This window comes from Paenibacillus taichungensis (assembly GCF_013359905.1).
Taxonomy (GTDB): domain Bacteria; phylum Bacillota; class Bacilli; order Paenibacillales; family Paenibacillaceae; genus Paenibacillus; species Paenibacillus taichungensis.
This window is the reverse complement of sequence record NZ_JABMCC010000112.1, coordinates 230,686-288,356: the sequence shown is the minus strand read 5'-3', so window position 1 is coordinate 288,356 and position 57,671 is coordinate 230,686. Positions and strand designations below refer to the sequence as shown.

At 44.6% G+C, this 57,671-nt stretch carries 54 protein-coding genes and 2 riboswitches (2 of these 56 only partly in view); of the genes, 42 read left to right on the top strand and 12 right to left on the bottom strand.

From position 1 onward, the window contains the following. Positions 1-70: riboswitch (TPP riboswitch) on the top strand (it extends 40 nt beyond the left edge of the window). Positions 71-266: 196 nt separating this feature from the next. From HP548_RS17360 to HP548_RS17335, 6 genes are all read left to right on the top strand, one after another. Beyond that, the gene (locus HP548_RS17360) at positions 267-977 is read left to right on the top strand and encodes a thiamine phosphate synthase (RefSeq protein ID WP_175382361.1); all 711 of its coding nucleotides are present in this window, start codon (positions 267-269) and stop codon (positions 975-977) included. A 4-nt stretch (positions 978-981) separates the two neighbouring features. Beyond that, positions 982-2,211: a glycine oxidase ThiO gene (gene thiO, locus HP548_RS17355; protein WP_175382360.1), complete on the top strand. Its 1,230-nt coding sequence runs from the start codon at positions 982-984 to the stop codon at positions 2,209-2,211. Next, on the top strand, positions 2,208-2,411 hold the full coding sequence (thiS, locus tag HP548_RS17350) for a sulfur carrier protein ThiS (RefSeq protein WP_063562837.1): 204 nt from the start codon (positions 2,208-2,210) through the stop codon (positions 2,409-2,411). Before thiO ends, thiS begins: the two co-directional genes overlap by 4 nt. Positions 2,412-2,414: 3 nt before the next feature. After that, positions 2,415-3,182: a thiazole synthase gene (locus HP548_RS17345; RefSeq protein WP_175382359.1), complete on the top strand. Its 768-nt coding sequence runs from the start codon at positions 2,415-2,417 to the stop codon at positions 3,180-3,182. Then, positions 3,179-4,228 carry a ThiF family adenylyltransferase gene (locus HP548_RS17340; RefSeq protein ID WP_175382358.1) on the top strand — a complete coding sequence of 350 codons (1,050 nt, stop codon included), beginning with the start codon at positions 3,179-3,181 and terminating at the stop codon, positions 4,226-4,228. Before HP548_RS17345 ends, HP548_RS17340 begins: the two co-directional genes overlap by 4 nt. Before the next feature lie 178 nt (positions 4,229-4,406). Next, positions 4,407-5,096 (top strand): winged helix-turn-helix domain-containing protein, encoded by a 690-nt coding sequence (locus HP548_RS17335; protein ID WP_246318116.1) that lies wholly within the window; start codon positions 4,407-4,409, stop codon positions 5,094-5,096. A gap of 135 nt (positions 5,097-5,231) precedes the next feature. Here the strand turns inward: HP548_RS17335 and HP548_RS17330 are convergent, their stop codons facing one another. Beyond that, complete coding sequence (locus HP548_RS17330; protein WP_076289124.1) at positions 5,232-5,732, bottom strand: C40 family peptidase; 501 nt, start codon at positions 5,730-5,732, stop codon at positions 5,232-5,234. Between the two features lie 282 nt (positions 5,733-6,014). Beyond that, on the bottom strand, positions 6,015-6,656 hold the full coding sequence (locus tag HP548_RS17325) for a thiamine diphosphokinase (protein WP_076289125.1): 642 nt from the start codon (positions 6,654-6,656) through the stop codon (positions 6,015-6,017). A 187-nt stretch (positions 6,657-6,843) separates the two neighbouring features. Between HP548_RS17325 and HP548_RS17320 the strand changes: the two genes are divergently transcribed. Both HP548_RS17320 and HP548_RS17315 read left to right on the top strand, forming a co-directional pair. Beyond that, complete coding sequence (locus tag HP548_RS17320; RefSeq protein ID WP_076289350.1) at positions 6,844-7,512, top strand: trimeric intracellular cation channel family protein; 669 nt, start codon at positions 6,844-6,846, stop codon at positions 7,510-7,512. Position 7,513: 1 nt separating this feature from the next. Next, positions 7,514-7,984: a low molecular weight protein-tyrosine-phosphatase gene (locus HP548_RS17315; RefSeq protein ID WP_076289126.1), complete on the top strand. Its 471-nt coding sequence runs from the start codon at positions 7,514-7,516 to the stop codon at positions 7,982-7,984. Between the two features lie 159 nt (positions 7,985-8,143). Here the strand turns inward: HP548_RS17315 and HP548_RS17310 are convergent, their stop codons facing one another. Continuing rightward, positions 8,144-8,878, bottom strand: coding sequence for an alpha/beta hydrolase (locus HP548_RS17310; protein WP_076289127.1), 735 nt, complete (start codon positions 8,876-8,878; stop codon positions 8,144-8,146). 255 nt (positions 8,879-9,133) lie between these two features. Here HP548_RS17310 and pdhA point away from each other — a divergent pair, with 255 nt between their 5' ends. The 9 genes from pdhA (at position 9,134) to HP548_RS17265 (ending at position 21,400) form a co-directional block, all read left to right on the top strand. After that, positions 9,134-10,201, top strand: coding sequence for a pyruvate dehydrogenase (acetyl-transferring) E1 component subunit alpha (gene pdhA, locus HP548_RS17305; RefSeq protein ID WP_053780908.1), 1,068 nt, complete (start codon positions 9,134-9,136; stop codon positions 10,199-10,201). Between the two features lie 105 nt (positions 10,202-10,306). Further along, positions 10,307-11,284: an alpha-ketoacid dehydrogenase subunit beta gene (locus HP548_RS17300; RefSeq protein ID WP_072733283.1), complete on the top strand. Its 978-nt coding sequence runs from the start codon at positions 10,307-10,309 to the stop codon at positions 11,282-11,284. 175 nt (positions 11,285-11,459) lie between these two features. Continuing rightward, positions 11,460-12,773, top strand: coding sequence for a dihydrolipoamide acetyltransferase family protein (locus tag HP548_RS17295; RefSeq protein ID WP_072733282.1), 1,314 nt, complete (start codon positions 11,460-11,462; stop codon positions 12,771-12,773). A gap of 3 nt (positions 12,774-12,776) precedes the next feature. Continuing rightward, entirely contained in the window at positions 12,777-14,192 is a 1,416-nt protein-coding gene (gene lpdA, locus HP548_RS17290; protein ID WP_175382357.1) for a dihydrolipoyl dehydrogenase, read from the top strand. Between the two features lie 511 nt (positions 14,193-14,703). Then, positions 14,704-15,498, top strand: a complete 795-nt coding sequence (thyA, locus tag HP548_RS17285; RefSeq protein WP_175382356.1) for a thymidylate synthase — start codon at positions 14,704-14,706, stop codon at positions 15,496-15,498. A gap of 54 nt (positions 15,499-15,552) precedes the next feature. Then, a complete protein-coding gene (locus HP548_RS17280; RefSeq protein ID WP_175382355.1) occupies positions 15,553-16,041 on the top strand; it encodes a dihydrofolate reductase in 489 nt (162 codons plus the stop codon). A gap of 625 nt (positions 16,042-16,666) precedes the next feature. Continuing rightward, on the top strand, positions 16,667-18,154 hold the full coding sequence (locus HP548_RS17275; protein ID WP_024633996.1) for a glutamate synthase subunit beta: 1,488 nt from the start codon (positions 16,667-16,669) through the stop codon (positions 18,152-18,154). Positions 18,155-18,458: 304 nt separating this feature from the next. Beyond that, positions 18,459-18,926: a ferric iron uptake transcriptional regulator gene (fur, locus tag HP548_RS17270; protein WP_024633997.1), complete on the top strand. Its 468-nt coding sequence runs from the start codon at positions 18,459-18,461 to the stop codon at positions 18,924-18,926. Positions 18,927-19,051: 125 nt separating this feature from the next. After that, positions 19,052-21,400, top strand: coding sequence for a type IA DNA topoisomerase (locus HP548_RS17265; protein WP_076289130.1), 2,349 nt, complete (start codon positions 19,052-19,054; stop codon positions 21,398-21,400). A gap of 87 nt (positions 21,401-21,487) precedes the next feature. On the opposite strand, the gene HP548_RS17260 is transcribed toward HP548_RS17265, so the two are convergent. Next, positions 21,488-22,252, bottom strand: a complete 765-nt coding sequence (locus HP548_RS17260) for an HAD family hydrolase (RefSeq protein WP_076289131.1) — start codon at positions 22,250-22,252, stop codon at positions 21,488-21,490. 43 nt (positions 22,253-22,295) lie between these two features. Beyond that, positions 22,296-23,216 (bottom strand): ArsR/SmtB family transcription factor, encoded by a 921-nt coding sequence (locus HP548_RS17255; RefSeq protein WP_090899820.1) that lies wholly within the window; start codon positions 23,214-23,216, stop codon positions 22,296-22,298. Between the two features lie 201 nt (positions 23,217-23,417). On the opposite strand from HP548_RS17255, the gene HP548_RS17250 reads away from it, so the two are divergent. From HP548_RS17250 to HP548_RS17230, 5 genes are all read left to right on the top strand, one after another. Beyond that, positions 23,418-24,617 carry an MFS transporter gene (locus tag HP548_RS17250; protein ID WP_111619562.1) on the top strand — a complete coding sequence of 400 codons (1,200 nt, stop codon included), beginning with the start codon at positions 23,418-23,420 and terminating at the stop codon, positions 24,615-24,617. 83 nt (positions 24,618-24,700) lie between these two features. Further along, the gene (locus tag HP548_RS17245; protein ID WP_076289134.1) at positions 24,701-25,426 is read left to right on the top strand and encodes a phosphonate ABC transporter ATP-binding protein; all 726 of its coding nucleotides are present in this window, start codon (positions 24,701-24,703) and stop codon (positions 25,424-25,426) included. Positions 25,427-25,553: 127 nt separating this feature from the next. Then, positions 25,554-26,768: a hypothetical protein gene (locus HP548_RS17240; protein ID WP_125477273.1), complete on the top strand. Its 1,215-nt coding sequence runs from the start codon at positions 25,554-25,556 to the stop codon at positions 26,766-26,768. Next, positions 26,761-27,459 (top strand): response regulator transcription factor, encoded by a 699-nt coding sequence (locus HP548_RS17235; protein WP_063562821.1) that lies wholly within the window; start codon positions 26,761-26,763, stop codon positions 27,457-27,459. The genes HP548_RS17240 and HP548_RS17235 overlap by 8 nt, the downstream gene beginning before the upstream one ends. After that, positions 27,456-28,955: a sensor histidine kinase gene (locus tag HP548_RS17230; RefSeq protein ID WP_099856271.1), complete on the top strand. Its 1,500-nt coding sequence runs from the start codon at positions 27,456-27,458 to the stop codon at positions 28,953-28,955. Before HP548_RS17235 ends, HP548_RS17230 begins: the two co-directional genes overlap by 4 nt. A gap of 65 nt (positions 28,956-29,020) precedes the next feature. Here the strand turns inward: HP548_RS17230 and HP548_RS17225 are convergent, their stop codons facing one another. After that, positions 29,021-30,247, bottom strand: coding sequence for a glucose-1-phosphate adenylyltransferase (locus tag HP548_RS17225; protein ID WP_076289137.1), 1,227 nt, complete (start codon positions 30,245-30,247; stop codon positions 29,021-29,023). A 159-nt stretch (positions 30,248-30,406) separates the two neighbouring features. On the opposite strand from HP548_RS17225, the gene glgB reads away from it, so the two are divergent. The 3 genes from glgB to HP548_RS17210 all read left to right on the top strand — a co-directional run bounded on the left by glgB (position 30,407) and on the right by HP548_RS17210 (position 35,683). After that, positions 30,407-32,464 carry a 1,4-alpha-glucan branching protein GlgB gene (gene glgB, locus HP548_RS17220; protein WP_281364877.1) on the top strand — a complete coding sequence of 686 codons (2,058 nt, stop codon included), beginning with the start codon at positions 30,407-30,409 and terminating at the stop codon, positions 32,462-32,464. Next, positions 32,461-33,903, top strand: coding sequence for a glycogen synthase GlgA (gene glgA / locus HP548_RS17215; RefSeq protein WP_175382354.1), 1,443 nt, complete (start codon positions 32,461-32,463; stop codon positions 33,901-33,903). The genes glgB and glgA overlap by 4 nt, the downstream gene beginning before the upstream one ends. Before the next feature lie 73 nt (positions 33,904-33,976). Further along, complete coding sequence (locus HP548_RS17210; RefSeq protein WP_175382353.1) at positions 33,977-35,683, top strand: right-handed parallel beta-helix repeat-containing protein; 1,707 nt, start codon at positions 33,977-33,979, stop codon at positions 35,681-35,683. 91 nt (positions 35,684-35,774) lie between these two features. Here the strand turns inward: HP548_RS17210 and HP548_RS17205 are convergent, their stop codons facing one another. Beyond that, positions 35,775-37,526, bottom strand: a complete 1,752-nt coding sequence (locus HP548_RS17205) for an alpha-glycosidase (RefSeq protein ID WP_076289141.1) — start codon at positions 37,524-37,526, stop codon at positions 35,775-35,777. Between the two features lie 246 nt (positions 37,527-37,772). Next, complete coding sequence (locus HP548_RS17200; protein WP_175382352.1) at positions 37,773-38,948, bottom strand: M20 family metallopeptidase; 1,176 nt, start codon at positions 38,946-38,948, stop codon at positions 37,773-37,775. 257 nt (positions 38,949-39,205) lie between these two features. Here HP548_RS17200 and HP548_RS17195 point away from each other — a divergent pair, with 257 nt between their 5' ends. From HP548_RS17195 to HP548_RS17185, 3 genes are all read left to right on the top strand, one after another. Further along, entirely contained in the window at positions 39,206-40,594 is a 1,389-nt protein-coding gene (locus tag HP548_RS17195; RefSeq protein WP_409347664.1) for an ABC transporter substrate-binding protein/permease, read from the top strand. Beyond that, positions 40,581-41,303, top strand: coding sequence for an amino acid ABC transporter ATP-binding protein (locus HP548_RS17190; protein WP_076289142.1), 723 nt, complete (start codon positions 40,581-40,583; stop codon positions 41,301-41,303). Before HP548_RS17195 ends, HP548_RS17190 begins: the two co-directional genes overlap by 14 nt. A gap of 284 nt (positions 41,304-41,587) precedes the next feature. Then, a riboswitch (cyclic di-AMP (ydaO/yuaA leader) is annotated at positions 41,588-41,785 on the top strand. Between the two features lie 2 nt (positions 41,786-41,787). Beyond that, positions 41,788-42,456 carry a 3D domain-containing protein gene (locus HP548_RS17185; RefSeq protein WP_063562812.1) on the top strand — a complete coding sequence of 223 codons (669 nt, stop codon included), beginning with the start codon at positions 41,788-41,790 and terminating at the stop codon, positions 42,454-42,456. Between the two features lie 128 nt (positions 42,457-42,584). On the opposite strand, the gene HP548_RS17180 is transcribed toward HP548_RS17185, so the two are convergent. Then, positions 42,585-43,373, bottom strand: coding sequence for a polysaccharide deacetylase family protein (locus tag HP548_RS17180; protein ID WP_099856259.1), 789 nt, complete (start codon positions 43,371-43,373; stop codon positions 42,585-42,587). A 153-nt stretch (positions 43,374-43,526) separates the two neighbouring features. Here HP548_RS17180 and lpdD point away from each other — a divergent pair, with 153 nt between their 5' ends. The 5 genes from lpdD to HP548_RS17155 all read left to right on the top strand — a co-directional run bounded on the left by lpdD (position 43,527) and on the right by HP548_RS17155 (position 46,458). Next, positions 43,527-43,871 (top strand): prenylated flavin chaperone LpdD, encoded by a 345-nt coding sequence (gene lpdD / locus HP548_RS17175; RefSeq protein ID WP_076289145.1) that lies wholly within the window; start codon positions 43,527-43,529, stop codon positions 43,869-43,871. A 129-nt stretch (positions 43,872-44,000) separates the two neighbouring features. After that, a complete protein-coding gene (locus HP548_RS17170) occupies positions 44,001-44,672 on the top strand; it encodes a PspA/IM30 family protein (protein ID WP_024634017.1) in 672 nt (223 codons plus the stop codon). Positions 44,673-44,768: 96 nt separating this feature from the next. Next, entirely contained in the window at positions 44,769-45,170 is a 402-nt protein-coding gene (locus HP548_RS17165) for a DUF350 domain-containing protein (RefSeq protein WP_063562809.1), read from the top strand. A 23-nt stretch (positions 45,171-45,193) separates the two neighbouring features. Continuing rightward, a complete protein-coding gene (locus HP548_RS17160) occupies positions 45,194-45,700 on the top strand; it encodes a DUF4178 domain-containing protein (protein ID WP_076289146.1) in 507 nt (168 codons plus the stop codon). A gap of 11 nt (positions 45,701-45,711) precedes the next feature. Then, complete coding sequence (locus HP548_RS17155) at positions 45,712-46,458, top strand: DUF4247 domain-containing protein (protein ID WP_175382350.1); 747 nt, start codon at positions 45,712-45,714, stop codon at positions 46,456-46,458. A gap of 113 nt (positions 46,459-46,571) precedes the next feature. On the opposite strand, the gene HP548_RS17150 is transcribed toward HP548_RS17155, so the two are convergent. Then, complete coding sequence (locus HP548_RS17150; RefSeq protein WP_175382349.1) at positions 46,572-46,862, bottom strand: HNH endonuclease; 291 nt, start codon at positions 46,860-46,862, stop codon at positions 46,572-46,574. 172 nt (positions 46,863-47,034) lie between these two features. Here HP548_RS17150 and HP548_RS17145 point away from each other — a divergent pair, with 172 nt between their 5' ends. Further along, positions 47,035-48,303 carry a molybdopterin molybdotransferase MoeA gene (locus HP548_RS17145; protein WP_175382501.1) on the top strand — a complete coding sequence of 423 codons (1,269 nt, stop codon included), beginning with the start codon at positions 47,035-47,037 and terminating at the stop codon, positions 48,301-48,303. A gap of 7 nt (positions 48,304-48,310) precedes the next feature. Continuing rightward, positions 48,311-48,862, top strand: coding sequence for a molybdopterin-guanine dinucleotide biosynthesis protein B (gene mobB / locus HP548_RS17140; protein ID WP_175382348.1), 552 nt, complete (start codon positions 48,311-48,313; stop codon positions 48,860-48,862). Positions 48,863-49,046: 184 nt separating this feature from the next. On the opposite strand, the gene xerS is transcribed toward mobB, so the two are convergent. Next, the gene (gene xerS, locus HP548_RS17135) at positions 49,047-50,153 is read right to left on the bottom strand and encodes a tyrosine recombinase XerS (protein WP_076289150.1); all 1,107 of its coding nucleotides are present in this window, start codon (positions 50,151-50,153) and stop codon (positions 49,047-49,049) included. Between the two features lie 160 nt (positions 50,154-50,313). On the opposite strand from xerS, the gene HP548_RS17130 reads away from it, so the two are divergent. Both HP548_RS17130 and HP548_RS17125 read left to right on the top strand, forming a co-directional pair. After that, the gene (locus tag HP548_RS17130) at positions 50,314-50,802 is read left to right on the top strand and encodes a GNAT family N-acetyltransferase (protein ID WP_076289151.1); all 489 of its coding nucleotides are present in this window, start codon (positions 50,314-50,316) and stop codon (positions 50,800-50,802) included. Between the two features lie 153 nt (positions 50,803-50,955). Next, positions 50,956-51,849, top strand: a complete 894-nt coding sequence (locus HP548_RS17125) for an aldo/keto reductase (protein ID WP_175382347.1) — start codon at positions 50,956-50,958, stop codon at positions 51,847-51,849. 513 nt (positions 51,850-52,362) lie between these two features. On the opposite strand, the gene HP548_RS17120 is transcribed toward HP548_RS17125, so the two are convergent. Then, positions 52,363-53,241: an aminoglycoside phosphotransferase family protein gene (locus HP548_RS17120; RefSeq protein WP_175382346.1), complete on the bottom strand. Its 879-nt coding sequence runs from the start codon at positions 53,239-53,241 to the stop codon at positions 52,363-52,365. Between the two features lie 349 nt (positions 53,242-53,590). Here HP548_RS17120 and HP548_RS17115 point away from each other — a divergent pair, with 349 nt between their 5' ends. The 5 genes in view from HP548_RS17115 to HP548_RS17095 are tightly spaced (at most 59 nt apart) and all read left to right on the top strand, a layout consistent with a single transcriptional unit that may run on beyond the window. Next, positions 53,591-53,866 carry an acyl carrier protein gene (locus HP548_RS17115; protein WP_064637210.1) on the top strand — a complete coding sequence of 92 codons (276 nt, stop codon included), beginning with the start codon at positions 53,591-53,593 and terminating at the stop codon, positions 53,864-53,866. After that, complete coding sequence (locus HP548_RS17110; RefSeq protein WP_175382345.1) at positions 53,853-55,244, top strand: hypothetical protein; 1,392 nt, start codon at positions 53,853-53,855, stop codon at positions 55,242-55,244. Before HP548_RS17115 ends, HP548_RS17110 begins: the two co-directional genes overlap by 14 nt. 22 nt (positions 55,245-55,266) lie before the next feature. Next, a complete protein-coding gene (locus HP548_RS17105) occupies positions 55,267-56,373 on the top strand; it encodes a glycosyltransferase family protein (RefSeq protein ID WP_175382344.1) in 1,107 nt (368 codons plus the stop codon). Then, positions 56,345-57,520 (top strand): radical SAM protein, encoded by a 1,176-nt coding sequence (locus HP548_RS17100; RefSeq protein ID WP_175382343.1) that lies wholly within the window; start codon positions 56,345-56,347, stop codon positions 57,518-57,520. The genes HP548_RS17105 and HP548_RS17100 overlap by 29 nt, the downstream gene beginning before the upstream one ends. Before the next feature lie 59 nt (positions 57,521-57,579). Continuing rightward, positions 57,580-57,671: the beginning of an ABC transporter ATP-binding protein gene (locus tag HP548_RS17095; protein ID WP_175382342.1), read on the top strand. The gene runs 892 nt beyond the window's last position; 92 of the gene's 984 nt are visible here — the first part of the coding sequence; its start codon is at positions 57,580-57,582; its stop codon lies beyond the right edge, outside the window.

Genomic DNA, 57,671 nt, shown 5'->3' with positions numbered 1-57,671 from the left:
AGAATGCGATTCCGGACCCTTTGTACCTGATCTGGATCATACCAGCGTAGGGAAGTGGTGCGTTTCAACTAATGACAAAGAGCTTTATCGATGACTTTACGATATTGCCTGCAAGATAAATCATGCAACTCTATGTAACAGCGTTGCGACTATGGATGGTTTCTATAGTTGTTATGTTTTATGTATAGAGTAATTGCATTGTACAGTCATTCAGTTGATCCATGAATTCTAAATTCGTGGCCACTCCCCTACGGGAGTGGCTTTTTTTGTTTTGTATTAGCTTAAATCATGCAAAAAGGAGGGAGAACGGGACGGCAATCTTCCACGAACATGTAACTACAAGATCATTCGAACTGCATGTGGTTTCACCAGGTACAGGAGACATGGACTCTTTTCTGAATATTGCTAAGGATATATGGCGGTGGGTCGATTATATCCATATTCGGGAAAAAAAGCTTCCTCTTGAGCAACAGATGTATTGGGCGCAAAGTCTGAAAACACAAGGTGTTCCATCTAACCGAATCATTATGAATGGCTCAGATCAGCTGGATCAACATACGTCGCTTGGTGGTGTGCATTGGGGTCAATCAGTTATTCGCAGTTACGATAAGGATGAGTTAAAGAGAGACGATCGGCTGCGCGTAGGCATATCGGTTCATTCTCTGGAAGAAGCAAAAATTGCTGAAGAACGTGGAGCGGATTATCTTTTTTATGGGCACGTCTATGCTTCAAATAGTAAACCTAATTGCGAATCAAGAGGGCTTAGTGCGTTGGCTGAGGTGTGCTCCAATGTTTCAATTCCGGTGATCGCGATTGGCGGGATTAGTCCTGAGAAAATTGCTGCCATTCAAACTGCTGGTGCCAGAGGAGCAGCTGTGATTTCAACGATTTGGTCGAACGATGAGCCGAAACTGGCCGCGGCTTCATTGCGACAGGCGATCGAGGATTCAGAGAGGTATGTTGAACCAGGGAGATGAGACCATGAGAGAGGAAGCAAGAAGTCGAAGCAGGAATCGTTCAGGCTATCATCCAGGAATAGTATCGGGAAGTAAAGTTGGAGCGGAAGTTCAAGGCAAGCTTCATGCAGAAACCATTATTGTAGGCGGAGGAGTTATCGGTTGTGCCATCGCATGTGAACTTGCTAGCCGAGGTCATGATGTTCTTCTGGTTGAGCGGGCGCGGATTGCTGGAGGAACTTCCTGTGCAGCTGCCGGGATGCTTGCTGCTGACAGTGAGGAATTCACTCATGCTGTAATGGCGAAGCTTGCACGGAAGAGCAGAGCTTTGCTTCATGAGCAGAAGGAACGAATCAGTTCGCTTAGCGGAGTGGAGATGGGGCTGCAACAGCATGGCTTTATTACTCCTTTTCGTTCATACAGTGAGGTCAGCAGTTACAAAAATAATCGATCGTCTACCTTATCTACAGAACATATTTGGTGGGATCGAGTCGCTGTCCAACAGGAAGCTTCATGGTTAAACAGGGATACGTATGGTGCATATTACAGACCTTCCGAGAGCGAGGTTCTTCCCGTCAATCTAACACAAGCTTATATCAGATCAGCTCAAGCCATGGGTGCGAGGGTGATGGAAGGTGTACAGGATGTCCGTTTGTATACGGATATGAACGGTGTGCAAGGGGTTGAGACTTCAATAGGAACGATGACATCGAGAAATGTCATTATTGCTACAGGGTTACATGGTGAAGAATTGATGAGACAAGTGGGTCTGAAATCGCCTGTTTTGCCTGTGAAAGGGGAGATTGCAGCGGTGCAGTTTTCACCCCATCATGTCGGTTACAGACCTGACAAAACGGTGTATGCAGAGGATATATATATTGTTCCCAAAGCCAATGGAGAAGTATGGCTCGGTGCAACAAGCCTTCCAGGAAGAACAGACATGAAAGTTTCGGTCCAAGGTATTCAGAAGTTGCTTACAGCTGCGACAAATTGGGTTCCTGGCATGAAGGAAGCGCATTTTATCCGAGCGTGGGCTGGTGTTCGTCCCTCGACTCCGGATGGATTGCCGTATGTAGGGGCTTGTGAAAGTGTTCCGGGTTTATTCGCTGCTTTTGGACATTATCGTAACGGAATATTGCTTAGTGCAATTACAGCCAGCCTCATGGCTGACTTGATTTGTGGCAAAACCTCGGAAGAACTTGGGATTCAAGCTCTTAGTCCAGAACGTTTGAACAGAAAGGAGATGTTGCAGTGAACATCATTGTCAACGGACAAACCATGCAAATTGAAGATAGCTTAAATCGTGTAGACAAATTGCTCCATTCATTTAATTTGCAAGTGAAAACCGTCGTGGTTGAATTGAATCGTCAAATTTTAACGCGGGAATATCATGAAACGACAGCGTTAAGAGACGGAGACCGAATTGAAATTGTACATTTTGTGGGAGGCGGTTGAATTATGCTGAGAATTGGAAATTATACGTTTGAATCTAGATTGCTGCTGGGTACAGGCAAATTTTCGGATTTGGAAGTGCAGAGCCAGGCGGTTGAGGTCTCAGGTACGGAAGTTTTAACGTTTGCAGTTCGGCGATTGAATCTGGAAGATCGAAACAAACAGCACTTTCTGGACACACTGGATTTGAAAAGGTATACCCTGCTTCCCAATACAGCGGGTGCTTCAACAGCAGAGGAAGCTGTGCGAATCGCTGAACTTGCTCGAGCGTCAGGACTTTGTGATATGATAAAAGTAGAAGTTATCGGCGATGGAATCACTTTGCTTCCTGACCCAATTGAAACCTATAAAGCTTGCGAAATCTTGCTTGAAAAGGGCTTTACGGTACTGCCTTATATCTCGGACGATGTTATTCTGGCCAAGCGATTGCAGCTACTCGGCGTACATGCTGTTATGCCTGGAGCTTCACCCATAGGGGCGGGGAGAGGGATTATTAATCCCTATAACCTGGAGATTATTATTGAACAAGCCGTCGTTCCTGTTATTGTGGATGCAGGACTTCGTGCACCTAAAGATGCTGCTCATGCGATGGAGCTGGGAGCAGACGGTGTTTTGTTAAATACGGCTGTCTCCGGATCTGGAGATCCCGTGAAGATGGCGAAGGCAATGCGAATGGGGGTTGAAGCAGGTAGACTGGCTTATGAGGCAGGCATGATTCCCGTTAAGCGCTATGCAGCAGCGAGTAGTCCGGCGGAAGGAATGGTTCATACATGAATAATCAGACACAATCTTCTGAACAGGGAGACCGCTATTCGAGACAGGAACGGTATGCACCTATTGGTAAGGAAGGTCAGCATAGATTGAATAACAGTAAAGTATTAATTGTTGGAGCGGGCGCGCTTGGTACGGGCATTGCTGAAACACTGGTACGTTCAGGAATTGGCCATATTACCATTGCAGATCGTGACTATGTGGAGTGGAGCAACCTACAGCGACAGCAATTATATATAGAGCATGACGCGATTCAGCGAATGCCCAAAGCGATGGCAGCAAAGAATCGTCTATCTGACATTAATTCTACCGTTGAGGTTGTAGGCAAAGTGATGGACGTCAGAGTAGATGAACTGGAGGAATTGGTTCAGAACGCAGACTTGATCATGGATGCAACAGATAATTTTGATACCCGGCTATTAATAAATGATATGTCACAGAAGTATCGTATTCCCTGGATTTATGGGGGATGTGTGGGGAGTTATGGAATTACCTACACGTTTCTGCCTGGAGAAACGCCTTGTTTAAACTGTTTGTTGGGTGAGGTTCCGTTAGGTGGGGATACCTGTGATACGTCAGGCATTATCCCTCAGGCGGTGCAGATGGTTACGGCTAATCAGACTGCCGAAGCGATGAAGCTTCTCAGTGGTAATTCAGGTGCATTGAGACGCAAGTTGTTATCATTCGATGTGTGGAGAAATGAATACATATCCATTAACGTCGACGGTGCCCGAAAAGAAGATTGTCCTTCCTGCGGAGTAAAGGCTAACTTTCCGTACCTCTCTGCCTCAAATCTGGAGAAAACAGACGTATTATGTGGCAGGGATACGGTTCAGATTCGCCCTTCACGGCGGATGAATCTGGATTTACAGCATACGGCTGATCGTCTCGGCAAGCTGGATGAAGGCAAAGTGGAGGCTAATGCATTTTTGGTTTCTTTTACAACTGGATCACACAGGATGGTCATTTTTCAGGATGGTCGTGTCCTTGTTCATGGAACAAAAGACACGGCAGAGGCGCGTACGCTGGTTCACCGGTACTTTGGTTAGAGAAAAATCAAATGATTGTTCCGAGTCCGTTCCTTCCGGGAATGGACTTTTTCATTTTACGGCATGATAAACATACAACAATGCTGCGAAGCACAGTGGTCACAAGTATGTATGTGGAGACTAAGTGTAGTCTTAACCAGCAAATGTAGCAGCGTATAAGACAGGCCGGGTGAAAAAAATGAAAACATCCATATTACTGGTTGGCAGGGGCGATCTGGTTTCTTTTATTCAAGGCATATTGTGTGCTGAAGGGTACCAGGTCGAGCAAATGGAATGGACAGATCTGAACCGTCTTTCTGAACCAACACTCACGAATCTCAATATGATCATATTAATAAATGAAGGATGTCATGAAGATGCCCTGAAAAATGGACTAGAGTCATTTGTGCACATAGGAGTAACATCTCCATTGCTTGTAATAACTCCCAAGATATCACCTGAATTAATTGTGGAATTGCTCGATTACGGCGCTAATGATGTGATGGAAGCACCTATTCACGGCAATGTGATGATGGCCAGAATACGGAATCTTTTACGTGTGTTCTCACATGTTTCACAGGAAGATGAAGAAGTCATTGTAGTTCATGACCTCAAGGTCAATCTGCGTTCACGCCGTGTAAGTCGTGCAGGCGAATACCTAGTATTGACTCCGAAAGAATACGAATTGCTGGAATTTTTGGCCCGTCATGTGAATGAGGCGTGTCCCCGGAGCGTTATTTTAAGGGAAGTATGGGGGTATGATTTTGCAATGGATACCAATGTGGTGGATGTGTATATCAAACATTTACGAGTGAAGGTGGATAAGGGTAGGAGTGTCAAATTAATTCATACCGTTCGTGGAGTGGGTTATATGCTTCATACACAATAAAAGAGGTCGTCTCAACGAACTTAGAGTCTGTTTTCCACATAAATCCTGTTTGTACAGAGAACTTCATTGGGTAAATATAAAAGGACCGGATCATTAGATCCGGCCCCACTCGCTTCATTATCTCTAAAATATGAGCTACAGTACGCGGCGAGCTTTAATATATGTTTTCTTCCAGTTCCCCGAGTTCAAGTCGGAGAGAGTTACACCTGGTGATCCGTACGTGTGCAGAACTTTTCCGTCGCCTGCATATACGCCTACGTGAGTAATATTGGAGCCTGTGGAGCGACTACCGCTGGAGAAGAAGACCAGATCTCCAACTCGCAGATTTGCTTTGGACACAGCTACGCCTTCTTTGGATTGCTTAACGGATGTACGCGGCAAATCAACACCATACTTTTTAAAGATGTATTTCATAAATGAAGAGCAGTCAAAATTTTTGGTAGTAGAAGTTGACGCACCAAATTTATATGGAGTTCCTGTAAAGGTTTTACCATAGTTCACGATTTGTTGTCCTGTGGATACAGAAGCGCTTGCTGCCTGTGCAACAGGTGCATTAGTCATTAATACAGCTCCAAAACCTAGTGTAGCGCACAACCCGACGGTTACGGCCTTTTGGACAAAGATGTTTGTTTTCATGTGAGTACCTCCAAAATTCGTTTTCGTTTAGTTGCTAGAGCGAGTATAACAGCTTTGTAACAGCCTAGAAATTGGATGGAACCTTCTCCTCCCTAGGGCCGCAACGTTTTGGGTTTGTTTATTAAAATACCATTAAAAATGTCAAAAAATTAATCATTGACGAACCTCAAATGCTACAAACATAAGAAAGACCCTTGATATATCAAGGGTCTTTGCTGTTTTATTTGCTTATTTTTAATCTAAATCATTGGTTACAAAAACGTAATAAGTATAGGCAGAAGGTTAATCTTTGCTCTGAATAATGAGTAATAACCCACTATCGATTGATACGGTGCCAGACTTTCCAAGCAGTTTGTTGCTAATCCCCAAAGACTGTCCCATGCGTATAGTAGCTTGATCTAGCGGGTACATGAAACCTTCCAGTGTAATACCTGTTACTTCATTAGTAAGTGGGAGCAGGGAGATGTACTCATATCCACGGTCTTCCACAAAAGCTTCGGAGGTCGTTAGCATCATATAATTGTGTTCATCCTGCAGAGTACAGGAAATATGATGCTGCATAGCGCGGACCATAATATGTACGTTAGCCAGCGTATGATCCATGCGTGTGCCCGTTGCGCCCAACATAAGAATGTCAGTAGGCTCAAGATCGAGTGCTGTTTCAAATGCCATCTCGGTATCCGTCAAATCCTTAAGCACAGGATCGCAGGTGATTATCCGTTCACTGTTATCTCGCACACGCTCCAGTTCCTGCTCGGTAATAGAATCGAAATCTCCTACTGCGATATGTGGCTGAATTCCGTTTTCTATTAAGAATAACGCCCCACGATCGGCTGCGATAATGATGTCATCCTTACCGATTTCTTGTAGAAATTGAGGAGAGAGGTTTCCGCCTGTGAAAATAACAATTCGTTTCTTAGTCATTCTATTTCATCCTTCCTAATCAATAAAGAAACAATTCACTTCTAATTAAGGTGTTAGAATAATGCAAAAATCATTCACAAAACCAGTATAATCCACAAAATGTGGTTGCACAATTTCGGCATGCGCGGATACAATGGGTAGAGCGACATGGAGATGACTTGAAAAGTGAGGTTTGAACAGGTTGGACTTGCACATTTTTGAAGTATTCAGCATTATAGGTACCATTGCATTTGCAATGTCCGGGGCTTTTGTGGCGATGGAAGAGGAATATGATATTTTGGGCGTACTGGTACTGGGACTTGTAACCGCATTTGGAGGCGGGGTTATTCGTAATGTTCTCATTGGTGTACCCGTAACGATGCTGTGGAGCCAGGGAATGCTGATTATGCTCGCCCTAATATCTGTAGCGATTGCATTTGTACTACCTCTTAAGTGGATTGGTCACTGGAAGCGGACAGAAGCGCTGTTCGATGCGATTGGACTTGCAGCATTTGCGATTCAAGGGGCATTGTACGCGGCCAATATGGGACATCCCATTAGTGCGGTTATTGTAGCCGCAGTGATGACCGGTATAGGCGGAGGAATCATTCGTGATCTACTGGCAGGCAGGAAGCCATTGGTACTGCGCGATGAAATTTATGCGGTGTGGGCAATAACAGCTGGTTTTGCCATAGGTATGGGATGGTTCACAACGAACGTTGGACTGTTAATATGTTTCGCTGCAGTTGTGTTCTTCCGGATGTGTTCTGTTCATTATAAATGGAAGCTGCCACGTCGTTCTCTGGTACAGACGGAGAGTGTGAAACCTCAGATAGCACCAACGCCACTTAACCGCACCTTGAGTAAGGGGGAATAACATGATTAACGTTTTGTTTGTATGTTTGGGTAACATATGCCGCTCACCAATGGCTGAGGCTGTCCTCCGACATAAAGTGAGTGAAAGAGGACTTGATCAGCAGATTTCAGTGGACTCAGCAGGTACAGGAGACTGGCATGTTGGAAAACCACCTCATGAGGGGACTCGATCATTGCTGGATTCATATCAAATTTCTTATGCCAATATGGCGGCAAGGCAATTTGCGAGTGCGGACTTCACACATTTTAATTACATTATATGCATGGATGATTCCAACGCAGCTAACGTAAGAAGTGTAACAGGTGGTGAAGATGCGGAAATTATCAAGATGATGGATCTGCTGCCGGACGAGACGCTCCGTGAAGTACCCGACCCGTATTATACAGGGAATTTTGAAGAAGTGTACAGGCTGGTTGATGCAGGTTGTGACGTGTTGCTGGATCGGATTGAAAAGGAACATTCATTGACATAACAATTTTTATATTTGCTTGGAATGACAAGTCTGATACAAGAGAAGAAGCTGGAACGGACAAGCAGGAGAGAGCCTGCTTCTTTTTTGAGTGTTGGTGTAAGCGTTGTCATAAAATTGTAAAACAAAAGCGGCATTTCAGCCGCCTGTTCAATAATTCAATTAATTTTCTTGAAGAAAATAAAGCAGTGCTTCCGGCAACTCGTTCTGCCAGAATCCCCATTGGTGATGCCCGTCTTTCTCCTGATAGGAGACGAGTGCACCTCGTTTTTCAAGCAAATCCCGTGTATCCCGGTTTAATTGAACAAAATTATACGTGCCGGTATCTGCCTCAAAGGCAGTCTCCTGCAGACCAACAATCATCCAGATTGATAACCAGGACAAGTCTTCAGCTGCAGCGTAAATTTCCTGGGATGCGGAGTAGTAAGCTCCAGACATACTGATGACACGGGTAAACAGGTCTGGATAGAGTAGAGCAAGATGAAGCGAAACGCTGCCACCCAGCGAGTCGCCGGCAAGAATACGTTCCTGCGGAGAGCGGCGAACAGGATATTTCTCTTCTACATAGGGAATAATCTCTTCAGCGAAGCATGAGGTATACGCCTTGAACCGATCGCCGAAAGGGGCGTATTCCTGAGTTCTTACAGACACATCAACCTGAACTCCTACTATAATGAAAGGTTCGGCTCCCTCGTCGAGAATGATGCGGTTGGCAGTGGTGGCGATACGTCCAAAGTTGAAGAATTCTTCACCATCCTGACAATAAACGACAGGGTAGGATAACAATTCGTTATAGCCTGGGGGAAGATAAATTCGTAGTGTGCGCTTCTCTCCCAGATAGCGGCTCTCAATCTCTTCCTTCACAATCGTGCGTTTCAAATAGCGGGAATCCGTCATAAAACGTCACCTTTCTCGGTTAATTTTTGCATTCGACCGCGCAATACGGTAAGATTAAGCTTGTGCGGGGATAGGTCAAATACGCAAACATGTATTATGCTGTTATACCAATATTAAGACCCTGTTATACATACAATCCGGAAGGAAACATAAAAAAATTACGGATATCTTTGACGTATGCAGTAAAACAGGTGTATAATAATATTATAACAGCGGAACTTGATATTCAAATTTTTTGTTGAGGTGAAGAAAAAAATGAGCAAGGTTCCTTATGAAGTATATACGGAGGATGTAGAAGCTCTGTCCGTGCTGTCTCCTGATGGCGAAATCGTTAACAAAGACATGATGCCTAAACTTTCCGACGATCAATTAAAAGAAATTATGTACCGCATGGTATTTACCCGTACTTGGGATGACCGTGCAGTAAACCTGGGCCGTCAAGGTCGTCTTGGTTTCTATGCTCCAGTATCTGGTCAAGAAGCTACAATGGTTGGTAGTGAATTTGCAATTGAAAAAGAAGACTTTGTATGTCCTGGCTATCGTGACATTCCGCAACTCGTGTGGCATGGACTTCCTCTTTATCAAGCGTTCCTGTACTCCCGTGGACACCAACATGGTGGACAAATCCCAGATGGCGTTAATGTATTGATGCCGCAAATCATCATTGGTGCACAAATCCTGCACGCAATGGGTATTGCTATGGGTTACAAATTGAAGAAACAAAAACAAGTTGTAATTACGTACACAGGTGATGGTGGTTCTTCAGAAGGTGACTTCTACGAAGGTCTGAACTACGCTGGTGTTTACAAATTGCCTGTTATTTTCTTCGTACAAAACAATGGTTATGCCATTACAACTCCTTTTGCCAAACAAACGGCAGCTCTGTCCATCGCTCACAAAGCGGTAGCAGCAGGTATCAAAGGTGTTAAAATTGATGGTATGGACATCTTCGCAGTTATCAAAGCGGTTCAGGAAGCTGCTGAACGTGGTCGTAACGGCGAAGGCGCAACTCTGATCGAAGCAGTAACTTACCGTTTCCGTCCTCACTCCCTTTCTGACGATGCTTCCAAATATCGTACAAAAGAAGAAGAGGCTGAATGGAATGCTAAAGATCCAATCGCACGTTTTGCTAAATATCTGGAGAAAAAAGGTCTTTGGACTGAAGAAGATACAGCACGTGTGAAAGAAGAAGCAAAAGCAAAAGTGAACGAAGAGATCAAAAAAGCGGAAAAAACCGAGAAAATGACGATTTCAGGCTTGATCGACAGCATGTTCGAACAAACGCCTAAGCACTTGGAAGAGCAAAAAGCTGATTTCCAATAAGTTTTTTCCGATAAAGCATAAACATCCGGGACGGGTTCCCGTGTCCCGGTATACATGTATGAATTCAAATGTGAACTGTCAATGTTTAAGGAGGAAATGAAGCAAATGGCACAAATGAACATGAAAGAAGCAATTCGTGATGCGCTTCGCGTTGAGTTGAAACGTGATCCTAACGTTCTGCTTTTCGGTGAAGACGTAGGTAATGTAGGCGGCGTTTTCCGTGTAACGGAAGGTCTGCAAAAAGAGTTTGGCGAAGAGCGTGTATTTGATACTCCACTTGCTGAGTCCGCTATTGGCGGTCTGGCTGTAGGTTTGGGTGTTCAAGGTTTCCGTCCGGTTGCCGAGATCCAATTCGTTGGTTTTATCTTCGAAGCCCTTGACCAAATGGTAGTTCAAGCAGCTCGTATGCGTTTCCGCTCCGGCGGTAAATATAATTCTCCAATCGTATTCCGTACACCATTCGGTGGCGGTGTAAAAGCGGCAGAATTGCACACAGATTCCCTCGAAGGTTTGCTTACGCAAACTCCGGGTATTAAAGTGGTAGTACCTTCTAACCCTTACGATGCAAAAGGTCTGATGATCGCTTCTATTCGCGATAACGACCCTGTATTCTTCATGGAGCACTTGAACTTGTACCATGCATTCCGTGCAGAAGTACCTGAAGAAGATTACACAGTTGAGCTGGGTAAAGCGAACGTTGTTCGTGAAGGTTCTGATGTAACTATCGTTACTTACGGTATGATGGTTCACACTTCTGTGAAAGCAGCAGAAGAACTCGAAAAACAAGGAATCAAAGTTGAAGTTATCGACCTTCGTACGGTTAGCCCAATCGACATCGATACTATCGTTGCTTCCATTAAGAAAACAAACCGTGCAATTGTTGTACAGGAAGCTCAAAAGAGCGCAGGTGTTGCAGCTGAAGTCATTGCCCAAATCAATGAAAAAGCAATCCTGCACTTGGAAGCACCGGTTCTGCGTGTAGCTGGTCCGGATACTGTATATCCATTTGCACAAATCGAAGATACATGGCTTCCTAACCCAGCACGTATCGTTGCTGCGGTTAACAAAGTCGTAAATTTCTAATTTAATCATCTGACATGCCGCAAGGCGCAGTATGGTGATCCACACCGCAGCGCAAGCTGCACTGTAAACAGCCATTAGCCCCTTGAGTAACAGTTTATTGCACTAGCAGTAACGGTTGTTTCTTGGAGTTAAGGGTTGTTTTCAGGATTGAGACATAATCAAGGAGGTTTTTCAGTTGGCTAAATTTGAATACAAATTCCCTGAACTGGGCGAAGGCCTTCACGAAGGCGAAATCATCAAGATGCACATCAAAGTCGGTGACAAAGTAACTGACGACGACATCATCATGGAAGTACAGAATGACAAAGCGGTCGTTGAAGTACCTTGTCCGGTTAACGGCACAGTAACAGAAGTATTCGCAAAAGATGGCCAAGTTTGCCACGTTGGCGAAGTTGTTGCAATCATCGATGCTGAAGGCGAGCTTCCTGAGCAAGACGACGCTCCTGCAGACGATCAAGAAAAAGATGCAGCTCAAGGCGGAGCTGACACAAGCGGTTCTTCAGCAGCAGCTTCCAGCTCGGATGCAGCTAAAGAAGGCGGAAACAACAGCGTTCCGGCAGTACCTGCCAAAGACGTTCTGGCAACACCAAGCGTGCGTAAATTTGCTCGCGAACAAGGCGTAGACATCGCTCAAGTTAACGGTACTGGCAACAATGGTAAAGTTACTAAAGAAGATGTTGAATCCTTCAAAAACGGTGGCGGTTCTTCCGCAGTTGCATCTTCCGAAGCTCCGGCTCAAGAAGAGAAAAAATCCGCAGCACCAGCAGCAGCTGCAGCTGATCAACGTGTGGAAGAAGAGCGCGTACCATTCAAAGGTATCCGTAAAGCGATCTCCAATGCGATGGTTAAATCAGCTTACACAGCACCTCACGTTACAATCATGGACGAAGTGGACGTAACTGAACTGGTTGCTTTCCGTACTCGTATGAAACCTATCGCTGAGAAAAAAGGTACAAAAGTAACTTATCTGCCATTCATCGTTAAAGCTCTGGTTGCAGCTTCCCGTGAGTTCCCAGCATTGAACGCTATGATTGATGAAGAAGCTAATGAAATTGTATACAAAAAATACTACAACATCGGTATCGCTACAGATACAGACAACGGCTTGATCGTTCCTGTTATCAAAGATGCTGATCGTAAATCCATCTGGATGATCGCTGATTCCATTCGTGATCTGGCAGCTCGTGGCCGCGATGGCAAATTGAGCGCGAACGAAATGAGAGGAAGCACAATCTCCATCAGTAACATTGGTTCTGCTGGCGGTATGTTCTTTACTCCAATCATCAACTTCCCAGAAGTTGCAATTCTCGGAACGGGACGCATCAGCGAAAAAGCCGTTATCAAAAATGGCGAAGTAGTTGCAGCACCTGTAATGGCTCTTTCCCTGAGCTTCGACCACCGTATCATCGATGGCGCAACAGCACAAAACTTTATGAACTACATTAAACAGCTGCTCGCTAACCCTGAGCTGCTTGTTATGGAGGTGTAAGATATGGTAGTAGGCGACGCTTCTCTCAATATCGACACATTAGTAATTGGTGCGGGTCCTGGTGGCTATGTAGCTGCCATCCGTGCTGCTCAACTGGGCCAAAGCGTATTGATCGTAGACAAATCCGAACTGGGCGGCGTTTGTTTGAACCGCGGATGTATTCCATCCAAAGCCCTGATCTCGGCTGCACACCAATATGAGTCTGCATTGCATGGCGAAGCTTTTGGTATCTCTGCTGAGAACGTAAAAGTGGACTTCAGCAAAACTCAAGAATTCAAAAACGGCGTTGTTAAGAAAATGACTGGCGGCGTAGCTGGTTTGCTCAAAGGCAACAAAGTTGAAGTTTTCAACGGTGAGTGCATGTTCATCAACGAAAACGAAGCTCGTGTATTCAACGATCATGAGTCTCCACGTTACAAATTTAAAAATGCAATCATTGCAACAGGTTCCCGTCCAATCGAGTTGAAACCTTTCCCGTTTGGCGGACGCATTCTGTCTTCTACAGAAGCTCTGAACTTGCCTGAAGTTCCAAAAAGCATGATCGTTATCGGTGGCGGTTATATCGGTGCTGAGCTTGGCCAAATGTACTCTAAATTCGGTGCTAAAGTAACAATCATCGAAGGTTTGGATACTGTACTGCCAGGTTTCGATAAAGACATGACTAGCCTCGTAGCTAAAAACATGAAGAAAACAGGCATCGAAATCGTAACGGGTGCAAAAGCTGAAAGTGCTGAGCAAACGGATAAAGATGTAACTGTTAAATATTCCGTAAATGGTGAATCCAAAGAAGTAACTGCAGATTACCTGCTGGTTACTGTAGGACGTCGTCCAAATACAGACGGAGAGCTTGGTCTGGAACTGATTGGCGTAGACGTTGACGAGCGTGGATTCGTTAAAGTTGATCACCAAGGCCGTACTAGCATTCCTCACATCTTTGCAATCGGTGATATCGTATCCGGTCTGGCACTTGCCCACAAAGCTTCTTATGAAGGTAAAGTGGCTGCTGAAGCGATCGCAGGACAACCATCTGTAGTTGACTACAAATGTATGCCTGCAGTTGTGTTCACAGATCCTGAGTGCTCCAGCGTAGGTTACACTGAGAAAGAAGCTAAAGAAAAAGGCTACAAAGTAAAAGCTGGCAAATTCCCATATGCGGGTAATGGCCGTGCTGTATCTTTGAACCACGCTGAAGGCTTCGTGAAAATCGTTGCTGACGAAGAAAGCGGCCTCGTGTTGGGTTGCCAAATCGTAGGTCTGGAAGCTTCCAACCTGATTGCTGAGCTTGGTCTCGCAATTGAAATGGGTGCTACTCTGGAAGATTTGGCGCTGACTATTCACGCTCACCCTACTTTGGGCGAAATCGTGATGGAAGCTGCGGAACTGGTTATGGGTCACCCGATCCACATCATTTCCCGCTAATATCGTCTAAGCTTCGGATTCGTCCGGAATTATACGTAAATCAGAAGAGACGAATGACGTTAACGCGTTGTTCGTCTCTTTTTTCTGAGCAAAAGCCGAGAAATTCAAGATACGAGTGTATATGATATGATGAAAAAGTTACACACTCAAAAGTTTTAGTGAATTGATTTTATCCAACAACTCAATTGTGGTACACTGTAGTAATGATCAGTTATGATGTGGCTCCAAGCCAATCACGGTCTATATATTTAGTATTTAAGTAAGTTAAACTAACCTTTTACACGAGAACGTAGAGGACAGAAAAAATCTGTAGAAGCGGAGCTAAAAGCTTTCTGAAGGAAAGCTGCATCGGAAGCATCCGCTTCGCCTTTATCCCCAGAATTTATACTTTTGAAAAAGGAAATCAAAAAAAACTGGGGATAACAGCGATCGGAAGGTTGTTCTGTCATCGGAGTGGTAAGTGTAAATATTCTTTAGTTTAGTATGAATAAAAGTGCGAGGGGAATATAATTTGAAAAACTATCTCGATTTATTACAGGATATTCTGGATACAGGCGTGCATAAGGGAGATCGCACTGGTACTGGAACACAATCGGTATTTGGCAGACAACTTCGATATGACCTATCCGAAGGGTTTCCGCTGGTAACCACCAAACGAATCCATCTTAAATCAGTCATTCATGAGTTGTTGTGGTTTTTGAGCGGGGATACGAATATATCCTATCTCAAGGAAAACGGCGTGAAGATCTGGGACGATTGGGCAGATGAGAATGGCGACCTAGGTCCGGTGTATGGATCACAATGGCGTACCTGGGAAGCACCTAACGGAGAGAAGATCGATCAGATTGCAGCCGTTATTGATTCGATCAAAAATAATCCGGATTCGCGGCGTCATCTCGTTAGTGCCTGGAATGTGGCGGAGATTAACAACATGAAATTGCCTCCTTGTCATTTCGCGTTTCAGTTCTACGTGGCTGAGGGTAAACTATCGTGTATGCTTACCATGCGTTCTGTAGATACGTTCCTCGGGCTGCCATTTAACATTGCCAGCTATGCGCTACTGACACATATGATTGCCCAGCAGTGTGATCTTGAAGTAGGGGAGTTTATTTGGTCCGGTGGGGATGTACACATCTACTCAAACCATGTGGAACAAGTAAAAACTCAATTGGAGCGTGAGCCATTCGCGCTGCCTAAGTTGGTTATCAAGCGCAAGCCGAATTCCATTTTTGATTATACGATTGATGATTTTGAGTTTGAGAACTATCAGCATCATCCGGGAATTAAAGCCCCGATTGCTGTATAAGAACGTGATTTTCAACAACCTCTAAACAGATGCGGATTGAAGGAGTGTGTAATCTTGAGCATTGAACTTGTATGGGCGATGGGCGAGAATGGCGTCATTGGATTGAATAATTCCATTCCGTGGCGTTTGCCTAAAGATATGGCCTTTTTCAAGCAACGTACGTTAAACAAAACGATTATTATGGGACGCAATACATGGGAGTCCTTTGGAGGCAAGCCGCTTCCGCAACGTCGGAATATTGTTGTAACCAGAGATCTTAACTATCAAGCGAATCAGGCTGAAGTGGTGCATACGATTGAAGAGGGTCTGGAAGTTACAAAAGGCGAAGAGCTTTGCGTCATTGGCGGTTCTCAGGTCTATCGTGAGTTTTTGCCGCTCGCAGATCGTCTGGTGGTAACCAAAATCCATGAGAATTTTGAAGGGGATACCTTTTTCCCGGAGATGGATTGGTCGGAGTGGGAGCTAACAGAACAGATCGAAGGCGAGCAAGATGAAAAAAATGTTTATGCGTATACGTTTGAGTTCTACGAACGAAAACGGTAAGAGGGACATAAGATGAAGTAAAAGAGCCCAAAATTACGCTATAAATGAAATATAAGGGCGCTGATTTACGAAATATTCGTGAACAGCGTCTTTTCTTTTAAAAATAAAATGAAATAAATACGAAATCACATAAAGATGACATAAATATAACGTTTGATTAACGAAGAAAATGATTGTAATACATAGCCTCTAAAATCTCTTTAGTAAAAAAGTATAAAAATTGTAGGATTTCACCGTTGTAAAGCCCTAAAATTAGTTATTGTTCGGATTTGGTAGCCTAAGACAATAAAAAATGTTGTTTTTAATGATAAATTACCTTACATTTAAATAACGTTGCTGTCGTTTTTTCATTAATTAAACGCCTGCTTTCGTATAGTCAGACCTCAGAAATAACCATTTTAAGGGTATTGACCATGGGTAGACTTGGACGATATGATGTATAAAATACAAATAATTATTCGGATAATCCATTTAATATTCAGCATGCAAAATGCTACTATAATTGAAATATCTTCGAGAAGATTTTGTGATACAATATACAAAAACTCAAACATGAGTAATCCATTTCATATAGAACCATGCAGATGAAGGGATTAAGACAAGAACGGATGGGGGAAAACGTAAGATGTCTACACCTACTGGATTTATGGAATACAAACGGCAGCTGCCTGCGGACCGCCAACCAGCGGAGCGGGTTAAGGATTGGGAAGAGTTTCATAAACATATGGCTGAAGAAGAGCTCAGAACACAAGGTGCACGATGCATGGATTGTGGTACCCCGTATTGCCATACAGGTATAGATATGACTGGCGGAACATCGGGCTGTCCTGTGCATAACCTGATTCCAGAATGGAATAATCTGGTGTATCGTGGTTTGTGGAGAGAAGCACTTGATCGTCTGCACAAAACGAATAATTTCCCTGAGTTTACAGGTCGTGTCTGTCCTGCTCCTTGTGAAGGATCATGTACAGTGGGACTTATCGGTGAACCTGTAACCATCAAAACGATTGAAGAAGCGATTATTGAAAAGGGTTTTGAAGAAGGATGGGTGGTTCCCCAGCCTCCAGAGAAACGTACGGGTAAACGTGTAGCAGTTGTAGGTTCAGGTCCTGCAGGCTTGGCTACGGCAGCTCAGTTGAACAAAGCAGGTCACTCGGTGACGGTATACGAGCGCTCCGACCGTGTCGGCGGACTTCTGATGTATGGTATTCCTACGATGAAACTGGACAAAAACGTCGTTCAACGTCGTGTTGATTTGTTGGAAGCAGAAGGCATTCAATTTGTAACTAACACGGAGATCGGTAAAGATATTGCTGCGCAGCAACTGGTGGATGATTATGATGCGGTTGTTTTGTGCGGCGGTGCAACCAAACCACGTGAGTTCAACATTGAAGGCAGTGACTTGAAAGGCGTACATTACGCCATGGATTTCCTGAATGGCAGCATCAAAAGTTACTTGGACTCCAATCTGGAGGATGGTAATTACCTGTCAGCACAGGACAAGGATGTTATCGTCATCGGTGGCGGGGATACAGGTTCCGACTGTGTAGCTACATCACTTCGTCATGGTTGTCGGAGCATTACACAATTTGGTACACATACTCAGGCTCCTATGGAAAGGGATCGTATTAATAACCCTTGGCCGCAATTCCCGAACGTATATACTCTTGATTATGCACAGGAAGAAGCGAAAGCATTGTTCGGTGACGATCCACGTGAATTCTCCATCATGACGACCAAATTTGTGGGTGATGATGAGGGGAATCTCAAAGAACTTCACACCGTTCAAATCGAGCGTATTGTAGATGAGACGGGACGTAAGATCTATCAGCCGATTCCGGGTACAGAGCGTGTCTTCCCAGCTCAAATGGCCATGATTGCTATCGGTTTTGACGGACCGGAGCAGACTTTGGTGGAACAACTGGGACTTGCAACAGACCGTCGTACCAATGTTAAGGCGCGTTACGGTAAATACAATACCAATGTGGATAAAGTATTTGCAGCAGGTGACATGCGTCGTGGTCAAAGTCTGGTTGTATGGGCAATTAATGAAGGCCGTGAAGCTGCCCGTGAAGTGGACAAATACTTGATGGGTGCTACAGTTCTCGTATAACGAGTTAATGAGCCGCATATGGATATGGATTTGCAATTTTTAAATAAAATATATAATTGATTCAACAAAACTCTCGCAATTAGCGGGAGTTTTTTGTTGTTTTTATGATTACATGAGTCCTTCAGCTACAATTATTTTAGACAACTGTGAGGTATAGCATTGCTTTTTATCTCATAAAGATTTATTATTACATTATAATGATTATAAATAAGAAGCATAATGACACTTACTTGAAAACTACACAAATTGTGAAATTATAATATCCGGAGGTGCAATCTTTATGGCAAGTAACCGGGACAAATCCATTTCAGAACAGATTGATGACATTAAAAAACAGTTGGTTGCAAAAGGTTATAAGCTGACACAACAAAGAGAAGTTACGGTACGTGTGTTACTTGAACATGAGAAGGATCATTTTAGCGCAGAGGAAGTATTTCTGCTGGTCAAGGAACAATTCCCGGAGATTGGCTTGGCTACCGTATATCGTACGCTTGAACTGCTTAGTGACCTGCAGGTCGTAGAAAAGATTAACTTTGGGGACGGTGCTGCGCGCTTCGACCTGCGAAGTACGGATGGTTCACATCACCACCATCATTTGATTTGCACAGAGTGTGGCACTGTAGAAGAGATTATGGAGGATGGTTTGCTTCGTCTTGAACAACAAATCGAGCGTCAATACGGCTTTGCCGTTACAGACCATCGGCTTGATTTTCAGGGCGTATGCAAAGAGTGTAGAGCGAAGCAGGCTTTGAATGAACAGGCAGCAGGGTAAATCTAATGGGGAGGATGCTCCCGCAACCAAAATCTGATATAATAAGTTTCAGAAGCAAGGGGCTTCCGTGGGCGGAAGGCCCCTTTTTGCCGTCATCTGGACGGTGAAGGAGGAGAGATGGACGGATGAAGACACTGGTTATTGCGGAAAAGCCCGACATGGGCCGAACCATTGCCGCCGTCATAGAACCAAGAGCCAAGAACAATCGCAATTATTTGGAAGGTGAGCATTACATTATCACCTGGGCGATTGGTCATCTATTGGGACTTGCTGAACCGGATGCCTATGATTCAAAGTACAAGCGCTGGAATATCGGCGACCTGCCGATCATTCCGGATCAGTTTAAGATTGTACCCAACCCCAGAACGAAAGATCAACTGAAAATGATCGGAGAACTTGCGAAAAGGGCATCGGCCATCGTTAATGCTTGTGATGCAGGGCGAGAGGGACAGTATATTTTTGCCTTAATTCAACAACAGTTGAAGCTGCGTCAGCCTGTCAAACGTCTGTGGATATCGGACCTGACCGCTGAGAGTATTAAACGTGGTTTTGACGGTTTGAAAGATGCCTCGGAATTTGAGAATTTGACCCATGCTGCCAGAGCGCGTAGTGAAGCGGATTGGCTGATTGGCATGAATGCGTCCCGGGCTTTCACTACAAGACATAATGCCTTGCTCTCTGTAGGTAGGGTGCAGACTCCGGTACTGGCCTTGATCTATGATCGGGAAATCGAGATTGAAGCGTTCCAGTCCCAGACTTTTTATGAAGTAGCCGCATGGTTTCGTCAAGAAGGAGTGGAGTACAGGGGATTACGTCAAGGGGACAAGCTGACCGACCCCGCCATTGCTGAATCAATTGCGACCAGTGTGAAGGGGAAGACAGGACAGATTACCAAGTACGAAGCAAAACAGACCAAGGAGTATCCATATCGGTTGTATGATCTGACCCTTTTGCAGCGTGAAGCAAATGCGAAGTATGGATATGGAGCGAAGAAAACGTTGGATATTGCTCAAGCGCTTTACGAGAAACATAAAGTGATCTCTTATCCACGGACCAATTCAAACTATGTTACGGAACAGAATATTGAAGGTATGCACAAAACGCTGAATCTGCTTAAAAATGGACCCTATAGTGAACTGGCGCAAGGAGCGAAACCTGAACTTGTTCATAAAGGTAACAAGGGTGTATGTAACCCGTCCAGAGTTGAGGATCACCATGCGATTCTGCCTACATTGAAACGACCGGGTACGTTATCCAAGGATGAACAGAATATCTATGATCTGATCGTAAGGCGTTTCTTATCTCATTTCTATCCGCCAGCAGAGTATAAGCAGCATACCGTGCTCACTGACGTTGAGAAACACCAGTTCAAGACATCTGTGAAAGAACTGCTGTCACTGGGGTGGAAGGTGGTATTGGGGTCTTCAGATCAGGAGCAGACAGGCAAGAAAAAGACAAAGAAAAACAGCAACGAAGAAGAGGAAGCAGAGGAATGGACAGACAAGGCATTTGCTGTTCAACCTGAATTGCCTGTTCAATGTACCAAGAGTGAATTCAAGGAGAAGGCGACACAGCCTCCCAAGAGTTATACTGAGGGAACGTTGCTAAAAGCAATGGAGAGTGCAGGGAAACAGATCGAGAATGAAGAGTTACGTGATGCAATGAAAGACAGTGGACTAGGGACACCTGCGACACGTGCGGCAACGATCGAACGACTCAAAAACGTGGGTTACATTACGATGCAGGGTAAAAAGATGCAACTGACGTTGAAGGGCCGGACAGCCATTGAGTTGATCCGTAAGGCAGGCGTAGATCTGTTAACCTCGCCTGAAATGACGGGCCAATGGGAAAGAAGATTGTACCAAATTTCCAAAGGTGAAGCGGGCCAGGACAAGTTTATGGAGAACGTCAAAAAATTTACGATGTCCATTATTGATAAAGTACGTGTGCAGGCACCGGCACCAGCGGATGCTTTTGGTGAAGATACACGTGGGGGGCGGGGTAAAGGCAAGGGAGCCAAAACCCAGAAAACCAGCACCAGGACAACTTCTGCCAAGACATCAGGTACGGGCTCAAGTACCAGTGCGGGTTCGAAGACTTCACGTCAAACGTCAGGAGCTTCATCCAGAACTGGCAGTGTCGCGAACGCGATAGCACAAACTCGATCTTCGACTTCCAGTCAATCGGGCGTTCGAGAAACGCTGGCATCTTGTCCATCACCGGGTTGCACCGGTCAGATCATTGAAGGCAAGAAAGGCTATGGCTGTACACGTTTCAAAGAAGGCTGCGGGTTTGTCATATGGAAAGAGTACGTCGGTAAGAAAATCACCAGTACGATGTTAAAAGCGTTGATTGAAAAGGGAAGTACTCAAGTATTAGCTTTTAAACGAAAAGACGGAAGTACGGTGAAGGCTCGTATTATTTTGCAAGATAAGATAACCGGCAAGCTATCTGCGGAAAAGCAGGATGCATAGGTTAATTGGATGTTAAGGCTGTAAGAAGAATGTGATGCCTGATGGGCCAGCGTCAAATTCAATTACAATAAAATAAGAAAAGGACCCTTATCCAAGGGTCCTTTTTTGTTGCTGCTGTTGTATATTTTCATGAATAACCTTCGGTACCTCTTCCAGGGCCGTGATGGTATACATCGATGTCTCGGGATTAGGTTGAAGCTCTACCATGTTGTATTGCCATTCGTTCGGCTGTTTGATATATATGCTATGGATGCCGGCCGTCACTGCTGGCATGATGTCTGTACGCAGTGAGTTTCCAATCATCCACGTTGCACGACGCTCAAAAGGTCCAGTAGAGAGTATACCTTCAAGCGCTTCAATGTTCTTATGTTGCCGAATGTAGATCCGGTCATCAAAATAAGCCGAAAGCTTCATCTGGTCAATCTTCCGCTGCTGAATTACGGTTTCTCCACCTGTGTACAGGTAGAGGGCATGTCCAGCCGATTTAAGATTCTCCAGCGTTTCGACCATATGAGGATAAGGCTCAACCTCTTGGTCATATACACTCATCCCCAATTTGGTGAGGTAAGACTCTTCTTGTTGAGAGGTGGGTTTTGAGAACTTCTGGGAGAAGTAACGGTAGGTATCAATAAGGGATTGTGGAAAATGGTGACTTGCAAATCCCAGTTTGTTGACCCCGGTTACATCAATCTCCAGCTGTTTCTCCCTAATTTGTTGAACTGTTAGTGCATGTCCGTCAAACCACTCTTGCATGTTCTCGAAGAATTCACCAAGCACCAGGTTGAAATATTTATTGCAGTACACGAGTGTATCATCTAGATCGAACAAAATATGTTGTTTTATTATTTTCATATCCAATTCACTCCTTGCAGCCAGCAGCACAGTTGTTCATATTTTATATGCGTATATAAGATTCCAGGAACATATTCAATTCAGATACGCCATCTGGTCGAATACTGTATTTCTCTTTACGATTACTGCCGAGCAGATGGGTTCGTAGTAGTCCGGCGATGCGTAATGCCATAACCTGATCTTTAACCATATCCTCGTCTTTACCCAACTCCTCACACATCTCAGCGAGAGACTTCGGTTCACCTGACACGTAACGGAGCAGACGGAGTCTTTCCGGATCAGCCAGGGCATGTGTGAAACGAAGCAGACAGGTTGGTGGTTGGTCTTCATCCTCTTCGGGTGCGTCTACAGGATACTGCATGATCATCATGCCCTCATAGAAGCAGTACATATTAATAGGACGGTTGTGGACGGTTGGAAACAGGATAACTTCATCCAGTCCAGGCATCGGTTCAACCAGAACACCCGCAGTAGCGTATTCAATAAGGAGTTCAGGCCCCATTTTATCAAGCAGTACGCGTTTCTCTTCAGCGTCTTCCTCAAGCCAGGTACGATAATCCTCACTCATATTCTGGCAGTAATGCTGATCCCAGAGTCGTAAAAGTGGCACATAGCTATCCCGAATACGTGTAGATTCTTCTATGGTAAGATGGGGAAGAAGAACAGATACGCGTGCGAACAGCTCTTCGGCTGTTAGTCCAGCAAGCATATCCAGAAAATCAATATTCTCATTAGAAGTGTTCCGATAGGCCGCCCATGCAAATAATACATCAAAGTCATCAAAAGGCCAGGTGGCAGCAGGTGCGAGCGCTGCACGAACGTTGGAACTTAGTTTGCCTTCCACCTCAATGATCCATTCGGGGCCAACATCCAGATGTTGAATCCACTTCTTCGTTACATAGACCAAAAAGCTGTTGAGCATTTCATATATCGGTGAAACATCGATTTTAACATGATAAGCCATATGATGCAGAATCCTCCCGTCACATCTAAATGTACGCAGCGACTTAAGTACTATTATGGCTTGTTTTGCAGGGCGTTGTCCACTATAATGTTCAAGTCCAGGGCAAAACCCCTGGCTTAACCATGCATGATCAATAGAATAGATATAACATCTGAAAGGTCGTCAGTGATGGCGATTTTTCTTTGTATGCTTGCAGGAGGAATGATTTTTGTGTCATCTATAACCACCCCAAAATTATCACATTCTACATCAAACTATCTCATTCTGATTACCGTTATTGTTGTGGCGGGGATCAGTCAGGGCCTTTTATTACCGGTGCTCTCGATTTTTTTGGAGCAAAAGGGAGTCTCACCGGGTTTAAACGGTTTGAATGCAGCCGCACTGTACGTTGGCTCTTTTGCCATGACCTTGGTGGCGGAACGGTTGCTGGGAGCTATTGGTTTCAAAAAGCTGATTATCGGCGGACTGTTATTTGTCATGATTCCCCTCATTCTGTTTCCTTATTTTCCGGATATCAAAATTTGGTTCATATTGCGTCTCGTCGTCGGAATCGGGGATAGTGCACTCCATTATTCTGCCCAATTATGGGTGCTACTGGTGACCGCACCCGAAAAACGCGGACGTTACATCTCTTTATACGGCATGTCTTATGGTTTAGGATTCAGTATTGGCCCATTGGGAATCAAACTACTTGGTTTTGGAGATGCCGTTCCATTCTGGGTATTATTCGTATGTATGGCTGCTGTACTTATCCTTGTATTAATGAAGCTTCCCGATACGAAGCCGGAAAAGGCCGAACATGGACAACTGCCTGAACGCCGTTTCCGACGAAGTCTGGCCTGGGCATGGTATGCGCTGTTGCCGGCGTTATTGTACGGGTACATGGAAGCCGGGATGAACAGCAATTTTCCGGTATACGGCCTGCGTATTGGTTTGGATGCCAATCAGATATCGTCATTACTTCCTTTTGTCGGAATAGGTGGTCTATTCCTGCAATTACCTTTAGGCATGTTGAGTGACCGTTATGGACGTAAGCAAACATTAATGTTTGCAGGTATTACAGGAGGTATCATCTTCATGCTGGTTCCTGTTGCGGGCACACATTTCTGGTGGACACTTGTGCTGTTGACCATAGCAGGAGGTCTGGTAGGTTCATTTTTCTCGCTTGGCCTGGCCTATGCCGCAGATATTTTGCCAAAAGCGCTGCTGCCTGCAGCGAACGTGGTGGCCTCATTTCATTTTACAATCGGAAGCATCATTGGACCGAATCTGGGTGGGCAAGTGATCAACTGGATTTCACCAGGAAGCATGTTTATTTTGCTTGGATTCATGTATCTTCTTTTTGGTGCAGCAGGTGTATTATTTCGTCGTAAACCTATGCTTGAATCTGTGGTAAAATAGAAGCTGGTGTTCGCATGGAAATTGATGTCCATTTCCGAGTACACTAGTAGTAGGGAAAAACATGGACAAGAGGAGACATCGCGATGATCAGAGTTGAGGGTTTAAGCAAATCCGTTGGAGCGGACCGGGTTCCGGTTCTGCGGGATATACGATTCGATATGCAACAGGGAGAAATGATTGGAGTAGTGGGTTCAAGTGGCAGTGGGAAAAGCATGCTGCTTAAATGCCTTGCTATGATGGAAAAATGGGATAGTGGTCAATTTACGGTGGACGGCGCCGAGATTATAAAAGAAGGTTGGTCCGGAAAACGGAAAATTAAACGGGAATGGGCATACTTGGAACAGAATCCGCAATTGTATCCTAGACGTACAGCTTTGAAAAATGTATTGATCGGTCGGTCCGGTCAAACTCCTTTGTGGAGAATGGTAACAGGTATGGTTCGTTCCGATGATTATATGGGTGCGATGGATTATCTGGAAGGGCTCGGATTGCTGGATAAAGCCCACCAGACGGCAGAGAAGCTCAGTGGTGGCGAGAAGCAGCGTGTCGCGATTGCCAGAGCGCTTGCGCATGGCGCCAAAGTTGTTTTGGCAGATGAGCCTGTCATCGGACTTGATCCTCATACAGCAGATACGGTGCTGGAAACGCTGCGCAAATTGTGCGAAGAGGAACGGGCTACCGTGATTGCGGTATTGCCGATTGAAATGGCAGAGAAACATGCGACCCGCATCTGGGGTCTTGCGGAAGGCAAGATTGCTTTTGATATACGTGGACGTCGGTTGACACAGCAAGAAAAAAATATGATTTAAACTATTGAAAAGAGTGATGAATTTGCTTAATTCACGGTGGGGGCGCCTGTTAGCGGGGGGAGCAGTAAGTATCTTGCTCGGTTCAGTCCTTAGCGGATGTACTGTTATAAGCGATCCTAAGGGTTTGATGAGAAAACCAATGATGTCTACAGACAAGGAAAAATTATTAAATGTGGTTCAGCGGGAACAGCCACCCGAAAGCAAATTGATTCGCCCCAAAGACATGAATAATACCAGTATGATTCGTGTTGAAGACCTGAACGGAGATGGTACTCGGGAAGCCATCGTTTTCTATGAGACTCCGAATGAGAACGTGCGAATTCATGGCATGTTATTGGAGGAGCAGGGGGATTCATGGGTTAAGAAGTTGACATTTGATGTTCCGGGAAATGAACTGCAATCATTCAAAGTATTGGACATTACCAATGATGGGAATCCGGATATTATCCTGGGCGTGAGTTTACAAGAACAGAAAGCGTTAACTGCTTATTCTTATAAAGCCGGAGCACTTGAACAAGTGTTGGGAGGTGTTCCTTATAATCAATATATTATAGATGATGTTCAAGGGAACACCCTCGATCTAAACGGGGACAAGAAAAATGATTTCGCAATCGTATCCCTGAATAATAGCGGATTTGCATCTATTGCGTTATATCAGTACGACGACGGAAGTTTCAAGGAAGTTGATAGAATGCAGACGGACTACACTGTGAAAGAAATATATAATGCTCTCGGTGGTCAGATTGCCAAAGATAAAGTGGGTATTGTACTGGATTCAGAGTTGGATGACCGAAGTACATTTTCACAGATCATATACGTAAAAGATAATAAGTTAGTGAATGCTTTTAAATCGCCTGATCAAACCTACAGAGATGACAAAATTTTAAGCGGTGATGTCGACAATGATGGTATTATTGAGTTTGGCTTGAAGGAAACACCTAAAGGCTGGGAGCATTACGTATTTGATTCCCGGATGTGGTTCTATACTTTCTATCAATGGGATGGCAAGGATGATAAGAAATTTGTCTCATTCCAATATCGGGATGATGCTGACTTATTCCATTTGAATCTGAAGCCGGAGTGGTATGGAAAGATTACCATCGATACCAAATCGGAAAAGGAAAAATACATCCGTTTTAAAATGATTGATACCGATGAAACCGTAGGTGAAATAAAGTATTTCACGCTTTCTCAGTGGGAACAGGAAAAAGGCAAAAGTTGGAAAGAAATTACCCGGACGAATGATCGGGTCATTGCTTCCCGCGGTGCACAACTGGATGCCGATGGTGGATTGCTTGACAATATACCGCAACTGAATAGAAAGGAAGAACTTAATGAGTAAAGTACTTATTCTAGAGGATGAAGAATCCATCCGCAGTTTTATTGTTATTAATTTGAAGAGAAACGGGTTCGAAGTACTCGAAGCGGGAGATGGACACGAGGCGCTTCGCATTTTGCAATCCGTACCAGATATCGACTTGGCTTTGCTGGATGTTATGGTTCCTGGAATTGACGGATTTGAAGTGTGTCGTCGTATTCGTGAAACGAATGAACGTCTGGGTATTATTTTCCTTACAGCCAAAGTACAGGAGCAGGACAAGGTTTATGCGCTCTCCGTTGGCGCGGACGATCACGTAAGTAAGCCGTTCAGTCCAACAGAGCTCATTGCACGCATTCAGTCTTTGCTACGCCGGGTGAACGTTCACCGGGAGACAGCTGCCAAGGTTACATTCCAATCTGGTCCATTTTCTTTGGATCTGATTTCAAAGCAATTCAAGAAGCAAAATGAATTAATTGAGTTAACACCAACTGAATTTTCTTTGATTCAATTTTTCCTGGAAAAAGAAAATACACCGCTTAGTCGAGATGTGCTGCTGGATCATGTATGGGGCAAAGAGTATATGGGTGATCCCAAAATCGTGGACGTAAACATTCGCCGCTTGCGCCAGAAAATTGAGAACAATCCTTCCGAACCTGAATACCTGCAGACTGTATGGGGTCACGGTTACAAATGGAAGGGCCGGGATCAATGATCAAAAAAGGCATCACACGGCAGATTGTACTACATTACTTCATTGTAGTTTTTCTGGCTCTGCTGTTGGTGGAATTCGTATTTATGCTGGCGGTGCAACGATATTATTATGAGAGCATCTACAATACAATCAGTACCCATATCTCCAATTCGAAGGATTTTTTTGAGCCTCTAGCTCGTGAGAGTAATTCGGAAGATGGAAATAATCTGTCCAGATTACTTGTTAATTTGGAATTATCTAATACAGAACTTGAGATTCTGGATCTGAACGGTCATGTGTTAGCGAGTTCGACTGCATTTGAGTCTGACCGGGCCGTGCTGCAAACGAGTGATATCCAACAGGCGTTGAATGGCAGTATGGGACGTTGGGTAGGCAGACAACCAGGTACAGGAGAGCAGGTCATGGCCGTTTCCCACAAGTTTGATCTAGGCGGCGAAAATACGTATGTTATTCGATACCTAACATCGCTCGAAAATGTGAATTCCAAGTTATTGTTCATGGGGATGCTTGCGATTGCAGTAGGTGTTGGCGTACTGGCAATCGTCTTGATCATCAGTATAGGTATGGCCAATTCCATAGTACGACCGATTAACAACATTACGGCGGTGTCCGCTCAAATGGCCCGAGGACGTCTGGATGTCAGAGTTAAGGGAAACTACAAACATGAATTAGGCGAACTGGCATCTACTTTGAATTTTATGGCACATGAAATTGTACGCAGCAATCAGATCAAAGACGATTTTATTTCTTCCATTTCTCATGAATTGCGAACGCCCCTGACCAGTATCAAAGGGTGGAGTGAGACGCTGGACTCCGGTGGATACGATCCGGATGAAACGAGAATTGGAATGAGTATTATCTCTAAAGAAACGGAGCGTCTGATCGGACTTGTAGAAGAGATGCTCGATTTCTCCAAATTGCAGCAAAATCAGATGAAGTTGGTGAAAGGAACCGTCAGCATTCGTGAGATTGTTCAGGAAACCATGTTGAATGTTTGGGCAAAAGCTGAGCAAAAACAGATACATCTCAAGTTAGAAAGTGATGAAAATCGTGCTTTCAATGTTTTTGGGGATGGTAACAGATTAAAACAAGTTTTCCTGAACATTGTAGACAATGCGATCAAATTCTCGCATGAGAATTCCTGGATCTTTTTATCGGTCAAAGAAGAAGACGGGCAGATTATAGCTGCTGTTCAGGATACGGGTATTGGTATCAGTGAAGAGCATTTAATCAAGGTGCGTGATCGCTTCTTCCAGGTCGATCACCAGAACGGTGGAACAGGGCTTGGACTTGCTATTACGCAGGAATTAGTAGAACTGCATGAGGGAACAATTATCATGCAAAGTGAACTCGGGACGGGAACAACGGTGACGGTGACGTTACCAGCTTTACCGGAGGAAGAGACGGTGGAGGAAACCATAATGCAGACTGATGAAGCCGAAGAAAGTGTCGATGCGAAGTTAACTCAAGCAGAATCTGATCCGAAAAAAAATTGATTTCTGCATAAATTTGTTTTCGCAACAAAAAGGCGAGCCATATATGGCTCGCCTTTTCTTTATGTTTATGAAGAAAGTTCACCAGCGCGCAGACGCCCGCTTTTTTCGTAAACATCTTTCAGCATGCGTACAGGTTGTGTGCGCACAGCCGGTTTGGCGGAGACAATCTCATTCGGTCCGACAACCACGATTTCATCCGCCGTTCCTTTGACAATGGCACCATCTTTGATAATGGCACCTTCACCAATGATGGCGCGTTCGATGTGAACACCGCGGCCTACCCGTGCATTCGGCATGATCACGCTGTCTTTAACCTCAGAACCTTTACCAACTTCGGCTCCGCAGAAAATAACAGAACGTTCAGCCCGGCCATCAATGGCGCAGGATTCATGGATCATGGAGTGCAGGAGCTCAGCACGTGTCTGACGTGCTTTGTATGCACTTGGTTTAGTTCTCCACTCACGAGTAAACATCGGCCAGTCTTCTTTTTGCAGGCTCCAGTCTTCATCGTTATGAAGCAGATCCATGTGCGCATCCCATAAACTCTTCACGGTACCCACGTCTTTCCAATAACCATTGAAGTTATATACGAAGAGAGGGGTGTTCTCATTCAACATTTGAGGAATCACATCTTTACCGAAGTCATGGCTGGATTCCGGATTAGCGGCATCTTCGAGCAAGTGGCGCTTCAGGTATTCCCATTTGAACATGTAAATGCCCATGGAAGCCAGATTACTTTTCGGTTCGGCCGGTTTCTCGGCAAACTCGGTAACTCTCAGATTCTCATCCGCTGCCATAATGCCGAAGCGATGGGCTTCTTCCCATGGAACTTCCATAACGGAGATCGTCGCTACCGCTTCATTTGCAGTATGAGCTTCCAGCATTTCACGATAATTCATATGATAGATATGGTCACCCGACAAAATTAGAACATTTTCGGGGTTTTGTTGGTCAATATAGTCAATATTTTTATAAATAGCATCCGCGGTTCCCAAGTATTCGTCATTTCCTGTATGATAAGATGGAAGTAAGGAAATTCCTGCCTCACTTGAAGTACCATGTCCCCAAGGTTCTCCTCCACCAATGTGATCATGTAATGAATCAGCTTGATACTGCGTCAGAACACCTACGGTGTCGATGCCTGAGTTTACGCAGTTGCTGAGAGGAAAATCGATAATCCGGTAGTGCCCGCCAAACGGTACAGCGGGTTTTGCGATACTTGAGGTTAAAGGGGCTAATCGCTTCCCTTCTCCTCCCGCCAACAGCATAGCGATGCAATCTTTATTAAACATAATCGTTTCCCTCCCAAGATATTTGTCCAGTGTAGTACATACATAAACGCAATGCGGAGCTATTGAAACGATGTATACTGTAAAAATCCTGAAAAATTACAACATTTTTTTACACACCGCATTTTTCTTTTCAACTTGGCTAGAATGGGGTAATGGTTAATGTTATATCTATTTTCTGGAGAAGAAGGTGATCTCTTGGCCATTCAACCGTTAACAAACCCGGAAATTTCACCGGAGCACATTTATTTGTTTCATGAAGGAAACCTTCATCACAGTTATCGAATAATGGGCGCACAGCCTGCGATCGAAGATCATCGTCAGGGGTATCGTTTTACCGTGTGGGCTCCGAATGCCACAGAAGTTGGACTGGCTTTAGACCGTAATGGTTGGAAAGGTGAACAGGAACCTTTATATAAGATACCCGATTCTGGATTTTGGAGTCGTTTTATTCCGGAAATCAGTGAAGGAACTTTATACAAATTCCGTATATTAACGGAAGATGGTACTGAATTGCTTAAAGCAGACCCTTATGCTTTCCAGGCGGAAGTTCGTCCGCGTACGGCATCGGTCACCAGCTCCATTGAAGGTTACAAATGGAATGATGGCGCATGGAGACGCAAACAACGAGGCGTGTATAACAAACCTCTACATATTTATGAAATGCATGCTGGAACCTGGAAACGGAAAGAAGACGGAACTCTTTACAGTTATCGTGAACTTGCGGAATTGCTTGTTCCTTATTTATTGGAGATGAAATATACCCATGTTGAGATGATGCCCCTGAGTGAACATCCTTACGACCTTTCGTGGGGGTATCAGAACACTGGATTCTTTGCGCCAACCAGCCGTTATGGGCATCCTAAAGATCTGATGTATTTAATTGATACGCTACATCAGGCAGGTATAGGTGTATTGCTTGATTGGGTCCCCGCGCATTTTGCCAAGGATGCTCATGGCTTGCGTTTGTTTGATGGAACGCCCTTGTATGAATATGCAGATCCATTGTTAGCAGAGAGACCAGGTTGGGGCACACTTAGCTTTGACTACTCTAAACCTGAAATTCGTTCGTTTTTGATCTCGAATGCGTTGTACTGGATGGAGATGTACCATTTCGACGGACTTCGGGTCGACGCCGTAACCAGTATGCTTAAGTTGGATTTCGAAAAGCAGCCAGGTCAATACCGAACGAATAACGAAGGTGGCCTGGAAAACAAGGAAGCTGTTACTTTTTTGCAGCAGTTGAATGAAACAGTCTTCAAGTACTTTCCCTATGCGCTGATGATGGCAGAAGAATCCAGTGCATGGCCAATGGTTACTTCACCAGTAGATCAGGGTGGGCTAGGTTTCAACTACAAATGGAACATGGGTTGGATGAACGATACACTTGATTACATGGAATCCGATTTTCACGAACGTCCTTCCAAACATCATTTGCTGACATTCCCGGTCGTATACTCCTTTGCTGAAAATTACGTGCTTCCTCTGTCTCATGACGAGGTCGTTCATGGCAAAAAGTCGCTCCTAGACAAGATGCCAGGAACATACGAGCAGAAGTTTGCCGGCATGCGTGCCTTCATGGGGTACTTTATGACTTTCCCAGGCAAAAAACTGCTGTTTATGGGTGGAGAATTCGGCCAGTTTATCGAATGGAAAGATGAAGATCAACTGGACTGGTTTTTGCTGAACTACGACAGTCACCGTAAACTCCACAAGTTTGAGCGGGATCTGTCCGAGCTATACTTGGGCGAAAAAGCTTTGTGGGAGCTTGATCATTCCTTTGACGGTTATGAATGGATCACTCCGGATGATCAGGACCAAAGTGTCATTTCATATGTGCGCAAAGGAAAAAAACCTGCGGATACACTCCTTGTGCTCATTAACTTTCAGCCAGTCAAGCGGGAGCGTTACCGGATTGGTGTCATGCGTCCCGGTATGTATACCGAAGTTCTGAACAGTGATCATTCCGATTACGGCGGATCAGGCATTATCAATGATATGCAGCTTACTACTGAAAAGATTCCTTTTCATGGGCAACCACATAGTTTGGAAGTTGTTTTGCCACCGCTAAGCGTAGTTATTTTAAAAAAGAATACACGTCGGAAAACGGATGCATTGCCCCTTGAAGTTCAATCCGTCAGAGCAAAAGCCAGTACCACTAGAACCAGTAAAACCGCAGAAAGCACTACAGTTAAACCCAAAAGGAGGACGAAGGCATGAATATTCTATTTGCTGCTGCTGAAGTACATCCATTTATCAAAACAGGAGGCCTTGCTGACGTCATCGGCGCATTACCACAGGCATTAAAGAAGAGTGGGGCAGATGTTCGTGTCATTTTACCCAAATATAAGGGCATTCCGGATGAGTATAAAGAGGCAATGGAGTCTGTCATTACGACAGATGTTCCTCTTGGTTGGCGCAGACCGTATTGTGGAATAGAGATGCTTGTCCATGACGGGATTCCTGTCTACTTTGTGGACAATGAATACTATTTTGGACGGGATGGCGTGTATGGGTATATGGATGACGGGGAGCGTTTTGCCTTCTTCAATCGTGCTGTTCTCGAGGTGCTGCCGCAAATTGAGTTTAAGCCGGATGTGCTGCACAGTCACGATTGGCACGCGGGGATGATTCCTTTACTACTGGAAGCTCACTATGCTCATGATCCTTTTTACAGTGAAATGAGAACGGTTTTTACGATACATAACCTGTTATATCAAGGTGTGTTTCCACATGATTTATTCAGTGATCTGCTTGAGCTGGATGATCGGTATTTCACGGTGGATGGGGCAGAATATTATGGCAATGTCAATTTCCTGAAGGCAGGAGTCGTTTTTGCGGATCATGTAACAACTGTCAGCCCTACCTACGCCAAGGAAGTACAAACCTCCTACTATGGCTATGGTCTGGATGGATTACTCAGTTCCTTGGGCGATCGTTTCAGTGGGATTGTTAACGGTATTGATACTAAGAGTTATAACCCTGCAGCGGACAATAAAATTGCGGTTAAATACAGAACCAGCCTGTCCAAGAAAATCGAGAACAAGATCGAGCTGCAAAAGGAATTAGGATTGCCAGTACGTCCGGATGCTCCACTTATGGTGATGGTTACAAGGCTAGTGGATTCCAAAGGTTTGGATTTGGTATGTCGTGTACTGGATGAATTATTGTACTATGACGACATTCAATTCGCAGTATTGGGTACCGGGGATCCGGCTTATGAGCACTGGTTCCGTGAGGCAGCTAATCGTTATCCGCTGAAAATGTCTGCTCAGATTACCTTCAATGATGGGTTATCTCGCCGCTTCTATGCCGGCAGTGATCTGTTCTTGATGCCATCGAGGTTCGAGCCATGTGGCATTAGCCAATTGCTTGCACTCCGTTATGGCAGTGTACCACTTGTCCGGGAAACCGGGGGTCTGAACGATACGGTGCAGGCATACAATGAATTCAGCGGTGAGGGGAATGGATTCTCTTTCACCAGTTTTAACGCCCATGACATGATGAACACCATTCGCCGCGCCGAGAAGTTTTACCGTCAGCCCGAGCACTGGAAAAAGATCGTGAAAAATGCAATGAGCGGAGACTACAGCTGGAACGTCTCAGCTGAAGAGTATATGGATATTTATCGCCGAATAACGCTTGAATCTGTGAAATAGTTTTGCACAAATGAGCCGCAGTATATTTGTACTGTGGCTTTTTTGTACGATCATAAGAGGAGGCGAATTTAAAATGAACAACTACATTAATTTTACCTCTGATTACAATCCTAATTTGCAGGCTCTAAGCAGTGTCGACGGATATAATGCCGTCAAAATGAATGAAATGTTTGGCCAGATCATGGGAAATATTGCCGCTGTGCAATCCACGCTGACAGGCAGTTTTATTAATGTGAGGAGTTTTGCTCCCGGAGATGGAAGCGATCAGACAGCCCAGATCAAAGCTTTTTTTGACTCAGCACAAGAAGGTGATGTTTTATTATTTACGCCAGGGCACTATAAAGTTGTCAAGACGGGCTGGTTCTATACGTTTAGTGGAAGGTCTGTTATCATCAAAGCGTTGCCAGGCGCAATATTGGAGGTCTCCGATCAGGGAATCAGAATCGAAGGAAGCAATCATGTAGAGATAAGTGGCTTGACCTTGGTTCGTACGACTCAAGCAGCTTGGAGTAAAAGCAAGACAGGTTTATACATCGAGAATTCGAGCAATGTACTGTTGCAAAATAACGATATTAGTAAATTTACCGATGGCATTGGAGTCAATGGTTCCAGCAGTCAAGACAATCCCGCCCGAAATGTCGTCATAAGAAACAATAAACTTCATCACTTGGGAGAGGAACCGATTGCAGTTCGGAGTCATTTGGTTTTTGTGGTGATTCGTGAGAATGACTGTTATCGCTATCTTGGGGATGGCATCCTGGTCAAGGGAACATGGCATGTTTCGATCATCGATAACTTTCTACACACGCCTGTATTATCCAGTGATTCGGATTTTGCTTCTTTTTCAGGCGGACAACAAGTGAATCATATGCCTACAGTCGGTGGTGGGATTACCTGTAACAATGAGGGAGGAGAGACTGGAGCCAAAAATCTGCACATACATGGCAATAGCCTGATTGGAACAGCATTTGGTGTTGGGCTTATCGGTTTTGAAGGTGCCTTTGTAACCTCCAATGTCTTTAAGAATATCAAAATCACGTCTGTTATTTCAGTATCTTTCCTTCCCTCCCAATATAATCCCAACGATTTAAGCAACCATTTGTTTGTAATCCAGGGAAACCTGATCGACACCATCTCAAGGCCAAGTGCTACTGCTGCCATAGAAGCGAAAACCAGTACAGGTGCAGAAGGCATGGACATCGGAATTATATCAGACAACATTATTATTCCAAGAGGTAAACACTGGGGAATTGTGGCGGATGGTCATATTATCGTAAAAGGCAATTATATTGCCCAAGCGGGGATAGCAATGGATATTGCCAATGGAGTGATTGCATCGAGCAACATCATTGAGCCAGGCTTTGAGACGACCAATCCTGACCGGATGGTCAGTTTGCATAATGATTGTACCTTTTCTCACAATTCAGTTGCAGGAAAAGGCACATGTATTCAAGTTCGTGGCTCCAACAATATCGTCACTGGAAATCGTTTGAAATATGAGGGAACATGGTGGGCAGTGTATCTGGACATGGTTAATAATACGGTGGAGGGCAACATCATAAGAGATAACATGCTGATGGCTGCGGCAAGTGCGACGGGACGTTATCTCTTTGGTGCAAGTCCCTTTACAAATGGGAAAAACATAGTCGTTGATCTGGTTAAAGACAATAATGGAACGCTATATCAATTAATAAATGAAATTGTCATGCTTGGTCCAAATTCTACGCGGTGGAAAATAACCATAGATGCAAAAGGGGATTTGAAAACGACGAAGTTATAGCCTAAATTTGAGCTCTTTGTCAGAAAACTCCTGAGCATCCGATGATCATTAAAAGGTTATTCAATTCTTCAGGAGTTTTTCTGGCAAGTAGTTAGCTCGGTTCCAATTGTCTATACAAAATACGGTATCCGTAAGGATCAAGTTTAATATTCATCACTCCATTGGTGGGAACAACAGCATCTTCGGTTAGAGCATCCTTCCAGTCCTTGGTTTCCATCGGATGTGACAGTGTACGTTCTAGCGGAGTATTGTTCATCCACACCGTAAAGTGAAGAGAGTCATCCATACGTTCATAAATGATGCATGGATCATTGTGATCGGCCTTCAAAAAACGGAAGCGGCCTTTGCGAAGAGCCTCATTACTTTTCCGCAAATCAATCATCAGGCGATAGAAGTCATAAAGCTCCTTATCTTGCTTGGCAGGGTCCCATTGCATGCATTTACGGCAATCCGGATCACCTTCTCCACGTATACCAACCTCATCCCCATAGAATATACAGGGCGTACCAATATAAGTGAAAAGAAACACAACCGACAATTTTAATCTGCGTTTGTCTTCTCCGGCCCGAGTAAGCAGACGTGGGGTGTCATGACTGCACAGCATATTGAAGATGACTTCATTCGTCTGTTGCGGGTAACGCATAATGAGTGAGCCCATCTCGTTAGCGAAGTTATAACCATCCATCGAACCACAAAAGAATTCAAGCACCTTGTCAGCAAAAGGGTAGTTCATTACGGAATCAAATTGATCTCCCATAAGCCATGTCAGGGAATCACTCCATACTTCGCCTACAATATAGGCTTCCGGATTGGCGGTTTTGACTACTTTGCGGAAATCACGCCAGAAATGGTTATCCACTTCATTCGCAACATCGAGTCGCCAACCGTCTAGTTTAATCTCCTTGATCCAGTATTCAGCCACATCAAGCAAATAGTCTTTTACTTCGGGATTGGCGGTATTGAACTTGGGCATATTGCCATAAAATCCAAAGGTATCGTAGGTTGGTATACCATCCTTGATCTGCACCGGATATTCATTAATATGAAACCAGTCTGCATATTTGGAGTTTTTGCCGTTCTTCAGGACATCCTGAAAAGGAGGGAAGTCTTCGCTGCAATGGTTAAATACCGCATCCAGCATGACACGGATTCCGCGGCGATGACATTGTTCTGCTACTTTTTTGAGCATTTCATTGTCCCCGAATTGAGGGTCTACTTTTTTATAATCAACGGTATCGTATTTATGGTAAGAGTTTGCTTGGAACAGAGGGGTAAAGTAGATGGCGTTAACACCGAGTTTAGTCAGATCATCCAGGTGATTGAGAACACCTTGCAGGTCTCCGCCAAAGTAGTTATCCAGTTCAGGTCGACCGCCCCATTCCTGGGTTCCTTCCGGGTTCAGATCGGGATTACCATTGGCAAACCTTTCGGTCATGATTTGGTAGAACACGGCTTCTTTAGCCCATTCGGGAACCTTAAATACATCAATTTCATGAATGTAGGAAAATTCATAATATCCTCCTGTAGGATACGGGGGAGTATAATGAATTCCGTTATCAGCCAAATAAATATTTTCGGTACCGGCGGTTATGCGAAAGATGTAAGTCAGACGTTTGAATTTGGGCTTAACTGCAGTTTCCCAGTAATCAAACATATTGTCGGAAGCCGCTTTTTCCAATTGAATTTCCTTATAGGTTCCATTCCAATCGTATTTATCACCAGTCAGTGCAGTCACATATTGTACATCGTCTCTCTTCGTTCGTACACGCAGGTGAATCGTCGAGGGATTATAAGCATAAGCCCATTTATCGCGTGGAACGTGATACATCGCTTCGAGCAGCATGACAACACCTCCTGATCTCAAGATAAAGTTATAGCTATAAATAACCAAGTTAGACAGCATGTGAACCATTAGTTCAGCCGCTAAATGTAAAGATTTCAACATTTTTCAACGTTTTCTTTTCACAGCATTTCCAGCTTGTGTCCGTATATACGTATTTATGATAAAACAAAAAGGGCGCTCCTTAAGACCCGAAATGCAGGTCCTGCAGAACACCCTGCTGCAAATACGCAGCATTTTGCGAAAAACTTAGCGACTTGCTTGCTTAAACTCTGTTTGAATGGTTTGCAGCAGCCCAGGCTGTGTAAGAACATCATAAGCAGTTGCAGCAATTGCCTTGGCTCCAAGGATCATACCGTCCAGGGCTCGTTCCTGTAACGCCAGATCCCGGAATTCAATGGAATGAAGCGTATGAACTTCGTCCACAACACGGATATATGGGTGGATCGCAGGACAACGCAAGGATACGTTACCAATATCCATAGAACCATGGTCGTTACCACTCACGATCTCCTCTTGAGAAATACCCAGTTCAAGCAGATTAGCACTAAAAGCAGCAGATAACGATTCATTCGTGACCATCTCATCATAGGAAGTCTCATAATTAGATGTAACAAGCCGGCATCCCGTTTGCAAAGCAGAACCTTCCGCGATCTGAATTACGCGTTGAGTGAGAATATCCAACTCTTTTCTCGTCGAGGCACGTACATAGAATTGTGCTGAAGCGTAGTCAGGTATGATGTTGGCTGCCTGTCCTCCGCTATTGATAACCCCATGAATACGAACCGTGCTTTTCACTTGTTGACGGAACGCATTAATGCCATTAAACGTCTGAATTACTGCATCCAGGGCGTTAATGCCTTCATGTGGACTTGCAGCAGCATGTGAAGATTTCCCATGGAATTCAAATTGTACAGCATCAATAGCCAGGGAACTTCCAGATTTCTCATAGGCGTAATAAGGGTGCGCCATTAGTGCGACATCACAGTCATCAAACAATCCTGCTTCAGCCATAGGCACTTTGGCCCCACGCGTTTCTTCCGCTGGCGTACCGAACACTTTTAATGTTCCGCCGACTTCATCCAGTATGGACTTCAGACCTACCGCAGCTCCGAGGCTCATCATACAGATTAGATGGTGCCCACAAGCATGACCGATTTCCGGAAGTGCGTCGTATTCACATAACAGGGCAATCGTCGGACCTGGTTTGGAAGCAGCATACGTACCGATAAATGCGGTGTCCAAACCAAGGACAGGAGCTTCTACAGAAAAACCATGGTAGGCAAGTTCTTCTTTTAACCGAGCAGAAGCAAGGTATTCTTCGTTACCAAGTTCGGGATTGGCACCAATGTATGATGAAATCTCCTTAAAACGGGAAGCATATTGGTCAATAACAGTTAGTATTTGTGTTTTGGTATGTGTCATGATGGACTCCTTAAGCAAAAATGAAAATAATTCAATAATTATATCACAGTTGCGGTTATTTTTCAGAAACGGGCTGTAATCGAATCCTGTCGAAATGCATTGCATAATCATGCATTCTACTTTATAATGACTCAGGCATCAACAACAGAAAGCATACAAAGTATTATAAGGGGAGAACAGGGTTGAAATTGATTAGTCGTTACACCATGATGCTGCTAGCTTTTGTGGTCTTGCTAACTACGGTTGTACCTGTTGCGATGGCAACGGGAACTACAAGCAATTCAGGCAGTAAAAAGCTGGTGCTCGGTACAAGTGCCGATTTTGCACCATATGAATTCCATAAAGTGATTGATGGTAAAGACCAAATTGTCGGATTTGATATTTCGATTGCTAAAGAAATTGCTGCCGATCTTGGCGCAGAACTTGTAATAGAGGATATGGGTTTTGACGGACTTCTTCCTGCGTTGCAGAGTGGTCGGGTGGATATGGTCATCTCGGGAATGACGCCAACGGATGATCGTAGACAAAGCATTGACTTCTCCGATACCTATTATAAATCAAAGCAAGTCATCATGGTTCGCAATGCGGATAAAGATAAATATCCAACCATGGCTGATCTGGAAAATGAAAAAATTGGTGTCCAAAAAGGCTCCATTCAGGAAACGATTGGCCAGGGAATCCCAGGTGCAAAATTGACAGCACTTGATAAAATATCTGATATCGTACTGCAATTGCAGACCAATCGTGTAAATGCTGCAATCGTTGAGGATACAGTAGCTGCCGGTTACCTGGATGACGTGATTGGATTAGCTCCAGCTATTCCGGATGAAGAGCAGGCCGAAGCGGCAATCGGGATTCGTAAGGGAAATACGGAATTGCTGAGTGCAGTGAACGGAACGCTCGAGCGTCTGAAAAGCGAAAATAAAATCGATCAGATGGTTACTGAAGCAAGCAAGTTGATGGCAGACAAGGTGAAAAAAGACCAAAACATTTTCCAAGTGTTCTGGCAGTACAAAAGCTTTTATGCAACAGGTGTGGGCTACACCCTCTTACTGTCTGCACTCGGTGTAATCTTCGGGGTAATTATCGGTTTGATCATTTGTTTGTTCCGTCTGCATGACGTTTCCATTCTGCGTTGGATCGGAACAGCTTACGTTGAAGTTATTCGTGGTACACCAATGCTGGTTCAGTTGATGATTATCTATTACGGTCTTGCTCTAACGTTGGGGATTAATTTCACGCCACTTCAGGCGGGGATTATCACACTATCCATTAATAGTGGTGCCTATCTTGCCGAGATTTTCCGTGCTGGTATACAGGGTGTGGATCGAGGCCAGTTGGAAGCAGCTCGTTCCCTGGGAATGGGTAGAGGTGCGGCCATGCGCTTCATTGTGCTTCCACAAGCGTTCAAAGCGGTGTTGCCGGCGATCGGTAATGAGTTCGTGACCATTATCAAGGAATCCTCCATCATCTCGGTTATTGGTATGGTGGACATTATGTACCAGGCAAGTGTAGTCAAAAACATTACGTACCAAGGAATGAATCCATTCCTGATTGCAGCGGCCATTTACTTTGTGCTGACGTTCATTTTGTCCAAGCTGCTGGGTCGACTGGAAAGGAAGTTGAGTGCAAGTGATAGACGTTAGACAATTACACAAATCATATGGAAATAACGATGTGCTCAAGGGCATTAATGTAACAATTGGCAAAGGCGAGGTTGTCGTGGTCATCGGTCCGTCCGGATCGGGGAAAAGTACATTTTTGCGCTGTTTGAACCTGCTGGAGCAGCCGACTTCAGGCGAAATTAATTTTGAAGGTGTATCGATCACTGACCCCAAACATAACATTAATGCAACACGTGAAAAAATGGGGATGGTATTCCAGCATTTCAATCTGTTTCCGCACAAAACGGTGCAACAGAATATTACGATTGCTCCCATTAAAGTGAAAAAACAATCTGCACACGAAGCGGAACAAATCTGCTCAGATTTGCTCAAGACGGTTGGCCTATCTGACAAAAAAGACGCTTATCCAAATCAGCTGTCCGGTGGACAGAAACAACGGATCGCTATTGCAAGAGCGCTTGCGATGCAGCCGCATGTCATGCTGTTTGACGAGCCTACTTCAGCACTGGACCCTGAAATGGTCGGTGAAGTACTGGATGTCATGAAGCGGCTTGCAGAGGGCGGCATGACTATGGTTATTGTAACCCATGAGATGGGCTTCGCACGCGAAGTAGGAGACCGTATCCTGTTCATGGATGGTGGGGTTATTGTAGAAGAAGGAACGCCTGCTGAAGTGTTTGGCGAGCCCAAGCATGCACGTACACGTGACTTCCTCGCTAAAGTGCTCTAATACCATCCAATAATAAGGATGAAGATCAAGATGAAAATGCAAAATCTATACTTTGGATGAGAATTTCATCCCCTCAACAATCCCTGTCGACGAACCGTCGGCAGGGATTGTTTTTTTATGTAAGGATACGCACGGAATTACATAAAAAGTAACGTTTCTGTCATCAATGATTAAAGCTCAAATAGACATTTATTTGAAAAAACGGCTTGAATTCAGCCTAAATATTGAAGTGAATTAGCCAGATGGTAACATTTACTACGACCCTTGGTTACAAAATTGTGATATATTTGTTCCTGCCGAAACTTCCGGAGTTGGGAGTGTGGGGGATGTAACGATGCAGAGTGTGCTAGGGGAAGAATTATTTGCACACGGCTTGGGGTGAATTAGGGCTACATAAATTCTTAAATGTAATTGAACCTATAGGGTGGTTTCCTCCATCCGAATCCGACAACTAACTTCGCAGGCATAATGAGGGAGGAAGACCATGATTAACAAGAAACGTATAGCCAAAACAGCAACAGCTTTGCTGACAGCAGCAATGCTCATTCAGGCCGTTCCGGCTCATGCTGATTCAGTTCATGTGGCCAAAGAGGGGGATACCTTCTACACCTTATCCAAACAATATGGAGTTGGACTTAACGCTCTTATTAAAGCTAATAATGACATTTCAGCTTACAACATTTATGGTGGTTTGAAAATTACGATCCCTGGTAAAACAACAAACACAGCTTCTGCTGCAGCAGCAAAAACGGAGGCCAAAACGGTAACTGCCGCAAGCCTTGACGTTAATGCAGATAGTAAAGTTGTACAAGCCTGGGGAAAAACGTTTGATTACAGCAAAGCTGTCGACGTCAAAGCAACAGCATACTCCGCTGATGCTTCCGAAAATGGAGGATGGGGTGCTGTGGATTACTTCGGTAATCCGCTTGAATTGGGTACCATTGCAGTAGACCCAAGTATCATTCCATTGGGTACAAAGGTACTGGTGACAGGTCATACACATCCAGGACTGCCAAAACAGGCATTTGTCGCTACGGCTCGTGATGTGGGCAGTGCCATTAAAGGACACAAGATCGATATCTTTATTCCTGGCAGCAAGCAATCCGTGAGCACATTTGGTATTCAGGATGTTGAACTTTACATTTTGAAATAAAATCAAAGCGAGCTGCACATCATCATATGTGACTCCAACTTAATCTAAATTAAACAATAAAGGGTGTTCTCCAATCACAATAATGTGATTGAAGAACACCCTTTTGAATATCCATTGCCGTATCAAATCTATTTACCCTTTGGCAGTTCCAGCATTTCGTCCAAAGTCACCAGCTCGTACCCGCGGTTTCGCAATTCTTCAATAACTTCAGGCAACGCCTCGATCGTACCACTCAGCTTCGATCCTACACCGCCTCCTGCATGCTGCAGAACAATGGAACCTGGTTTGACGGCGGACAGGATGTTTTGTTTGACTTCCTCTTTGGAGAGGCCCTTCCAGTCCAGAGAATCAACATTCCAGTTCACGATGCTGTAATGTTGCTTGGCTGCCCATTGGAGCTGTTGCTCGTTAATGTCACCATAGGGTGGACGAATCATTTTGGGAGTGTAACCCGCTAGATTTCGAATAATATCCCCGGTATGTAAGATTTGTTTGCGAAATGCATTCATGGTTAGCTTGCTGAATTCCGGGTGATTGTAGCTGTGATTGCCCACAATATGCCCTTCTTTTATCATACGTTTCACCAGATCCGGATGTTTCTCAGCGCGATTTCCTACAATGAAAAACGTAGCCCGCACCTTGTATTTTTTAAGAATATCCAGCACCTGCGGTGTGAACCGTGGATCAGGAACATCATCAAAAGTCAGAGCGACCTTTTTTGTTGAGGGGCCATTGGTTTTGAACGTATCCGCATATTTCTGTCTGAGTTGTCCTAGAGTCAACTGTTCTTCTTCAGGAGAATCAGACTTCGAAGCAGGTTCGGTTTGCGGGCTTGAAGAAGCCCATAACTGAGCAGGAGTATAACTTCCTCCCAGAAGAATGACCATGATGGATAACATGATGAGGCGTATACGCATGTTCGTGCCTCCTTTTCCCAAATTGCGTTCTCTTTGGTATGCCCGGGGCCATCCGTATTTATGCATGATGTGAGATGTTTCACTGCTGATTCATTAAATCGGAGCCATAATTCCACCATACATATACATATTGAAAAGGACAGGTGGAGCAAAATGAGTACATACGATTTAAACTCCGTTCGTTTACAGGTGATTGAGGCAGGGGAAGACAAAGTGTTTATGGTAACTGGAGGAAGATCACATATTGGAGCAGTAGCCACATTTTATCCAGACCGTGAACGAGTGAGTGGGGCTACGGTGCATATTCCAGGGCATAAAGAACAAGAGTTGTGTGAGAGACTGGCACGTAAGGCTGCCCTTCATTTAAAGGTAACCGTTACCGTAATAATGGGAATTCACTTTGATGAAATTACGCGGATGCAGATTGATGAGATTGTGCAGACTGCAGAGAAGCTGCTTGATGAAGAGCTGTGCCAAACGGGTCGATTGATTCAATAGTTCCATTTAGGCTAAGCACGCTAAAATCGTTTTTTATGATTTTTTTTGTTAAAATTGAAACGAGTAGAACATTGCCACGTATGTATGATTATATACAAGGATGAACTATCGACTAGGAGGAATACCATAATGTCCATTTTCAAACGATTGCGCGATTTAACGATGTCTAACATTAACTCTATTATTGACAAGGCAGAAGATCCGATCAAAATGACGGATCAATATATCCGGGATATGCAGGAAGATCTGGAAGATGCGGAGAAAGCTGTTGCTGCACAAATCGCCATTGAGAAGAAATTCAAGCAGCTGTTTGAAGAACAGGAAGCTCTCGTGAAGAAACGTGAGGAGCAAGCACATACAGCAGCGCGTGCACAGAATATGGATTTGGCTCGTCGGGCATTGGAAGAGAAGAAGGTCGCTGAAGAGAAGATGGCCGAGTACAAAACAAGCTATGATCAAAACAAGGCTTCTGCCGATAACCTTCGTGGCAAGCTGGACGAAATGCGCAAACAATTGACGCAAATGAAAAACAAACGTGAAACATTGGTTGCGCGCTACAACGCTGCAAAAGCTCAAACTGAAATCAACAAGGCGCTGAACGGATTTGGCTCCGACACTGCAAGTGCCGGCATGAAGCGCATGGAAGAAAAAATGATGCAGATGGAAGCACAGGCCGAAGCCAGCAATGAGATGTCGTCCAAAGGAAAATCGCTGGATGATGAGTTCGAGAAGCTGGGCAAAGATCAGGCTGTTGAGGATGAACTGGCAGCACTGATGAAGCAATACGAAAATAAGAACTAAAACCTTGTAAGCAAGCAGGGGCACCAGCGGAGGAGAGACCAGCGTTTCTCCTTCGCTTTTAATTGCGGTTCATGTTGAGATGTGGGGGCTATGTAAATGGATTTGAACATTTTGGCAATGCTGGTCTGGACGTTATCGGGTTCGGTTTTGCTGTTTGTCTTAATGTATGTGGATTCTTTGTTCACGAAGTATAAGGATTTTGCCGAAGTGAAGGCGGGCAATATGGCCGTTACAACACGTATGGTTATGAAGCTGTTTGCTCAGGGATATGTACTCGCCACCTCCATTTCGACAGCGGGTCATCTTGGAGAAGCGTTGTTGGTATCCGTTGTTTCATTTATCATTTTGCTGATTCTGGAGAGTGTGGTTCACTTTATGATTCGGAGATGGGCCAACCTGGATCTGGATACGGGAATACAGCAGGGCAAGACTGGTTATGGTTTGTTCTCAGGTGCACTACATATCGTGGGCGCATTAATTATTGCAGCTTGTTTATAAGATAAAGAACAGGAGTAATGGGTATGAGTGTGTGGAAACGGATTAAAGGGATAATAGCCAAACCTGAACCGCCTAAGGTAGAGAAAACAATGCTTCAGCTGGCACCTGGTGATATCTGTGAAGTTTCGCTGGTCACCTATGAAGTTGTTGGGCGGGTACATCATCGAGCGCGAAATGCAGCTGTACTCACGTTGCAGGATGGTACGGCAATCCGACATTTGCATATTGAAGAACGGGAAATGACCCGGTATGCCCTCTATACACCAATTGATGGCCGTCTCGATGCACCAGACGAGGTGCCTACGTTGCTGGATCTGGATGGACGTGCGTATCATTTGGAGGAAGAATACGGAGGAATGGTAACCACTGCAGGCAGGACACCCTATGGTCAGGCTGGGGAACAATTAGTATGGCAATATCAGTCTGATGATAACATGCTTTTGCGTGTGGAGTGGCAAGACAGAAGATTTACGCTGTATGAAGGTGAGTCCATTCTTCCTGCGGATATCAAAGTGATTCGTTCGAGCTAGGAGAGGTTCCAATGAAAAAGCGCTTGGCACATGCATTAAAGTTAATGCTGATCCTCAGCCTTATGATGTCGCTGCTGTCCGCGTGCGGAGCACCATCCGTTCAGGACACATATCCGCTTGAATCGGTCAGCGGCAGTGGTAATACGACATCCTATGTTTACCGAGCTGCCGATCGTACCGTTCCAGAGGTTGCTCAGGATTTATCTGAACAGCGGAAGCCGGATCAGATCTCGGCGGAAAATACAGAGCGGATGTTCCTGGTGTATCAGGACCAGTATTATCATTTGCAGCAAGACCCGAATAAAGCGGAAGACACCTTGGTTGAGGTGGATTCAAAGGAATATGTTCGGCAGAATTATGATTCGTCCTTTTTGCAAGGTTATTTAACCGCAACATTAATCGGTAATTTGTTTGATTCGTTCGGGGGTAGAGGGTCCGGTACGTATCGGGGCTATACGAACAAGGACACGTACAAACCAAGAGAAGGTTCCTATCGGACACCGACGAGCAGCGATAAAAAGGTTGCGCCGCCCATTACCGTTGACCGGAAAGGGTCGATTACCCGTCGTGGCAGCGATAAGGATTCAAGCGTAGGCTCCGGTGGAGGATTATTCAGCCGGAATAAGGAACAAAGCAAAGGCACAATTGATCGTAATAAAAGTAGTGGCGGCCTTGGAGGATTATTTGATTCACCGAAGAGTTCCTATAAAAAACCCAAAACGAGGGTTGGCGGCGGCCGAATCATGAGGCGTAGGTAGCACTCCTCATGAATGGGGCCCGCAATATTAAAGCATTAGCAGAAGAACAGTGAAAAGGTAAGGTGGAGAGAGCTATGCCACTGAACATGACCTTGGACGCTGTTCTTTTTGTTTTACGATTTGCGGACATGATGGGACTTTCGAACACGAGGAATGGTTGTGGCAGGTTGTTTGCGAATCCAGCGGATATAAGGAGCGATGCGCTCATCTTTCCTTAGAGTCTGTATCTCAGTTAAACCTAAGGTAATAATATCGCGATTGGTATACAGAGAATGAATCTGTTTGTGGCAAGGGATACAAATATCTGCAGTAGGCATATGTGTTCCGCCCATTTCTTTCGGTGTCAGGTGATGGACTGTTGTCTCGACAGGCTCCCTTCCACATAATTCGCATCGTTGGTTCATAAAGGTCAGCTCCTTTTCTCTTACATATTATGGTCTGTCCATTCGTCTTTCATGTGAATGATATGTTGGAGAGTACTTGTCATGACCTAGCTTTCGGGCTACACTTTTTAATATGAACAAATGATCCAGGGAGGTTCTATCACCATTGAAAATAAATTCACATTCAACGGATATGACGACTGCGAAATTTATCCGTAAAGCTATACAAGTACCGGATGCGCAGGCGAAAGTTGCTGCTCATGTCAGTTCGGGTTCAATAGAAAAAGTAACACTTGAGCAAGCACATGGTCGAACGCTTGCTGAGACGATTCATGCTCCCCATCCTTACCCATTCTTTCGTCGTTCCGGAATGGATGGGTTCGCGATTCTAAGTTCGGATACGATTGAAGCATCCAGCGAGCAGCAGATTTGGCTCCGTATCATTGATGAAATTCCATGCGGGTATACATCGGATCTTACGATTACATCGGGTACAGCTGCTCGGATCATGACAGGAGCTCAGGTACCGGAAGGTGCAGATGCTGTTGTTATGATGGAGATGACTGAAAGTAAAGAAGAGCATGGGGAACAATGGATTGCTCTGAAGCGCCATATTCAGCCTGATGCTAACATTACGCCAATTGGATTGGAAGTTCATGAGGGCCAATTACTGCTGGAAGCAGGAACAATTATTCAGGCAGGTGAACAATCCGTGCTGGCGACATTCGGCGTAGGTCAAGTGCCTGTATACAAACGCCCCAAGGTAGCCATTTTTGCAACAGGTACAGAGTTGTTGGAAGTGGACGAGCCATTGCAACCCGGGCGTATTCGGAACAGTAACAGTTATATGCTTCGGTCTCTGGTCGTTGAAGCGGGTGGCGAGCCGGTTATGTATGGTTCGATTGCAGATGATGTGGATACCGCACGTACGAAGCTTACAGAAGCGCTTGAACATAATGATATGGTGGTCACAACAGGTGGAGTATCGGTTGGAGATTATGACATTATGGGGGACTTGGTTCGGGAAGGGAATATGGAGATGCTGTTTAACAAAGTGACCATGCGTCCCGGCAGTGTTACGACGGCTGCAGTGGTTAATGACAAGCTGCTATTTGCACTTTCGGGCAATCCGGGGGCTTGTTTTGTCGGCTTTGAGTTGTTTGTTCGGCCAACAATTCGTTCGATGCAGGCTGATGCTCATCCATATTTGGAAGAATGGACAGCCATATTGGATGATGACTATACAAAGGTCAACAATTTCACGCGCTTTGTACGCGGACGGACAGAGATACGTAACGGAATGGTATATGCTAAACCTTCTGCCTCGCGTGTGGACGAATCCAGTGTCATGATTACTATTAAAGATAGCGATTGTCTGATCGTTGTTCCGCCCGAGAAAAAAGGCATTCCTGCGGGGGAACAGGTTCGAATTCTCAGACTCCCCACAGGTCATGTCAGGTAGGTCATACATGTCTGAAATAAGAAGTACTTCACCACATATCATACAGATTGTTGGATATAAAAACTCAGGCAAAAGCACTTTAATTGCTGCGCTTACCCGGTACCTTACCTCTGCTGGACGAAGAGTGGCTGTAATAAAACATGATGGACATGATCATTTTGAGATGGATCACGAAGGAACCGATTCCTACAGCTTTGCTCAAGCAGGGGCCGATGCAATCGTTGTTATGTCGGAGAAACGTACTGCACTCATTGAAAGACAAGCGACGCCGTTGGAAAACATGATAAAATATCTGTCTGCCTACGACTGGATTCTCATTGAGGGATACAAACTAGCACCATATCCCAAATTGATCATGGTCCGTGAAGAGAAAGATCTTTCTCTAATAGAGACGTTACAGGATGTAATCGGGATCGTTTCATGGCTGGATCTGGAGCATGACAAGAGAGAATGTATGGAGGATAGTGAGGGCCTCGTTTGGCATTCTGTTCATGAGGCAGAGGATATAGCAAGATGGCTGGTTTCGCGTGAATGTCATGAAGAGAAAAGAAAATTATGACGAAATAATTATTATGTAAACTGAATGATATGAAATGTAAGGAAAAGAGTGTGTTTTCATTAATCTTGCGAAGCCATAGATATGAAGAAGCGATCCTTACAGGACATCCTCCTGGAAGAATCGCTTTTTAAGTTACATTTTAATGAGCTAATGAATCGAATTTATGCTGAACTGCATAAATAGGCTAGATCCCATCATCTGTACGACGTTCAATTGCTTCAGACATCGTTTTATCTGTGAGGTGCGCGTAAATTTCGGTTGTTTCTGTAGAAGCGTGTCCAAGCTGTTCTTTTGTTTTATAGATATCATTTTGCAGATAATAGTCGGTTGCAAAGGAATGGCGCAATTTATGCACAGTCAGATACGGCTTGCCGAATTGTTTGGCGTACTTCATGATCATGGCTTGTATGGCCCGTTTGGTCATCCGACTTCCTTCGGAATCTCCATTGCGAAGAGCGATAAACAAGCCTTTTTCCCGTTTGGGTGTGCGGTAACGTGACTGGCGCAGATTGATATAAGTTGCGAGTTCATCTTTGGCTTGTTCTCTAAAATACACGGGCGTCTTAAACGTCTCATCATTATTACCTTTTCGATATACATACAGCAGCTTATTGTTGAGATCCAGATCATCCACGTTCAGGTTCACCACTTCAGATACACGCAAACCCGAATTCAGAATGAGGCTGGCAATGCAGGCATCCCGTTCTTTGTTTAGCTCGTGTGAGTAGATCGCCTGTTTGTTCTTTTCCATATCCACGGCGTATCCTTCAAGGATGTATCCGATAAATTCCAGTAACTCTTCTTCTTCCAGAAGTTTACCCTTTAATTTGGCTGCTGTATCTTTGGGTTTATGGGTACGTTTGATCTCAATCTTCGCCATAATGTTTCGTTTCAGCAGTGGATAGAAATCTTCGTCTTCCGCAATCTGACTTAAATAATGAAAGAGCGAACGAAGGGAAGAAAGCTTGCGGGATACCGTGATTCTGGAGTTGGCTCCTTCGCGCTTGGTGGCCAGAAATAATCGATAAGATGTTACTGATTCCATTCGAAGGACTTCCAGTTCAAGCAATGTAACTTCCTTATTGGAGCTTGCTTCGGATAATCCTTCCGCTCGTAACCAGCCAAAGAAGGCTTCATAATCCCTTAAATATTCAAGCAAAGTTGAAGGAGATAAATCAGGTAATTTATAGTCAATGAATTGCTGAACGAACCAAGGCATGGAAGGCAGTTTGTCATCCAGCTTGCGTCGGTCAATCTCTTTTTGCACATTGGTCAAGTTCGGCACCCCCATGTTAAAATAATTTCTAAAATATGCTATATCCTAGTTTACCATATTTAGATCGTCACAGCCTGTTCACGGAACCGGAATAACACACATCTATGCTTCCTTGCCCTTGGCGGTGTAAAGCTTTAAAGTATGAGTTATAAGTAGAGCAGAGGAGGTGAACCGGATGAATATAAAAATAGAGCTGGTTCCCCGGGAACGCAGTCAGGTGATTAGGCACTTAATGCAATTTTATCTGTATGATTTTACTAAATATTTGAATATTGATGTGGATAGTAACGGTATTTTCCCGGAGTATCCCGGATTGGACGCTTTTTGGTCAGAGGAAGACCGTAAGTTTCCTTTTTTGATTACAAGTGATGAGGCACCAGCAGGGTTTGCGTTAGTAGAGCGTTGTGAACCAGGCAGCAAGGATAATGACTACTATTTGACTGAGTTTTTTGTAATGCAGAAATACCGGCGTAGTGGAGTGGGTACCCGGGCAGCTTATGAGCTGTTTGAACGTTTTCCGGGAAGGTGGAAAGTAACCCAGGTTCGCAACAATGTCATTGCTCAGGCATTCTGGCGAAAAATCATAGGGGAATATACGGGAGGCCGCTTCCGTGAGAAATTTCATCCTGAACTGGGGAACCCGAGTCAGTTCTTCGTAACCTGATTCAACGGATGTATCCGTGTTGGAGGAAATAAAGTAAGATGAACAAGTGGGTGTAATACCCAACAAAAGGGTAATACATACCGAAGACTAATTTGTACTATATGTACATTCATTATCTGTACCCAAATTCACGAAGCTTGGAGGAAATGATCCATGGAACTGCGTAATTACGGAAACACTGGCATGAAAGTAAGTACACTTGGGTTTGGTGGAGCGGAGATCGGCAAGAACGTATCCAAAGCAGATGTAGAAACATTGCTTAACAGTGCGTTGGATGCAGGGTTAAACGTCATTGACACGGCTGAATGTTATGGGGATAGTGAAGAGTTAATTGGAGATGTGCTATCACATCGCAGAGACGATTATTATTTGTTTACCAAATGTGGACATGCCGCTGGGGTAGATGGCCCAGATTGGGACGCCAAAGTATTAGAGCAAACGATTGACCGTAGTCTTCGACGACTAAAAACGGAATACGTTGATGTAATCCATCTTCATAGTTGCTCTGAAGAAGTACTTCGGCAAGGAGCGGTCATTGAAGTGCTGCAACGAGCCAAGGAAGCTGGGAAAACAAGATTTATTGGATATAGTGGCGATACGATAGATGCACTTTATGCGATTCAGACAGGTGTGTTCGACAGCTTGGAAACCTCGCTGAACATTGCTGATCAGGAAGCCATCGATCTGACGTTGCCAGAAGCGAGAAAGAGAAATATGGGGGTTATTGCCAAACATCCCATTGCCAATGCGGCATGGACGTATGACTCGCTTGCGGAAGAAGCATATCCCTTTGTATACTGGAAGCGCTTGAATGAACTTGGTTATGGTTTTCTGGGCGAAGATGCACAAGCAGCCGTTGAAACGGCATTACGTTTTACGCTCAGTACAGAATGGGTAGACACGGCGATTGTGGGTACAGCCAAACCTAATCGTTGGCAGCAAAATGCGGATCTTGTCGCCAAAGGAGCTCTGAGTAAGGAGTTATATGACGAGATTAGAGAACGTTGGAAAGAAATAGCGGGAGCTGATTGGACTGGACGAACTTGATTTTTTCAGCTTTCAGCTATAAAAATAGCATGATAACTACAAAGTCGCCTTAAAGGCGGCTTTTTTATTGGCAACAACCTTATATTTTCACTATATGAAAAATTCACAATAAGAAGAGCGTACTGGCTATGTCCATAGGGAGGGGGTGCTTTCGCCAGATTTCCATCCAAGAATTAAAGGGGAATTTAATCGTGTAGCTTCAAATGTTAACTCACGGCACCTTGTCTTCGTACACTATATTATTATTTCAGTATATGAAAAATTTACAATAGTAAGATCAGTTTACGCTCCCCAGTTCATATCTGCATCTCCACTGCATCATCACCCCAGCTCGTTATAACGAACTGCTTTATCCTAAGCTCAATGTCAACACTGATTTGTGATTAACATTGCAAGATTTAGAATTGAAATGGGATGGCTAAAATAAAACGCAAAACAAATCTTCGGATAAGCAGAAAGAAATCCCTACGCGCGGCTGTACGTCCAGCGTAGGGATTTGGTTGGCTCATATGCTTAGAGCGATTTATAGTCACGAATAATGACATCTATGACATGCTTTCCCCAGTTCGAGGCTTCGGAGCCTGGTTCATTCCAATCGTAGGAGATGAGTGCTTTCCACAAAGCCCAGCCACGGGCACGATCAACCGTATCTTGGTCAACATTCATGCAGCTTAGAAAAATTTCGCGACTTACATCATCAAAAAAGTTCCAGGCTATCACAAGATCACTAGAAGGGTCGCCCACACCCATAGTTCCAAAATCAATAACCCCGCATAATCGTCCATCTTGCACGAGCAGATTACCTACTGCAAAATCACCATGGATCCATAACGGTGCAGTTTGATATTTCGTTGCCAGGGCAAGCTCCCATATTTCAGTCATGAGCTTTGGATCGTATTCGCTGGATACCTTTTCAATGACGGTTCTTGTATCTGTATCGTAAACCGCTAAGTCCCCGCCGCGATGAAAATTTTGAATGCCTGCGGGTATTCCTTGACTAGCATCAATGGCTTCGAGTTCCCTCAGAAATTTAGCGAGGTCTTCGGCAAAAACGCTTAGGTCGAGTACGTTGGTATGCGTGACAGTCTCACCTGCAATCCATTGGTTGATCGACCAGGGAAGGGGATAGTCGTCCGAAGGTTCACCTTTTGCAATGGGAGCTGGAATGGGCCAGGATAGTTGAGGCTTGAAAACTGGAAGCCACTTCAGTTCTTTTTCTACAGCAGAGGCGTAACGTTCGTGACTTGGTAAACGAATCGTCATTTCGTCACCCAATCGATAGGTGCGGTTATCGTGCCCGCTTTTTTCTACGGGTGTTATCGTTAAGCCTTTCCACTTCGGAAATTGACTATCAATTAATTGACGTACCAATTCAATCGTAATTTCAATCATGTTCTCGCCTCATTTTCTATTAAATGGGTGGCTTTTAACGTTAGTACATAAATTTTAACAATTTGTCTTGATCTTATCAAAGGGAGAAAATCGTTCAAAACAAAATGAGAAGGGTCGACCCGGAAAAACCCTTATAAATAACGATTTTTTAGTTGGTAGTAGCCATGTTATGAGTAGAATATCAGAGGTTTTTATCCCTTGACATAAAATGTCATTATAAAGATAATAATTGTAACTTTGGAAGAGGAAGGAGAAATAAAAACCAAATTCAGGTTTGATTTGAATGCATATGTAAGCGTAATAATTTCGGTTGTGCCTCACACAATGTTCACTTTAAAGGAGTGTAGTCATGTACGATAAAATCGTAGATATTTTGTGCGCTATTAAAGAAGACCAACCGGAACTACGCCAATCCTTGTCCCCAGCAACGGAACTGAATAACGATATTGGTCTCGATTCTCTGCAAATGATCCAGTTTATGCTCAAAGTCGAGGATCAGTTAAACGTAATCATTGACTATGACGAATTCGATTATGAACATCTCCAGTCTATCGATACATTTATTACCTTTCTAAAAAGCTGCCAGTCTCAAGAGCAATCATTGTACGAAGATGTCCAGAAGTGAGGCCAGAGTAATTCCAACGATCGTTATGGGGACGTTTGATCCGGAAACGCGATGGAGGGATCCGGACTTAGCCAAGCTACCTGCTATGCCTGATAAGGACAGGGAATCCATTGTCCTATGTATGGACGAGCTGTTATTTCCATTTTGCGGACCTGACGATATCCTCTACACCCGCTGCAAAATCGATCCAAAGCTGTACGAGTATCTGAACGGGTTAGGTTTTTCCTTTCATAGCCATTACAACTTTGATTTGAACGATGAACAGAGTTCCTTACCCGAACCGGACGTTTTCAAGCAGTGCATGTTCAGTCTTGCTTCAGATGATCAACAGCGTGAAGTGATGTTGACCCACAACGAAAAACAGCTCTCTCCTTATGCCATTACGGCTGATACGGAGGAGTACCTACGTGCCGAAGGATCGTTGGGTTCTTTGCCCAACCATGAGACGGTTAAGTATGTAAATTCCAAATTTTACTCCAACCGAATCCTGACCAGGATCGGAGAGAAGTGTTATGGCACGGAAGTGAACAGTGTAGGAGAAGTGCAGGCTGTCGGAAATACACTGCTGAAGCGAGGGGCGTATTTGCTTAAAGATCCATTCGGTGTTTCCGGCAAGGGCAACATGCTCATTGAAAATGAAGCCATGCAACGAAGGATAGCTAAGCACCTGGACAAGCAGGAGAGCAGAGGATTTCGCTCGCAATTCCTGCTGGAACCACTACTGAGAAAAGAGATCGATTTCAGCTCACATTGGTTTATTCATAAGAGCGGGGAGAGAGATTTCATTTCCGTTCAGCGAATGATAAATCAGCAGCAGAATTACGGCGGTTCTATTAGAGCAGATGAGGCTTTGCTCCTTCTGCTGGAGAACGCAGGTTATTTTGATACGATGGAAAAGGCACTTCGGATATTATTCGAGGATGGATACCATGGCTTCGTGTGCTTCGACTCCATGATTCTGGAGGACGGCGATATTGTACCCATTGTTGAGATCAACGCCCGCAAGTCCATGGGCCTTATTAATGCTTATCTCGATAAAGGCTGGAAAACGTACGGCCATAGCGGCCTACTTACCTTCCTTTCTCTCGGCCTACCTGAAGGCTTCACGTTCGGAAAGTTGCTCGACGCTTTGCATGTATCCGGTCTTCTATTCAAAGGGAAAGATGAGTACGGAATTATGCCTATTTCATCTAACACCGTAATGGTGAATGAAATTCTGACCTCTCGACGTATTTCCGCGGGAATCCAGAGTCATCGGGGTATGCCGAAGGGACGATTGTATATCTCGGTCGTGGGCCGTAATGACGAACATCGCAGTGAACTGATCGTGAGTCTGAGGCAGGTACTCGCTGACTTGTCCATTAAGGTGTACAACTAATTCTGGAATGCGGAGGCTGCGCATGAATTCATCTTCGGTTACCCTGCTTGCGTCAGGCAATTCGCTTGGTGCATACATTCCGGCTATGCATCTAAACACGTACCTACAAGATAGAGGTGTTAGAACAGAAGTTCACGTTCTGGAGAACCTGTATCATGAAGAAATCAGGTGCAAAATTAATTCCACCAAAAAAGCATTTCATGCCGATTTCTCTGTTGCCCTTATGGGGCATAAACTGGCTAAGCCTGTAGACTCTTCCCTGGATGAAGAGGAAGTCCAATTCCTGTTGGACTCCTGGATACGTCATGGGGTATCTCATTTTGCTGTGTTTACCGGTTTTTGGCTCCCGATCCTGGAGAAGTACAAAGCCATTGCGTACACGCCTCTGGATATTCATCTGATTCGCTTGGATGTGTGTGATACGCCATCGTTTAAAGTACACAAGTCCGTGTATCCAGACTACGATAACGTTTGGCTTTACGAGCCTTCAAGGTTGTCTCCAGACTGCTATATTGCATCAGATGAAAAGGAACTCCTGCCTTATGCACAGCGTGATGGGCGCATTCTGATTCATGGCGGCGGCTGGGGGATAGGAACGTACGCGTCCACGATTGCAGAGCTTCGTCAACTTGGTTACCTGCTGGATGTGATCGTCTACGATCCTTCCGAGGTGGAGGAGGACGATGGGAGCACACGCTACTTCGGAACAGAGGTTTCATGGAATCCGTGGAGTCGGGATGTCCAGGGGCGGCATTCGTTTCCACCAATGAACCAATATGTGCGTGAAGATGGCATTCTTCGGGCAATGCCCCTCGGTGATTACACTGCTTACACAGATCTGATGCGCAATTGCGCTGCCATTATCAGCAAGCCCGGAGGAGCGACACTGAACGATTCGTTGTCCTACGGAATACCTTTTGTAATGTTAGAGCCGTTCGGCGACCATGAGCTTCAGAATTCAAAATATTGGGAATCCTGTGGTTTCGGTATCGGATTTGCGGAATGGAAAGCCCTAGATTACTCGGAACAACTTCTCGAAGAAATGTACAGACGTTTGCTGGAGCAGCGATCAAAAATCAATCATTTGGGGAGGAAAACGCATGCAGCCGAAAACAGCAGTTACGTTTGATAAGCTGACATTCCAAAATATGAAAAGAACCCTCGTTCCGCTCGCAGAAACGGGAAGGAAACGCCGGGAGGACCTGACCTATGCGGCACCCGTGCCATATGAGATCGGAATCAAGCTTAATAACGGCTGTAATCTTCGCTGCAAGCATTGCTTTGAATGGAATCCAGATGGCTTCCATCACGGCTTTGCCAGTGAAGTGAAAAGAGACGAAATCGAGATTCCCGTCGTGGAGAAACTGCTCGCCGAAACGAGAGAACGCAAATCACGTGTGTTCCTATGGGGGGGAGAACCGCTATTTTACTCCAAGTTCGATGAACTGGCAGAACTGCTGGCTAAGGAAGACCGGCATACGACTATTTGTACAAACGCGATTCTTGTTGAACAAAAGCTGGATTCCATTTTGAAAATGTCTAAAAATTTAGTCATGCTGGTCAGCCTGGAAGGATTCGAGAAGGAGAATGACGCGATTCGGGGCAAAGGCACGTTCAAAAAAGTGATTCACGCCATACAGCTGCTGTTGGATCTGCAAAAGCAGGGCTTGTATAAAGGTAAAGTGTCGGTAGCTCTGACCGTAAATGACCAAATGGTTGATCAGCTGTATAGCTTGATGGAATTCTTTGAAGAGCTGGGCGTTGATTCCGTGTACTTCTGCTTCCCATGGTACATCCCTTCAGATACAGCAGAAAAAATGGATACCTACTTTGATGCACACTTTCCACACCTTGCCTCCCGCTTTGCGAGCGACCATAAGAATAGCTGGCACTCTTTCACGTTTCACATCTCACCGGATCGTTTCGACACATTAATCGAGGAATTTAAACGAGTTAATTCACGAGTGTGGAATGTACGTATCCGCTATCAGCCTGCGTTGGAGCCCGAAGAAGTAGAAGGTTTTATTCGAGGTAGCGAAAAGCCGGCCATGAATCGGACCAAATGTTTCTCGATCTCGAACCGGATGGACGTGATGCCAGACGGTAAGGTCAATCCATGCAAATTTTTTCCGGAATTCAGTGTTGGTAATTTATACGAAGAAAGTGTGGCCGATATTTTCCACGGAGAGGATCTGCGAAAACAACGCGAGATTCTGGCCTGCGGCCTGACACCGATTTGCTCCAAATGCGTGCTTCTGTATAATAACGGAGTTTAATCGCTTTAACTTTAAGCCGCTAATAAGGGAAAACATGCAATCATTCAGGAGGAGCGGGGATGGACTTTATCCGTGTACGAGAACTGCACAAATCGTTCATATATTACCGGAAAGAAGCAGGACTCAAACATTCACTGAAAAACTTATTTGC

What these genes read in the sequence shown, in the direction of transcription:
- thiO (WP_175382360.1), top strand. Translation starts at nt 982, where the DNA reads ATGAGAGAGGAAGCAAGAAGTCGAAGCAGGAATCGTTCAGGCTATCAT.
- HP548_RS17345 (WP_175382359.1), top strand. Translation starts at nt 2,415, where the DNA reads ATGCTGAGAATTGGAAATTATACGTTTGAATCTAGATTGCTGCTGGGT.
- HP548_RS17340 (WP_175382358.1), top strand. Translation starts at nt 3,179, where the DNA reads ATGAATAATCAGACACAATCTTCTGAACAGGGAGACCGCTATTCGAGA.
- HP548_RS17335 (WP_246318116.1), top strand. Translation starts at nt 4,407, where the DNA reads ATGAAAACATCCATATTACTGGTTGGCAGGGGCGATCTGGTTTCTTTT.
- HP548_RS17330 (WP_076289124.1), bottom strand. Translation starts at nt 5,732, where the DNA reads ATGAAAACAAACATCTTTGTCCAAAAGGCCGTAACCGTCGGGTTGTGC.
- HP548_RS17325 (WP_076289125.1), bottom strand. Translation starts at nt 6,656, where the DNA reads ATGACTAAGAAACGAATTGTTATTTTCACAGGCGGAAACCTCTCTCCT.
- HP548_RS17315 (WP_076289126.1), top strand. Translation starts at nt 7,514, where the DNA reads ATGATTAACGTTTTGTTTGTATGTTTGGGTAACATATGCCGCTCACCA.
- HP548_RS17310 (WP_076289127.1), bottom strand. Translation starts at nt 8,878, where the DNA reads ATGACGGATTCCCGCTATTTGAAACGCACGATTGTGAAGGAAGAGATT.
- pdhA (WP_053780908.1), top strand. Translation starts at nt 9,134, where the DNA reads ATGAGCAAGGTTCCTTATGAAGTATATACGGAGGATGTAGAAGCTCTG.
- HP548_RS17300 (WP_072733283.1), top strand. Translation starts at nt 10,307, where the DNA reads ATGGCACAAATGAACATGAAAGAAGCAATTCGTGATGCGCTTCGCGTT.
- lpdA (WP_175382357.1), top strand. Translation starts at nt 12,777, where the DNA reads ATGGTAGTAGGCGACGCTTCTCTCAATATCGACACATTAGTAATTGGT.
- HP548_RS17275 (WP_024633996.1), top strand. Translation starts at nt 16,667, where the DNA reads ATGTCTACACCTACTGGATTTATGGAATACAAACGGCAGCTGCCTGCG.
- HP548_RS17265 (WP_076289130.1), top strand. Translation starts at nt 19,052, where the DNA reads ATGAAGACACTGGTTATTGCGGAAAAGCCCGACATGGGCCGAACCATT.
- HP548_RS17260 (WP_076289131.1), bottom strand. Translation starts at nt 22,252, where the DNA reads ATGAAAATAATAAAACAACATATTTTGTTCGATCTAGATGATACACTC.
- HP548_RS17255 (WP_090899820.1), bottom strand. Translation starts at nt 23,216, where the DNA reads ATGGCTTATCATGTTAAAATCGATGTTTCACCGATATATGAAATGCTC.
- HP548_RS17250 (WP_111619562.1), top strand. Translation starts at nt 23,418, where the DNA reads ATGATTTTTGTGTCATCTATAACCACCCCAAAATTATCACATTCTACA.
- HP548_RS17245 (WP_076289134.1), top strand. Translation starts at nt 24,701, where the DNA reads ATGATCAGAGTTGAGGGTTTAAGCAAATCCGTTGGAGCGGACCGGGTT.
- HP548_RS17240 (WP_125477273.1), top strand. Translation starts at nt 25,554, where the DNA reads ATGAGAAAACCAATGATGTCTACAGACAAGGAAAAATTATTAAATGTG.
- HP548_RS17235 (WP_063562821.1), top strand. Translation starts at nt 26,761, where the DNA reads ATGAGTAAAGTACTTATTCTAGAGGATGAAGAATCCATCCGCAGTTTT.
- HP548_RS17230 (WP_099856271.1), top strand. Translation starts at nt 27,456, where the DNA reads ATGATCAAAAAAGGCATCACACGGCAGATTGTACTACATTACTTCATT.
- HP548_RS17225 (WP_076289137.1), bottom strand. Translation starts at nt 30,247, where the DNA reads ATGTTTAATAAAGATTGCATCGCTATGCTGTTGGCGGGAGGAGAAGGG.
- glgB (WP_281364877.1), top strand. Translation starts at nt 30,407, where the DNA reads ATGTTATATCTATTTTCTGGAGAAGAAGGTGATCTCTTGGCCATTCAA.
- glgA (WP_175382354.1), top strand. Translation starts at nt 32,461, where the DNA reads ATGAATATTCTATTTGCTGCTGCTGAAGTACATCCATTTATCAAAACA.
- HP548_RS17210 (WP_175382353.1), top strand. Translation starts at nt 33,977, where the DNA reads ATGAACAACTACATTAATTTTACCTCTGATTACAATCCTAATTTGCAG.
- HP548_RS17205 (WP_076289141.1), bottom strand. Translation starts at nt 37,526, where the DNA reads ATGCTGCTCGAAGCGATGTATCACGTTCCACGCGATAAATGGGCTTAT.
- HP548_RS17200 (WP_175382352.1), bottom strand. Translation starts at nt 38,948, where the DNA reads ATGACACATACCAAAACACAAATACTAACTGTTATTGACCAATATGCT.
- HP548_RS17195 (WP_409347664.1), top strand. Translation starts at nt 39,206, where the DNA reads ATGGCAACGGGAACTACAAGCAATTCAGGCAGTAAAAAGCTGGTGCTC.
- HP548_RS17185 (WP_063562812.1), top strand. Translation starts at nt 41,788, where the DNA reads ATGATTAACAAGAAACGTATAGCCAAAACAGCAACAGCTTTGCTGACA.
- HP548_RS17180 (WP_099856259.1), bottom strand. Translation starts at nt 43,373, where the DNA reads ATGCGTATACGCCTCATCATGTTATCCATCATGGTCATTCTTCTGGGA.
- lpdD (WP_076289145.1), top strand. Translation starts at nt 43,527, where the DNA reads ATGAGTACATACGATTTAAACTCCGTTCGTTTACAGGTGATTGAGGCA.
- HP548_RS17170 (WP_024634017.1), top strand. Translation starts at nt 44,001, where the DNA reads ATGTCCATTTTCAAACGATTGCGCGATTTAACGATGTCTAACATTAAC.
- HP548_RS17165 (WP_063562809.1), top strand. Translation starts at nt 44,769, where the DNA reads ATGGATTTGAACATTTTGGCAATGCTGGTCTGGACGTTATCGGGTTCG.
- HP548_RS17160 (WP_076289146.1), top strand. Translation starts at nt 45,194, where the DNA reads ATGAGTGTGTGGAAACGGATTAAAGGGATAATAGCCAAACCTGAACCG.
- HP548_RS17155 (WP_175382350.1), top strand. Translation starts at nt 45,712, where the DNA reads ATGAAAAAGCGCTTGGCACATGCATTAAAGTTAATGCTGATCCTCAGC.
- HP548_RS17150 (WP_175382349.1), bottom strand. Translation starts at nt 46,862, where the DNA reads ATGAACCAACGATGCGAATTATGTGGAAGGGAGCCTGTCGAGACAACA.
- HP548_RS17145 (WP_175382501.1), top strand. Translation starts at nt 47,035, where the DNA reads ATGACGACTGCGAAATTTATCCGTAAAGCTATACAAGTACCGGATGCG.
- mobB (WP_175382348.1), top strand. Translation starts at nt 48,311, where the DNA reads ATGTCTGAAATAAGAAGTACTTCACCACATATCATACAGATTGTTGGA.
- xerS (WP_076289150.1), bottom strand. Translation starts at nt 50,153, where the DNA reads ATGGGGGTGCCGAACTTGACCAATGTGCAAAAAGAGATTGACCGACGC.
- HP548_RS17130 (WP_076289151.1), top strand. Translation starts at nt 50,314, where the DNA reads ATGAATATAAAAATAGAGCTGGTTCCCCGGGAACGCAGTCAGGTGATT.
- HP548_RS17125 (WP_175382347.1), top strand. Translation starts at nt 50,956, where the DNA reads ATGGAACTGCGTAATTACGGAAACACTGGCATGAAAGTAAGTACACTT.
- HP548_RS17120 (WP_175382346.1), bottom strand. Translation starts at nt 53,241, where the DNA reads ATGATTGAAATTACGATTGAATTGGTACGTCAATTAATTGATAGTCAA.
- HP548_RS17115 (WP_064637210.1), top strand. Translation starts at nt 53,591, where the DNA reads ATGTACGATAAAATCGTAGATATTTTGTGCGCTATTAAAGAAGACCAA.
- HP548_RS17110 (WP_175382345.1), top strand. Translation starts at nt 53,853, where the DNA reads ATGTCCAGAAGTGAGGCCAGAGTAATTCCAACGATCGTTATGGGGACG.
- HP548_RS17105 (WP_175382344.1), top strand. Translation starts at nt 55,267, where the DNA reads ATGAATTCATCTTCGGTTACCCTGCTTGCGTCAGGCAATTCGCTTGGT.
- HP548_RS17100 (WP_175382343.1), top strand. Translation starts at nt 56,345, where the DNA reads ATGCAGCCGAAAACAGCAGTTACGTTTGATAAGCTGACATTCCAAAAT.